The organism is Blautia sp. 210820-DFI.6.14 (genome assembly GCF_020558815.1).
GTDB classification, from domain to species: domain Bacteria; phylum Bacillota; class Clostridia; order Lachnospirales; family Lachnospiraceae; genus Blautia_A; species Blautia_A obeum.
On sequence record NZ_JAJCKS010000026.1, the window covers coordinates 1 to 46,302 of the forward strand.

Genomic DNA, 46,302 nt, shown 5'->3' on the forward strand with positions numbered 1-46,302 from the left:
TTTGGCTGCTCCGGGTTCAAACCTTCCAGAAGCCAGCGCAGCTGCTGATCAGAAATCTGTTTTGCTTCTTCGCCGGTCCGCGGCCATTGGAGACGTCCGTTTTCGTACCGTTTGTATAAAAGGCAGAAACCGTCTCCCTCGTAATGGACTGCTTTGATCCGGTCAGCCCTCTTTCCACAGAACAGGAATAAGGAATTGCTGTAAGGATCCAGTTTGAAGTTGTACTGGATGATATCCAGCAAGCCATTGAGCTGCTTCCTCATATCGGTGTAGCCGCATCGGATATAGATTTTCTCCACATGGGAAAGATCTCCTAACATGACTGCACGGCTTTCAGAATGTTTTCCAGCATCTGGGCAGATGTGCCTTCATAAAGTTCCACTGTTATGGATCCGATATGAAGTATGGCTGCAGGAGTGGAACGGGAAATGTTTCTGTCCGGAAGTGAAAGCTCCGCAAACTCAGCCGGGGATTCCGTTAAAGCAGTTGACTGTTGGTCTGTACACATGTGGATGCCGTTTTTCTTGCGGGGCAGTTCTTCCAGGGCAAGCTTTCGAATTTTGGAAAGCCAGTAATAATAACTTTTCAAAGAGATATCGTGTTGTTCACACCAGATCTGATTTGTCAGTCCGGAGGCCCTGCATTGCCGTATTACATCCAGCCAGTATTGAAGTTTCACCTGTTTGTCTGGAGTCAAAGAAGAAAGATCCATAAGCCTGCTCCTTAGATTAGATTTAGAGTTTTTAGAGTCAACTCCCAAAACTCTAATCAATAGTTTACATGCAACAGCCAGAAATTTCGATACACCCTCTTATTGGACACTTACGAAGTAAAGGTTGACAACAAGAAAGGAAGAAAAGCATGTGTGGAATTTGTGGATTTTTCGGAAAGAAAAAGAACAAAAGAGAGATTGTGGAAAAAATGAAGGAAAAGCTGGTACATCGAGGCCCAGATGCGCAGGGCAGTTTTGTAAATGACAGCGTGGCCCTTGGATTTCGCCGCCTGAGTATCATCGATCTGGAAGGCGGCCTGCAGCCTATGAAAAGCAGCAGTCAGAACCTGACAGTGGTGTTTAACGGAGAAATCTATAATTACCAGGAACTGCGGGAGCAGATGGAACGGGAAAAGAAGATTCTTTTTGTCACCCGCTCGGACACGGAGACGCTGGTGAATGGTCTTGAGGCTTATGGTTCGGCGTTTGTGGAGCAGCTTCGTGGAATGTTTGCCTTCGCCGTCTGGAATGAGAAAAAAGAAGAACTGATGCTGGCGAGGGATTTTTTCGGAATCAAGCCGTTGTTTTACACAGTGGTGGATGGAAATTTCGTGTTTGCGTCGGAGATTAAGAGCATCCTGCAGTTCCCGGGCGTCCCGAAAAAGTTGAATGAACGGGCGCTGGAGCAGTATCTTTCTTTTCAGTATTCCGTGCTGGAGGAAACTTTTTTTGAGGGAATCTACCGCCTTCCGCCGGGCTGTATGCTGTTTTACCGCCAGGGAAAGTATGAAATCTGCAGATATTTTCAGCCGAAGCTGCAGCCCGAGGCGGGGTGTTCGCTGGTGGATATGGAGAAAAAACTGGAGAGCGTGCTTAAAAAATCCGTCCGCCGCCATATGGTCAGTGATGTGGAAGTGGGAACGTTCTTGTCCGGCGGTGTGGATTCGGGTTTTATTGCCGTGTCGTCCGGGGCAAAAATGGCGTTTACGGTGGGATTTCTGGATGGGAACAGCGGCTACAACGAGGAAAACAGGGCCAGGGAGGTGGCCCGGTATGCGCATCTTTCTTATCACATGCACACTATCGGGAAAAAGGAGTTCTGGGATGTGCTTCCAAAGGTGATGTACGCCCTCGACGAGCCCAGCGGTGATGCTTCTGCCGTCGCCATGTATTTTCTGGCTGCCGAGGCGTCTCGTTATGTGAAGGTGGTGCTCTCCGGGGAGGGTGCGGACGAACTATTTGGCGGTTATAATATCTACCGGGAGCCTCTGGCTCTTCAGAAAGTGGCCTGGATTCCTGAAAAGATCCGGCGTGCGGTTTCTCGGCAGGCGAAAAAACTGCCGGACCGCCGCGGCAAGAGCTTTCTGATCCGGGCCGGCCAACGGGTGGAGGAACGGTTTATCGGGAACGCCCATATTTTCACCGACGAGGAGCGCCGGGAGCTTTTGAAAAATCCGACCGACACGCCGTCCTGTCAGGAGTTTCTGCGAAAGACTTATGAAGAAGCCGCCGGGCTTTCCGACCCGGAGAAAATGCAGAACATCGACCTGAAATACTGGCTGGCCGGGGATATTTTGCAGAAAACCGACCGCATGAGCATGGCCCATTCGCTGGAGGTGCGCGTGCCCTTCCTGGACCGGGATGTGTTCGAGGCTGCCCGGACACTTCCGCCGGAGGCAAAATTTGCCCACGGAAAGACGAAGTATCTGTTTCGGAAGGTGGCCCGGAAATACATCCCGGAAGACACGGCCGCGCGGAAAAAGCTGGGATTTCCGGTGCCTGTCCGTGTCTGGCTGCGGGACGACGACTGGTACGGGAGAGTTAAAAAAATGTTTCAAAGCCCCATATCCCGTCAGTATTTCCACACGGAAAAGCTGACGGCACTTCTGGAGGAGCATTACGCGGGAAAGAAGGACAACAGCCGGAAAATCTGGACAGTGCTGGCGTTTTTGTTCTGGTATCAGGAATATTTTGATGAGTAAAAATAATAAGAATAAACCAAAAAGGATTGTAAAAATAGATTTTGAAAGTGTTTTTGGTAATGATGTCAGGAAACAGCTGTAAAATATATAGCTTCTGTAGTGAGGATTATATGCAGAATGTTCTTACACTTTAGCCGTCAATATGTAAACAGAGAAAAGAAAAAAATATATCAATTTCTGAAATGATTTTTTACATAAATAGTAAGTGCTGAATATTGCTTAAATTTGTGACATAAACATATTTGCAGCAGTCAAAAGAAGAAGCAACATGTTTGAAAGAAAAATTAAGTCAAAAATGCCGCAGCCTTTGAAAATATTGGCTGCGGCATTTAAAATATATGATATGTTTGATGTAAAAAACATCAGGTTCTCAACCAGACATTTGGGTAAGTCAAGATGATGCTTCTGATATAAGATATGCAACATTAAAATCATCATATACTTGAGAATTTAAATGCATATCTTCATATAACTTGATATAGTCGCCGATTGTTTTGCCAAAAACAGAACTATTACAATTATTGCATGTGTTATCCTCTGCATATATATGAGTGTTTCCATCGTTGTCCTCAACAAATAAGAGAGTAACATCTATTTTATCTTCTGTTAACCAGAAAGAGATATATTTTGAAAGAGTCCCATCAATTTCTGTGGCACCATCCGGAATTTGTTCATCTGATTCCAGCTCATTAATATGTTCCCAAAAAATTTGAGGAGAGAACGCAAGTAATTTTAAGTTTTTTTGAGAGTCTTCTGAGTACCATATATGTGCTTCTGTGTTGAGATAGTCGGTTATATTAATATCCGTATCTGCCGGTAACTCATAAGTTTCACCGACGTCGGAAGTCAGTGAAAAGGTTTTGGTATGATTAGAATAAGAAGTGACAATCCCCTTGACAAAATAGTAAGTTGTATCTGACTCACTGTCATAATAAGAGCCGGAACCATCTATATCATAAGATACATGTTGCCCCTCAGGCTCCTTAGGGGCGGAAAGGGTGATTAGATCTGAGGGGGCTTTGCCAAAAGCTTGTCCGGATAGCAATATACTACCGAGTACGATACTGCCTGCGATACATAGAATTTTTACATTATTCATGGTTAAATGGCCTCCTTGTTTAGTTGTTGAATATTATATCAATTAAAGTGTGAAAATTGTAATTTTGACTTATCGCAATATGTTTTAGATAATGTGAAGTGACCCCACATTTGTAGCAACGTGGATTTACCTGTATACTAGAGTTTGCTAAGAACAATGGTAACAGGGATTACCGCATACAGAAAAGAGGTATATCAAATGAAAATGCAAGATGAAATGTTTATGAAAAAGGCTATTGAACTGTCAAAATTGGCAGTTCAACATGGTAACGAGCCGTTCGGCGCTGTGCTTGTCAAGAATGACGAAATTGTATTTAGCAATGAGAATCAAATTTATACAAAACACGATCCAACATTTCATGGAGAAGCAGGACTGATCCGAGAGTTTTGTGCACAGACTGGAATTACTGATCTGCATGAATATACTCTTTATTCCAGCTGCGAACCATGTTTTATGTGCAGTGGCGCAATGGTTTGGGTGAAGTTAGGACGGTTGGTCTATGGTGCAAGCAATATTGATTTGGAGCATATTCTCGGAAACACCGGATGTAATTGCTCCAAAATTGTATTTGATAATTCTTTCTGGCAACCGCAGGTTTCGGAAGGTGTTTTGCGTGAAGGAAGTCTTTCGATTCTGAAAGAGTAATTTTATAATCATACAAAGGGGTAAGATTAAGTTTTAAAAATAAGATATGAAAAGGAACACTTGCACTTCTTTGATAATCTGTTTATAATAAAAAACATTGTTAACAGTCATTATTACAATGTATTAAAATGGTCTCACATATCCCTGAAACAGTGAGGTTATTTTTTTGCTTCAAAAAGTGAAAGGAAAACTATGAGAAAATTAGCATTACGCGATGAAATACTTCTGCAGATCGACAAAGCCGCCCGTTACATTGGCGGCGAGGTCAATGCAGTCATGAAAAACAAAGATGAGGTAGATATCCGCTTTGCGATGGCATTCCCGGATGTCTATGAAATTGGTATGTCTAACCTCGGAATGATGATCTTATATGATATGTTCAACAAAAGAGACGACGTATGGTGCGAGCGTCTCTTTTCACCGTGGACAGACCTTGATAAGATCATGCGTGAAGAACACATTCCGTTATTTACACTGGAATCTCAGGATCCGGTAAAGGAATTTGATTTCCTTGGAATCACTCTCGGATATGAAATGTGCTATACAAACGTACTCCAGTTACTGGATCTCAGTGGAATTCCACTTCTTGCAGAAGAACGTACGGAAGAAGATCCACTGGTGATCGGCGGAGGCGCGTGTGCGTACAATCCTGAACCTCTGGCACCGTTCTTTGACATTTTCTATATCGGAGAAGGTGAAATGGTTTATGGAGCCCTTTTTGATGCTTACAAAGCAAACCAGAAGGCCGGTGGCAGCAGACAGGATTTCCTTCTGAAAGCAGCACAGATTCCTGGTATCTATGTACCTTCCCTCTATGAAGTTACCTATAAAGAAGATGGTACCATTAAATCCTTCCAGCCTAAATATGAAAATGTACCGGAAAAGGTTGAAAAACAGCTCGTAATCGACATGGATAAAGATTACAATAAACTGGAAGCTCCGGTCGTTCCTCATATCAAAGCAACACAGGACCGTGTTACTCTGGAGATCCAGCGTGGCTGTATCCGCGGATGCCGTTTCTGTCAGGCCGGCATGATCTACCGTCCTACAAGAGAACGTGATATCGAGACATTAAAAGAATCTGCAAGAATCATGCTTCAGAAGACAGGTCATGAAGAAATCTCTTTAAGTTCTTTAAGTTCCAGTGATTACAGTCACCTGAAAGAGATCGTGAACTTCCTGATTGATGAATTCCGTGATGAGGCAGTCAATATTTCTCTGCCTTCTCTTAGAATCGATGCATTTGCTCTCGATGTTATGAGTAAAGTTCAGGATGTCAAAAAAAGCAGTCTCACTTTTGCTCCGGAAGCAGGTTCTCAGCGTCTTCGTAATGTTATTAATAAAGGACTTACGGAAGAAGATATCCTGCACGGCGCCGGTGAAGCTTTCAAGGGCGGATGGAATCAGGTTAAGCTTTATTTCATGCTTGGACTTCCTACTGAAACAGAAGATGATATGAAGGGCATCGCGCATCTTGCCCAGAAGATTGCCGAGACCTATTATGAAGTTGTTCCAAAGGAGCAGCGTAAAGGAAAAGTACAGATCAATGTCAGCACTTCTTTCTTTGTGCCAAAACCGTTCACCCCGTTCCAGTGGGCACCAATGTTCCGTGAAGAAGACTTTATCGAAAAAGCTAAAGTTGTTAAGAATGAGATTCGTTCCCAGTTGAACCAGCGAAGCATCCGTTACAACTGGCATGAACCTGATGTAACTGTACTGGAAGGTTTCCTTGCAAGAGGTGACCGACGCTGTGCTGATGTCATCCTTAAAGCATATGAAAAGGGTGCTCTTTATGATGCATGGTCTGAAAGCTTCCACTATGATATCTGGAAAGAAGCCTTCAAAGAAACTGGCATTGATATTGAGTTCTATACACTCCGTGAACGCAGCACGGATGAGATTCTCCCATGGGATTTCATTGATGCAGGTGTTACCAAAAAATTCCTGATCCGCGAATGGGAACAGGCGAAAGCAGAAACTGTTACACCAAACTGCCGTCAGAAATGCTCTGGCTGTGGTGTACTTAAATACAAAGGAGGTGTGTGCTGTGAAAGTAAGAATTAAGTTTGCCAAAACCGGGCATATGAAATTTGTCGGTCATCTGGATACCATGCGTTATTTCCAGAAAGCTATCCGCCGTGCTGAACTTCCGGTTGCATTCTCCGGTGGCTACAGCCCGCATATGATCATGTCTTTTGCGGCACCTCTTGGTGTTGGTACAACCAGTCTTGGTGAGTACTTCGATATGGAGCTTACTGAAACTGTTCCAACAAAAGAGATTGAAGACTGTCTCAATGCCGTTATGGCAGAGGGTGTGTCCATTTGCTCTGCGCGTCAGGTAGAAGACGGTAAGGCAAGTACCGCTATGGCTCTGGTAGCTGCTGCCGATTATTTTATACAGTTCCGCGAAGGAAAAGAACCTGCTGCAGACTGGCGTGCCGGACTGGATGATTTTCTTTCCCAGAAAGAGATCATTGTAACCAAGAAAACTAAACGCAGTGAAAAAACGGTAGACATCCGTCCATATATTTATGAAATGCATTTAGACGGTGAAGGTGTTTTCATGCAGCTTGCTTCTGCAAGTTCCAACTACACCAAACCGGAACTTGTCATGGACACTTTCCTTCGTTGGATGGATGAGGAACCACTTCCGTTCGCATACATGATCGAACGTCGTGAGATTTATGCCAACAAAGGTGATGAAGAACATCTGAAACTCGTTTCTATGGAATCATTAGGTGAAGAAGTTGAATAAGCTGATCATTACAGAAATGCTTCTTAACGAAGTTCCCTGTACCGTCTGTGCAATCGTCCAGGACCAGAAGGTAATTGAACTTCGTCTGGAGCCTTCCGGGAAAAAAAATACTCTTAACAATATTTATGTAGGACAAGTTGAAAACATTGCCGCCAATATTCAGGCGGCTTTTGTCCGTTTAAGCGATTCCGTAAATGGCTATCTGCCTCTGAATCAGTGTACGAATGCCATTTACACAGATGGTCGAAAAACAGATCAGCCCCTGCGTCCTGGAGACCAGCTTCTGGTTCAGATCAACCGTGAAGCCATGAAAGGGAAACTTCCTGCACTGACCGCAAATCTGAATTTTTCGGGAAAATATCTTGTTCTGACTACAGGAAATCGAAAAATAGGTTTTTCCAACAAACTTTCCAAGGAAGAGAGCAGTCTTCTGAATAAATGGCTGGAAGAAGAACGTAGCCTGCCGGAACGTGAGTATGGCATCATTGCCCGTACAAATGCTGCAGAAGCTTCCAAAGAAGAATTTTTTCATGAATTGGAAATGCTGAAAAAACAATATGAAAAAGTTGCCGTTCATGGACGGAACCGTACCTGTTACAGTCTTCTATATGAAGCAGAACCATTTTATCTGGCAGCAGTTCGCGATGTCTATACCAGAAATCTGGATGAGATTGTTACTGATATTCCTGAAATACATGAAAAGATCTTCGCTTATCTCAGCGAATTTCAGCCGGATAAACTGGAGATTCTTAAGCTGTATCAGGATAAATTACTTCCACTATATAAGCTTTACAGTCTGGAAGGTGCGATCGATGAAGTATGCCATGAAAAGATCTGGCTGAAAAGTGGAGGTTTTCTTGTTATCCAGCAGACGGAGGCGTTTGTTTCCATTGATGTCAACAGTGGCAAATATACTGGAAAGAAAAAAGCAGAAGAGACTTACCGTAAAATAAATCTCGAAGCCGCTGCTGAAATTGCCCGTCAGATTCGACTTCGAAATCTCTCCGGGATCATTCTGGTTGATTTTATCAATATGGAAAACCCGGATCATCAGGATGAACTTTTTCATGTTCTTCAGAAATATCTCCGCAAAGACCCGGTCAAATGCAAAGCAATTGATATCACGCCACTTCATATCCTTGAAATGACCCGTCAAAAGGTTCGGCGCCCATTGATTGAAGATCTGAGGGAATTAAGTGCGAAATAAATTAGATATAATCTTAACTATTTTTTAACACTAGTTTCATTGACTTTTGGTCATATTTGAGGTTATAATGTTTGTCGGCTAAGTAATTGACTAATAAAGAGCCATTACATTGATTTAAAAATTATAGTATAAAGGCAGGTGAACAGAATGGATAATTGTGATTCTCACGGGCGAAGTTGTCGCACAGGACGAAAGAGCATAATAGAATGTGAGAATACTTATCACATTCTGTTTTAATCTGTCTGTTTTTATAAAATTCTGATTTCATATTTCAGGATTTTATTTCTATATATTTCTATTCAGATTCTCTTTTATCCTGTTTACAATCCCCTGAACACAATTGATAATCAATCCAATATTTGACATGTTTTAAAGAAAGGCATGCCTTTTTTGTGTTGTAGAAAATTACAAAAGAACAGGAGGGATACTGCATGGAAAAAAGAGTGCAGGACTACACCAGTGAGATTCTGGAAGTAGTAAAAAGCAATGCGTCACCGGCAGTTCTGTGTCAGCGTCTTCAGGATTATCATGAAAATGATATTGCTGATATATTAGAAAAGCTGAGCCCGGCAGAACGCTGCAAGTTATATAGAATTCTGGATATGGATACTATTTCCGATATTTTTGAATATACGGAAGAAGCAGATGTTGTTAAATATCTGGAGGAAATGAATATCCGAAAAGCCGCTGCAATTTTATCAAAAATGGATACAAATGTATTATCCGATGTTTTGCAGCAGTTTGATCGTTCAAAACGAAAAATCTTCATTGAATTACTGGATGACGAAGTTCGTCACGACATCGAAATGATCAATTCTTTCGATGAAGATGAAATCGGTAGCCGTATGACAACAAATTATATTGTCATCCACGAGAATCTTACTGTCAAAGAAGCCATGACTGAACTGGTTTCTCAGGCTGCTAAAAATGACAATATTTCTACTATTTTTGTTATTACTGCATCTGAAGAGTTTTATGGTGCCATTGATCTGAAAGATCTGATCATTGCACGCCGCGATCACCCTCTTGAAGAACTGATCGTAACTTCTTATCCTTATGTGTATGGTACTGATCTGATTGATGAATGTATCGAGGATCTGAAAGATTATTCCGAAGATTCTATCCCGGTACTCGACAACGACAATCGTCTTCTTGGTGTTATCACATCTGCTAACATCGTAGATCTTGTCGATGATGAAATGGGAGATGACTACGCAAAGCTGGCTGGTCTGACAGCGGAAGAGGATCTTAATGAACCGCTCAGGGAAAGTATGAAAAAAAGAATGCCATGGCTGGTCATTCTTCTTGCTCTCGGTATGATCGTATCTTCAGTTGTTGGTATATTTGAAAAGGTTGTTACCAATCTGCCGATCATCATGTGTTTCCAGTCTCTGATCCTGGATATGGCCGGTAACGTTGGTACTCAGTCCCTGGCGGTAACGATCCGTGTTCTTATGGACGAATCCCTGACAGCCAAACAGAAATTTGAACTTGTATTTAAAGAAATGAAGATTGGTCTCTGCAATGGTGGTGTACTTGGTTTAATGTCATTTGCACTGATTGGTCTGTACATTTATATTATCAAAGGCAAAACCCTTATATTTGCATATGCAGTATCTGGATGCATTGGTTTATCCCTGCTTCTCGCAATGCTGATTTCCAGCGCCGTAGGTACCTGCATTCCATTGTTTTTCAAAAAAATCCATATTGACCCGGCAGTTGCTTCCGGTCCGCTGATCACAACCATCAATGACCTTGTAGCTGTAATTTCCTATTATGGATTAAGCTGGATCTTCCTGATCGAAGTCCTTCATCTTGCCGGATAAACCATTGGGGACGGAGTTAGTGGCTTTAAAGAGCCACTAACTCCGTCCCCAATCTTTATTCTTCTCTTAATTTAACTGCAGTTGCCGCCTGACGCCGTCTGGCATCGTCTAAGGCTGCGTAATGCTTCTTAGTAGTATTGACATCCTTATGTCCCAGAACGTCCGCTACAAGGTAAATATCGCCCGTTTCCTGGTACAGTGCGGTACCATAGGTGCTTCGAAGCTTATGCGGCGTAATTTTCTTAGTGGTTGTAATCTGCCTGGAATATTTTTTTACCATATTCTCAACAGCCTGCACGCCCATACGTTTGCGCTGGGCAGAATAGAAGAGAGCGTGCTCATGACCGGCAAGGGGAGTGATTCCCTCACGGACCTCCAGGTATCTTTTGAGTGCTTTTTCTACCTCAGGCCCAAAATAAACAACCATTTCATTTCCACCTTTTCGAGTGACTTTGATTCCATTATTCTTAAAATCTACATCTTCAATATCCAGTCCGACACATTCGGAAACACGGATTCCGGTTCCAAGAAGCAATGTAACGATTGCCAGATCGCGTTCTTTTGTTTTTTCATAAAACACACGTTTCTGGCCGGTAAGTGTATCGCCACAGTGTTCTATATAATCCAAAAGCATGGCAACTTCATCAGTATCCAGACGAATAATGCTTTTTTCATGGATTTTCGGTACATCAATAAGCACTGTAGGATTCGTATGGATCATTTCACGTTTGTAATAATAGGCATAAAAACTCCTCAAAGCGGAGATTTTTCTTTTCAGGCCACGTTCACCATTTGTTTCTGTTTTATCACCTGACTGATATAATTTCAGATATTCCTGGTATTCCTCAAGATCGACAGCTTTAATCTGGTCGAGAACATCAACCGTAAAATCAGTCATGGCATGATCTTTGAATGCAGGATTTTCATCCAGAAGAAACTGGAAAAAAATTCGAATGTCATATGCATAAGAAATTCTTGTTTTGGCAGTCGTGGTCGTGTCAATTGCCCGGAAATAATCTTTACAGAATGGAGGCAGCGTTGCCAGAACCTGACGAAGCTTTAATGTATTTTCCATATCTGTATGTTCACGGTAAGTTGTTTTTTTATCGCTCATAAAATTAAATTTCCCCTTCAATATAAAAGAAACTATAAGAACTATAAAAATGGATTTACAAAGGGATTAATTATGGCATTTATCGAAAGAGCCCTTCTCATCTATATGAAAAACTCGGGTTTGTCGTATAGATATAGATAACTCTTTCAAATGCCATATTCAGGGATTTTTCTGATTTTTCCATATCTGACATTTGTAAAACATTTTCGTTTATAATTTTCAGTTCTTTTATTCCTCAAATTCCGCTGTTACAATAAATCCTCTTGGCGTATGTTCGATATTTTTTATGATTCCATGTGTTGACTTGATTCGTTCTGAATTTTTGTAACATCCTGACATGGCCACAGCCGGTTCGATAATATAACTGTAATTCATATATGATTGAAACTCCGAGATTTCAACTTCATCACCAATATGAATCAGTCCCTGGCGTTCCATTTTAAACTTTTCCTGACGCATTAAAATTCTTCTTTCTGTCTAATTATTTTAACTGAAAAATTTATAATATTTTTTCATCCAATATAATCGTAAAAGGTCCATCATTGATCAATGATACCTTCATGTCTGCTCCAAAAATCCCATGTTCTACAACAGGTACTGATTTTTTCGCCTCCTGAATCATATATTCATATAATTCCTCCGCCATATGTGGTTCACCCGCTTCAATAAAACTTGGTCTGTTTCCCTTCTTGCAGTTTGCATACAGCGTAAATTGTGAAACCATCAAAAGTTCTCCATTTACATCTTTTAAGGACAGATTAGTCTTTCCATTTTCATCTTCAAAAATACGCAGTCCAAGCAGTTTTTTTAAGTATTTATCCGCCACCTCTCTGGAATCTTCATGACCTGCTCCCACAAAGACAAGCAAACCTTTATTTATCTTTCCTACCGTATTTTCATTTACCTGTACCTCTGCCTGAAGTACACGTTGTATTACAAGACGCATTTTCTTCCTCCCGGATCTATATTTATATATCTGTTTTATTTTTATTATACCATGTGCAAACAGCTAAGAAAAGCCCTGTACAGGACAGCTCATTTCTGTAGAACTCCTGTAACAGGGCTTAAAATATCCTGTTTATTATTTGGATATTTTGGTTCTGTCAAAAATTTTAATGGATTCAATTATTGCCTCAATTGCATAATCAATACCAAGCTTACTGCTGTCTATGCAAAGATTATAGCTTCGTGCAGCTCCCCATTTCTTATTGGTATAGTAATTATAATAACTGGCTCTGCTCTTGTCAGTTTTTGTAATCATATCTTTTGCTTCTTTTGGAGTTTTTCCATGTTTGGATGCAATTCTGTTGATTCGCCAGTCAAGGTCCGCATGCACAAAAATACTGAAACAGTCATTCCAGTCTGCCAATGCATAATCTGCACAACGTCCTACCATTACACAAGGTCCCTCACCTGCCAGTTTCTTAATTGCATCAAACTGTGCCAGAAAAATTTTGTGATTCATTGGCATATCTGAGAATCCGGATGAAGAATATCCAAAAGAATATGTATCCATTACAAGAGAATACAGAAAACTATTGGTTGGTTTTTCATCATGATGCTCAAACAGCTCTTTGCAGATTCCGCTGTCATTTGCAGCGTGTTCCAGAAGTTCCTTATCATAACATTTAATTCCGAAATATTTAGCAACCTCCTGTCCAATCTGTCTTCCGCCGCTTCCATATTCACGTCCGATTGTAATAATTGAGCTTGTACTGTTCATAATATACACTCCCTTCTGCAAAAATCATGTTACTATTATACAATATTTTCAAAAGAATTCCAACTATTTTCTCAATTTATCCAAAAGTTTTGAAAAATATTCCGGAATTGGAGCCTCAAACTCCATATATTCTTCAGTTACCGGATGTATAAATCCAAGAATCATTGCATGAAGTGCCTGTCCCTGAAGATGATAAGGATTTTTAGAAGATCCATAGACCGTATCTCCCAGGAGTGGATGTCCCAGGCTTGCCATATGTACACGAATCTGATGCGTGCGACCTGTTTCCAGACGACATTCAATATATGTGGCCTGACCGAAACGCTCCAGGACTTTATAATGTGTAACTGCCTCTTTTCCATTTTTATGGTTGATCGCCATCTTCTTACGATCGATCGGATGACGCCCGATCGGTGCGTCTACAGTCCCTTCATCTTCTTTGATATTTCCCTGAACAATTGCGCGATATCGTCTTTTAATACTGTGTTCCTTAAGCTGTTCCGCAAGGTTTCTGTGCACCATATCATCCTTACAGATCAAAAGAGCCCCCGTAGTGTCTTTATCGATACGATGAACGATACCAGGACGCATAACTCCATTGATTCCGGAGAGATTATCTCCACAATGTGCCATTACAGCATTAACCAGCGTTCCCTCCATATGTCCTGCACTTGGATGTACGACCATGTCTTTAGGCTTATTTACAACCATAAGCCATTGATCCTCATACAGAATATCCAACGGAATGTTCTCCGGCTTTATATCCGGTGTCTGCAGATCCGGGATATTTAAAATAACATGATCTCCTGGCTGTGTTTTATAATTTGCCTTAACAATACGGGTATTCACAGAAACCGCTCCATCTTTCAGCAGCTTCTGCAGATAAGAACGCGAAAGATCCGGACAGCACTCTGCCAGATACTTATCGATTCTGACGCTTTTTTCTGAAGAATCTATATTAAATTCTAGTTTTTCCATAAGTCATCCTTTATTTTTTAATAAAATCAAAATCCTCATCTCTGTAGTGGAAAAGAACGAGTATCACCAATGCAATGCCTCCACATACAACATAGATATCTGCAAGATTAAATATCGGAAAATCGATCAAAGAAACATAAATAAAATCTACAACATATCCTCGAAATGCCCGGTCAATAAAATTCCCTGCCGCACCTCCTGTCAGAATACCACCTGCCAGAATCAGTGGAATGTAATATCCTGTTTTGGGAATTCTGAAGAAAAGCCACAACATTACAGCACAAAAAGCTATGCACAGTACAAGAAAAAGCATCTGACGTCCCTGAAGCATGCCAAATGCCATTCCTCTGTTTTCCAGATACTGCAACTCCAGCACACCCGTAATAAGCGTCATCCCGGATGTGCCCTTTAATTTTGATACTGCCCAGTATTTTGCTGCCTGATCTGCCACTATGAGTAATATAATTCCAGTAAACCACACCAAAAAACAGATAAAAGAAGCTTTCTTTTTATTCATCGAAGAATCTCCTGAATTCCCTCCAGCAATTCCTGATCTGTCACGGTACGATCAATAAAACTGCCTCCAAGGCCCTTCATAAGAACAAATTTAATCTGTCCCTGTTCCATTTTCTTGTCCTTTTTAGTCGCAGCAAGAATATCTCCCGCATGCAATCTCTCGATGTACGTTGGAAGCCGATAAGACTCACAGCCCTGTATGATCTGCTGATATTCTTTTTCTGTAAGCAGTCCTCTGTTCAGAGAAATCTTTGCAGCTGCAATAAGCCCGATCGCAACACACTGGCCATGCAAGAGTTTAAAATCCATGAGTTTTTCTACTGCATGGCCAATCGTATGACCAAGATTAAGCAATGCACGTTCTCCCTGCTCTTTTGGATCACGTTCTACAACACCTGCTTTGATCTCACAGCAGCGACGAATCATTTTCTTCAGAAGTGCTGTATCCAACTGCTGTATTTTTTCCTGCTCCGCACACACAAACTGATAAAAGTCTCCGTCGCAGATAAGCCCTGTCTTCAAGACTTCTCCCATGCCACAGGCAAACTGTTCTGCCGGAAGAGAACGCAATGTGTGAAGGTTCATATAAACAAGACGAGGCTGATGGAAAGCACCTACCATATTTTTATACTGCTCCAGATCTACTCCGGTCTTACCTCCAACACTGCTGTCCACCTGAGAAAGAAGTGTTGTAGGAACCTGAATAAAATCGATACCGCGAAGATATGTTGCCGCACCAAATCCTGCAAGATCACCTACCACACCGCCTCCAAGCGCAATGATCAGACTCTTACGGTCCAGTTTTTCCTCGATCAGTACTTTATAAAGCTGTTGTACTGTATTCAGATTTTTGCTTTTTTCACCTGCTTCAAATGTAAACACAGATATTTTGGAAGCTACTGGTGAAAGAACTTTCTGTACCTCTGCCGCATAAAGCGGTGCCACATTCGTATCTGTTACAATACAAAAATTTCTGTTCTCCAGTCCCTCTGTCCGAATTGCGTCTGCAAGTTTCTCAAACCCATCCTCAAAATAGATCGGATAGTAAAAATCTCCGTTTCTTCTGACCTGTAATGCATCTGTGCCCATATCCTAGTCCTCCTGATCCTTACTGATAACGCAGCAGTTTCACACTGTTCCGTCCTTTTTTTGTCTGTCTGGAAACGCCCTCATACCGAAATCGCCCCTTACCACGTACCGAAATAATATCTCCATCTTTTGGCTCATATCCATTCGATGTAATTAATTTTCCATTTACAAATACCTGACCGCCTTCTATGAAAGAAACCATACTGTTTCTTGAAGTCTGAAAAGCCAGTCCAATCAGTGCATCCAGACGTACGGAAGCACATGTGCCATTGATCTCCTGAAATTCCGGCTCCGGTATATGTTCCGGATTATCCACCATAGAAAGTTTCATAGTCGTATGGCGTACTCTGGTCAGATTTTCTATGATATAATCTGCAATTTTTTCGTGACAGAATATCCATGCAGTATGTTTCTGTACAAGAATATCTCCTACCACAGCACGCTCGATTCCCAAATTGAGAACTGCTCCCAGAAAATCACGATGCGTCAGGTCCTCTGAAAATTTCGCAGCAAGTGGTTCTGCCTTCAGGCATTTAATAGGATACTTCCATGGAAATAAAAGAGCATCAGGATGAAATGCTACCATCTGACGCTCTGCCTGTTCGTAACCGCCAAAACATTCCATAACTACGCCTGGCATTTGATTTTTACGGTCATTTATGATATTTTGTTCATTTAAATTAAGAAAATCCGAAAAAGTGACAATATCTCTCTGATAAGAGAGATTTGCCAGTTCCCGGATTCTCTTGATAAAGAATTCGTCTTTTTCCATTGTTAATCAATACCCTGTGTTAATCAATATCCTGCTCTTACAGACGGTACCGGATTACTTCCAAGAATATTCTGAAGATCACCAGTAATATCCACATTATAAGGTCCAAGAATGAAGATATAGCTGGATACCTTCTGCAGGCTTCCACCCAGAGAATAACATGCACCGGATGTAAAATCGATAATCCTCTGTGCAAGTTCCATATCAAGTCCTTCAAGATTCAATACAACTGTAGAATTGTCTACTAATGTATCTGCAATTTCACGAGTATCTTCCATCGATGTAGGTCTGATTACACATACTTCCATATTTGCTGCCTGTGATCCCTTTCTGCTGCTTCGCATTGGAGTGATCTTGGATGAAGTATTTCGTACCGGCTTGTCCTGTTTGACAGATACTTTTGGTATGGAAACAGTTTTGACTGGCTGTTTCGGTGCAGCTGCAACCGGTTCTTCATCATCAAAATCATCAACCTCTTCGTCATCAGCTTTTTTAGAGAATTTCTGGAAAAATTTCTTTACAGGCTTATCCTCCTGATCATCACCCAGGAAATCATCGTCATCACTGTCAAGAAGATCATCATCTAAATAATCATCTTCATCATAATCATCATTAAGTTTTACGGCATCCAAAAGTTTATCTAAAACGCTCATTTTAATCTCCAATCCTATTTGTCTTATGGCTCAATGCGAATAGTCTCGTTCACCGAAAATACCCGTTCCAACCCGAACCATCGTAGCGCCCTCCTGCACGGCAACCTGATAATCTCCGGTCATACCCATGCTCAAAACACTCATATTAACATTATTAATGTTTTTGGCTGCAATGTCAACACTTAATTTCTTCAATTGGCGGAAAATCCCACGATTCTCCTCCGGATCTTCGACATATGGAGCAATCGTCATCAGGCCCTTTATATTTATATGCGGCAATGCTGCCACAGATTCCACAAGCGAAAGAACTTCTTCTGTTTTCAGGCCGAATTTACTCTCCTCCTGTGCTACATTTACTTCAATAAGTATCGGAACTGTCACATTATGTTTTGCAGCTTCATTTTCAATTGTTTCTGCAAGTCTCAGAGAATCTACAGAATGAATCAGTGCAACCTTGTCTACAATATATTTTACTTTATTTCTCTGCAGATGTCCGATCATATGCCAGCGAATATCTGACGGGAGCTGTGGATATTTATCCATGATCTCCTGAACCTTATTTTCTCCAAAGTCTCTTGAACCTGCATCATACGCTTCCTGAAGCATAGACACCGGTTTCGTCTTACTTACAGAAATCAATGTCACTTCTCCCGGATCACGATTTACTGCCCTGCATGCTTCCTCAATGTTTTTGCGAACCTGTTCAAGATTTTCTGTTATCATAATTTATAAGCCTCCTGATTCGTATAAAATTCTTTATTAATCATTTTACCTTTTAATATAAAATTTCTTCCTCATCTACTTTATCAGCATTTCGTACAATATGATCATACCTCGCCAGACCATATGCTGTATTTTTTGAAACGATCGCATATTCTTCATTCTGATCCAGTATCTCTATTCTGCGAAATACGGCATACCCCTGGTTGATACAATATACACCCTCAAGTACACCGACATCACTGACTACATAGCGGCTCTGATCTTTCTGGCTGATGATCACGTCACCTTCTTTAAATGACTTCTGATCAACATAATACAAATATTTTTTCTTACTTTCATCCTCTGTATCCTGGCTTCCATCCTCTATGCTTGCATAAATAGACGGATTTACAAATGTACGTGTCTCGTTTCCGCTTTTATCTTTGCCAAGGACCATGAAACCTGTTTCCTGACTGTCTTCATTTGTTGTCGCATAATCAGAAGGTATCAGGTAAAATTCCTTTGTAACAATTGATGACAATGGAATTTTCAATCCAGTGACTGTATTTGTTACAAGTTCTATTTCCAGGAAACGATCTGAGGCATAGCGAATCACACCCTTGTTAAAATCAATCTTGCCATACTTAGCTCCATCAATCTCAACAATACTGAAATCTCCACTCTGAGTCATATCATCTTTCAGAAATTTCACACGCACAACCGTACGGTCAGCGAGCTTTGCCGCCTGCTTCTCACTCAACGGAATCATCAGGCTCCAGTTCTCATCCGAAACCAACGTATAAAGACTGTCCCCAGCTGAAACAGCATCGTGTGTCTTAAGATCTGTTTCATGATAAGAATTCTGGTCAAAGTCTTCTGCCGTAAGGGTATCCGCTGTTTTATTTTCGTATCCATCTGTCGAATACAAAATAATTCCATCCTGTTCTGCTTTGCTGAGTGTCTGCCCTCCATAGCTTACAACCCCGGAATCCGATGAAGTACCACTTACCCCTGCATACTGTAAGATACTTCCCTCAAGATTATATTTAAAGCTGTATGTATTATTAAATTTGCTCGGGTTATATCCCTTTGAAAAGCTCAACATCTGACTGCGAATTGCAGAAAGATCATCTGAACTCAGTTCAGCAGACGATTCTGTCTTCTGTGAACTGCTGATACCATATACCACGCCGTTGGCATTAATCTTGCTACCTTCCCGGGCATAATAACTGACATATCCCCCTGTCTCTGCCTTATATACTTTCTCCGTCCGTATCGCAAGTCCCGTATAGGTTTCATTTCTGGAAAGAGGTCCGGCAATGACCAGATATGATTCAATGTTGGAAGATGTCAGATACAAAACAACGCTGAACAGCATATAGAGAAACAGAGCTCCAAACAGCATTGTACCAATATTCAACCCCAACACACTTTTGATCTTCTTTAATATTCCTGCATTATCTGCAAAATGTTTATCCTTATCAGGCAAAAAAATGCCTCCTTTATTCTTTTAACTAAATTACATACTAAGGTATTGTACCATTTTCACCTTCATCTGACAAGAAAAAGGGGAAATTATTCAGTGCGAACATATTTTCCGAATATTTGTTTGCTATTACGAAAAAGGTATGTTATACTTTTTATTAATCAGAATGATCGTGAATCAGGAGGTATTTTCTATGGCATACGGCAGAATCAGCAAGAAACAGCAGGAGATTCTGGATTATATAAAAAATGAGATTCTTAACAGAGGATTTCCCCCAGCAGTCAGGGAGATTTGTGAGGCAGTTAATCTGAAGTCTACTTCTTCTGTTCACTCTCACCTGGAAGCTCTCGAAAAAAACGGTTATATACGCAGAGATGCCACGAAACCACGTGCAATTGAAATCATTGATGATAATTTTAACCTTGTCCGCAGAGAAGTTGTAAATGTACCTCTGGTAGGAACCGTTGCAGCCGGTCAGCCTATGCTTGCCGTTGAAAACATCGAAGGATATTTTCCGGTTCCTGCAGAATATATGCCAAATGCGCAGAGCTTCATGCTTAAAGTAAAAGGTGACAGCATGATCAATGCCGGCATCTTTGACGGTGATCAGGTTCTGGTCAGACAACAGAGTTCTGCTTCTAACGGAGATATTGTAGTTGCACTGGTAGAAGATTCTGCCACAGTTAAGACTTTTTACAAAGAAGACGGTTATTATCGCCTGCAGCCGGAGAATGATTCAATGGAACCGATTCTTGTACATGATAATCTCAAAATTCTTGGTAAAGTATTTGGTGTTTTTCGTTTATACGAATAAAAAACAGGAGTATATCAGATTATTTTCCGATATACTCCTGTTTTTCGCCATCTATGGTTTACATATTTTTTTTACAGTTAACTTATTTCAAAAATTCTGAAACATCCAGTTCTTTTCCATCTCTCCAGATTCTTTCAAGATCGTAAAAAAGACGATTTTCTTCATCAAACACATGAATAATAAGATCACCATAATCCATAAGAATCCAGTTTGAATTTCTTGTTCCTTCAATCTGTTTTGGTTCAAATCCAGCTCTTCCAAGCTGTTCCTCAACATTATCTACAATTGCCTGCACCTGGTTCAGATTGCTTCCGCTTGTAATCACAAAATAATCCGCGATCACAGAAACCTCTCGGATATCAATTACCTTTATGTCCAGTGCTTTTTTATCATCAATTGCTTTGCAGGCAATGCTTACCATTTCCTGTTCTCTGTTCATAAACATGTTTCCTTTCCGGATCAGGCCTGTTTTCGAATTTTCAGCCTGTCCTCATGTAGCATTGTATAATAAGCATACGCATCTTTAGTTGCTGAATCTACATCATTTGGATTTTCATCCAGATAAGACAACGTATCTTTCAGAATCTGATACATACACTCATCCAGATCTTCAAATGCCAGTCTGCGGATTTCTGTAAGCCTTGGTGCTTTATTTCGTGCCGGCTCGATATAATCTGCAATATAAACAATTTTTTCCAGCATAGTCATATCCGGTTTACCTGTTGTATGATATGTGATTGCAGAAAGAATCTCCTTGTCTGTGACATTATATTTTGCCTTTGCAATATATGCCCCCAGTTTAGCATGAAGAAGAAACGGATGTTCTTTTTCAAAATCACTGACCGGAATATGGTGTTCTGCACATATCTTTAACTTTTTTTTATTTGGAATACATTTTGCACTGTCATGAAGCAGGCCGGCCACCTGAGCATTTTTCAGGTCATATCCGTGTACCATCGCAAGAGAAGCACAGGTAAACATAACTCCTAAAGTATGTTCATAGCGGTTTTCATCAAGATATTTGGCAAGTTTTTTTTGCATTTTTATGAAATCGTAATCAGACATTGTTGTGGCCAACTCCCTCTGTTATGTGATAAATGTGATTTTTATCTATATAATCAGCTACTGCATCTGGCACATAATACCGGAGACTCTTACCCTCCTGATGCCACTTGCGCAGCAGTTGACTTGAAATATCTATATTCAGTGTATTCAGGCTGATAAATCGGCCATTATACCGTTCAGACAAATATGTCATCTGTTCATTAAGTTTCTCAACCGGCACATGATCACGTACTGCTACAACAATCGTACAGGCTTTACATATTCTTGCCGGCTCTCTCCATGAGGAAAAATCGTACAGAGAATCCGCTCCGATAATAAAATAATAATCGGTGTCCGGATTTTGTTCTTTCAGTGTTTCCAGTGTATGGTAGGTATATGTGAATCCTTTATCATTCATTTCGGTCAACGAAAGTTCAAAATGTGGATTTCCGGAAATTGCTTTTTCTACCATAGATACTCTCTGAGCATCTGTGGCCCGTCCAATCCGGTTCTGTTTATGAGGAGGATTTCCGGCCGGCATAAATAATATCTTATCCAGGCCAAGCTGTTCATATGTTTTCTCCCCCAGTATCAGATGACCGATGTGGATCGGATCAAATGTTCCTCCCATAATACCAATTTTTTTACGTCTGGTTTCCATTGTTCTCTGTACTCCTTCTCGTATTACGGAAGAATGATTTTTTTCTTGTTGTCTTTTCCTTCACGGTAAAGAACGATTTTTCTTCCAATCACCTGAACAACCTGTGAATGTGTTCTCTCTGCCAGAACTTCTGCCATCTGACGCGGATCATCCAGGCAATTTTGAAGTACACTGATTTTGATCAGTTCACGTGCTGCAAGTGCCTCATCAACAGCCGCTGTATTTTCCGGTGTGACAGAACCCTTACCAAGCTGCATGATCGGTTCCATTTTCATTGCAAGACCTTTCAGGTATGCTCTCTGTTTGCTTGTCATAGTTTCAGACCTTTCTATTTATAATAATCAAAGTCAAATCCGTACATACGGACAGTATTTCCCTCTTCAATACCTGCTTTTTCCAGTTCCTCCAGGATACCGCCTTCTTTCAGGAAACGCTGGAAGAAAGCAAAGCCTTTTTCAGAATCCAGATTGGTATATCCAAGCATTTTTTCAATCTTAGGTCCTTCCACAACAAAGATATCCGGATCTTCAGGATGTCTCTCAACTGTAAACGGAAGATTTTCGGTAAATAATTCATCCTCTGGGAAGAATTCCTGTTCAAATACGATACGCTCTGCCAGAACACTGTCCAGAAGTTCCTTGATTCCGTAGAGAAGTTCTTTCAGTCCCTGACCTGTTACTGCCGAAATTGGATAAACCTTGATTCCCTTTGGTTCAAACTCTGCCTTAAGACGGTCAATAGGATTCTCCTCACCGTCATCAAAAATACAATCGATCTTATTTGCAGCAATCAGCTGAGGTCTTGCCGCAATGTCCGGATTATATGCTTCCAGTTCTTTGTTGATCTTATGAATATCGTCTACCGGATCACGTCCTTCGGTAGAGGCTGCATCCACAATATGAACAAGAACACGGGTACGTTCGATATGTCTCAGGAATTCATGGCCCAGACCAACTCCCTCGGATGCACCTTCGATCAGTCCCGGAATATCAGCAATAACAAAGCCACCATTTGCTGTATCCACTACACCGAGGTTCGGACTTAATGTTGTAAAGTGGTAATTGGCAATTTTCGGCTGGGCATTTGTTACTCTGGAAAGGAATGTGGATTTTCCAACATTTGGAAAACCAACAAGTCCAACATCTGCGATCACTTTCAGCTCCAGAAGGACTTCCAGCTCCTGCGCCGGCTGGCCCGGCTGTGCAAATTTAGGAACCTGCATGGTAGGAGTTGCATAATGCTGGTTTCCTTTTCCACCACGTCCGCCCTTCAAAACGATCTGACGGCGGTTCTCTCCGGACATATCTGCAATCACCTTGCGTGACTGTGCTTCCATAATTACAGTTCCTTCCGGGACTTTCAGAACAATGTCATCACCATCAGCTCCATGGCAGCGTTTTTTCCCGCCTTCCTGACCGTCCTGTGCTTTAAATTTGTGTTTATGGCGATACTCGCCAAGCGTATTCTGACCTTCATCCACTTCAAAGATCACATCTCCGCCTCTTCCGCCGTCTCCGCCGTCAGGACCGCCATTCGGTACATACAGCTCTCGGCGGAAGCTTACATGTCCATCTCCGCCCTTTCCTGAACGGATGATGATTTTTGCTCTGTCTGCAAACATATGTCGCTCCTTTTTATTTTAAATCTAAAGAAAGGCTCCAAACCTAAACGATTTGAAGCCTCACGCTGAACTTGATTATTCTGCCTCTACAGGAACGATAGAAACCTGTTTCTTATCGCGTCCTTTTCTGGTGAATCTTACTACACCATCTGTCAGTGCAAATAATGTATAATCTTTACCACAGCCTACATTTTCACCTGGGTGAATCTTTGTTCCACGCTGTCTGTAAAGGATGTTTCCAGCTTTAACAAACTGTCCGTCTGCTCTTTTGGCACCTAATCTCTTGGATTCGGAGTCACGGCCGTTCTTTGTAGAACCAACACCTTTTTTATGTGCGAATAACTGAAGGTTCATTTTCATCATGTCGTTACACCTCCCTGACTTTTACTTTTAAATAACGTTTAGAATAACTATTCTCAATTTCTGTCAGTCCGAGAACAAGAGAATCCATCAAAAGAGTTCCCTCTTTTGTAACAGGTTTCATGAAAGAGAAAGAAACAAATCCATCACTCTCTTCTGCCTGAATCTGATCTCCTGTCAGCTGTTCCAGGGAATTCACCGTATTGATTACCAGAGCAGAGACAGCGGCACATATAATGTCGTATCCCTCTTCTGCATATCCGGCATGCCCTTTGGATGTAAAACTGACATATGAATTGTTCTTCTTACTGACTGTCACTGTAATCATGCAAACACCAGATTAAGCGTTGATCTTTTCGATTTTAACTTTTGTAAACTGCTGTCTGTGACCGTTTTTCTTGTGATATCCAGTTTTTCTTTTGTATTTGTAAACGATAACTTTTTTAGCCTTTCCGTTTTCAACTACAGAAGCGGTAACACTGGCATTAGCTACGTCAGCTCCAACTTTTAAACCTTCATTGCTAACTGCAAGAACGTTATCAAAAGTAACGGTTTCACCAGCTTCAACACCGAGCTTTTCAACTCTGATTACGTCGCCCTCGGCAACTTTGTACTGTTTACCACCTGTTGCAATAATTGCGTACATCTGTGGCACCTCCTATAAACTTTACTCGCCAGATATGGTGGAATGAGTTCCAACTCATGCTCTTAAACCTCTCTGTGCGGCATCTGCTATATAGTAGCATGGTTTTTTGTACTCGTCAAGAGAAATAAAATATTTTTTAAAAATTTTATATATTTTATGAAGGTTTCCCTGCAAAAAGGGATCCTGTCCCCCAACAGAATCCCTTGATTACCCCATCTTATGTAATTCTTGTCCAAATTAGTCCAAAAAGACTGATCCCAGATTCTTTTTTACTTTTTATAAAGCAGTTACGATCTTATCCTGTAAGGATTCCGGAATCTCTTCTTTATCCAGGGACATACTAACGACAAATTTAACATTAAATTTCTCACCTACAGCATTCAGCTGCTCCAGTGTACCTGTAACGTCTTTGCCTTCCAGTTTGGCCGTTGTAAGAAAACTGTCAAGATAAACCTGCTCAAGGTCATGATCCTGTGAAATAATACCACATACAAATCCAACAAACTCATCTGCATTCTTAATCGGATATACAGATACATCGATCAGACGAACTTTGTTGTTCAGTTCATACATATGTTTTGTGCTTTTGTCTAAGTAAACAATGCTGCCATTTGCCTCTTTAATTGCGCCGTTCACTTTGTCTAACAGTACTTTTGTTTTGCCTTTGCCTTTCTTTCCTACGATCAGTTCAACCATGCTGTTTTCCTCCTTAGACACAATATATAATTTTTGAATAAAAACGATGTTGAATATGGTTAATATTATAGTGCAACTTGTTTTAAAATTCAAGAGTAATTTGGATTTTTTTGTCACTTTTTCCAAACAGTCTGAACATTCTCGCTTATACTGTGTTTATATTTTCAAGGAGGGATGTCATCTGCTGATAAAGAAGTTCTTTTGTAGAAGCCCCCATAACAATTGAAACATATGGCTCCCCATATGAATTCTGACAGAGCAATGCCAGACAGTTTCCTGCGCTGCTTGTCGTTCCGGTCTTTCCGCCAAGAACCGTTACTCCTTTTGGAGCATTTGCCTCACCTGTCAGATAATGATCCGTCGCAGTAAGTGACACACTATCTTCAGAGCCGTCACTGTGCTGGAATGTAACTGTATAACTCGGAAGCTGTGTAATTTCCGTGAATTCCGGATATTTCAATGCTTCTTTCAACATGAGATAGATATCGTACGGTGTTGTATAATGATTTTCGTCCTGCAGACCATGTGGATTTGTAAAATGTGTTCCTGTACATCCGAGCTGCGCTGCATATTCATTCATCATTGCAACAAAGTTTTCTGTAGAGCCACCCACATGAGTCGCAATCGCAGATGCCGCATCATTTCCGGAATAAACCAGAAGGCAGTGTACAAGCTGATCCATCGTCACCTGATCACCCACCTGAAAACCAACTACCTGTGATCCTTCCTCAAGAGTGATATTTTCCTGTGTGATCGTTACAACATCATCCATATTACTGTTTTTGAAAGCAAGAAGCGCAGTTATAATTTTCGTAATACTTGCAGGATAAACTTTATCATAGGCTCCTTGGGCATATAAAACGGATTTATCTTTAAGATCCAGCAGAACTCCCTTCTGAGCCTGTTCCAGAGAAACAGAATCCAGTGTCTGATCACCAGTCACCACACAAAGATCAGCTGCAAATGCATCTGCTCTCTGACTTATTCCTGAAATCTTCTGATGCTGAAACTCTCTGTCTGTACTGTAAGCCATTACCGGTTCGGAACCTATTCCGCCCCGCAGCATATAAAACAGTCCTCCTGCACCACATACCAGAATCAGCAGCAATGCAATCAGAAGAATTGTATTTTTCATTCTCTTTTTACGCATACGCCGCATTCTCGCTGAACTTTTTGATGAACGTTTCTGTGGATGCTGTCGGGAAGCATGCATCTGTTCCGGACGTGCCGACCTTCTCTGCTGACCTGCAGATGTTTTACCTTTTTGTTGTTTTGTCATAAATAGTCCTCTTTCTGGTCAATTGCTTTTCTTCGGATTTCTTTATTGTATGCGCTGCTCTGAAGTCCGACATTCAATACCATACCCATTCCGATATAAAGACTGATCAGTGACGTAAGTCCATAACTGACAAATGGAAGCGGTGTACCGGTATTTGGCGCGATTCCCGTAGCCACGCATATATTCAGGAAGCTCTGCAATGATATGATACTTGCCATACCACAACATATGATCTTTCCGGACAAGTCTTTTGCCCGCAGGCTCATCCGGATACATTCCACAGAAATCGCCAGTAACAGGATTACAATACTACAGCATCCCATAAATCCGTATTCCTCACCGGCTACCGCAAAAATAAAGTCTGTCTGATTCTCAGACACAAAATTACCATCATTTACAGATGCAACTTCTTTATCACCAGACAGTTTTTTTCCTATCAGTTCTCCCGAAGCAATTGCTGTTTTGGAGTTATTTTGCTGTTCAATATCATCACTGTACTCTTCATTCTCAGGATACAGAAATGCCATGATACGTTTTCTCTGATAATCTTTGATCAGTTTCTGGTCCGGCTGTACCACGATCGATACAAAAATAATTGCCAATGGAATAATGATCAGAAACATTCCTCCGATGATCTTATAACTGAGCCCTGCAATATAAATCAGGATGCAAAATACAGCCAGAAGCATAAGTGTGTTTTTCATATCCGGCTGTTCATAAATCAGAAACAGCGGAATTGCCAGAAGAATCACTGATTTTGCCAGTGTTTTGAATGTATTCAGATCTTCTTCATGATCCATAAAGAACCTGGCAAAAAATAGTATGATAATAATTTTCGACAGCTCCGTCGGCTGAAAACGGATAAATCCAAAATCAATCCAACGTGCCGCACCATTGGCAGAATCACCAAAAAGTCGTACGATCAGCAAAAGCACAATATTTGCGCCATACATGATCCACTGGAAATTTGAAATCCAGGAATAATCCATCAATGACAGAATAACCATAATGATCAGACCAAGAATCACACCCACAAGCTGTTTGGATTTCAGATCTTCCCTCGCACTTCCCACAAGAACGATTCCGATTACACTGATCGCCAGAAGAAAAATTACCAGTCTGAAATTATAAAATCGTAATTTATACTGTTTTAACATTTTGTCCTTTGTTCCTTTTTGGAGCATACGGGTATCTTCGCATGGATAACCGGTGGTTCCTGTGTGATCTGCACAGTCACCTGTTTTTCATCTATGGAGATATATTTTTTTACCGTATGAATCAAATCATTTTTCAACATGCTTATCATTTGCGGAGAGCAGTCGATACGTTCGGATACCAGTAGAAGTTTTATTCTGTTTCTGGCATATTCCGCAGACCGACCTTTTATCTGACTAAAAGATTTCACTGAAATCCCCTCCTTTAACAGAAAAAAATCCTGTTATTTATGAAAAATCTCACTTAATCTTTTCAGCATGCCTTTCTTTTGCTGCAGTTCCACAAACGGAACTTCCTCACCAAGAAGGCGCCGGCAGATATTACGGTACTCTTCTTCTGCCTGCGATTTCTGACCGGAAAGGGGTTCACCCTGATTGGCCGCAATCACAATCTGCTCATCATCCAGAATCGTACCAAGGAGATTTACCGCAAGAATTTCCGTCACATCATCCACTGACATCATATCGCCCCTGGCAATCATATCCGGTCGCAGGCGATTGATGATCAGATGAATATCTCTCAAATCAGAAGCTTCAAGAAGCCCTATGATACGATCCGCATCGCGAATTGCAGAAACTTCCGGAGTTGTGACAACGATTGCCTTATCAGCTCCGGCAATCGCATTGCGGAACCCCTGTTCAATTCCCGCAGGGCAATCCAGCAATACATAATCGAATTCTTCTCTGAGCTCATCTGTGAGTTTGATCATCTGCTCAGGAGACACTGCCGATTTATCTTTGGTCTGTGCCGAAGGCAGAAGAAAAAGATCCGGATAACGTCTGTCCTTGATCAATGCCTGTTTCATTCTGCAGCTTCCATTGATAACATCCACCAGATTATACACAATCCGGTTCTCCAGGCCAAGGATCACATCCAGATTACGAAGGCCTATATCCGTATCCACTACAACTGTTTTTTTGTTAAGCATCGCAAGTCCCGTTCCGATATTGGCAACTGTGGTTGTTTTACCCACACCCCCTTTTCCGGATGTTACTACAATGACTTCTCCCATTTTATTTTCCTCCTCATAGATATTTCCAGACTTCTGGTATTCTCTTATGTGGTTTTGCTATACAGCAGCCAGAGACTGCTGTATATGGTTAGTCGTTCGAGGTATTACTGGTATCACTGGAGGCATAGCCAGTCAGAATGGTATCTTCATCTGCCAGATTATAAATGTATTTCAGAATATCATTTGCTGTCAGGCATGCATTTCCCGAAGTGTATCCATTTGCAATTCGCACTGCAATAGAATACTCCGGCTCAGATGTATCTGAAGATGTCGTATATCCAATGAAAAGGCCATGGTTCGGGTGATAAATATCCAGCTCGGCGGTACCTGTTTTTCCTGAAAGTGTAACTCCCAGTCCATTAAACTGCTCATGAGTCAGAACCACCCGTCGCATACCTTCATGAATATCATTCCATACATTATCCGGAACATCACTCATCTGATTTACAACAGATGAACCGTATTCCTTCAATGTCTTACCCTGTGAATCAGTAACTTTATCCAGAAGTGAAAGATCATAGACTGTTCCAGATGTAGCAAGTGCTGTCGCATAACGTGCCAGTTGACTGGTTGTAAACAAATGATTACCCTGTCCAATATAAGAAGGAACCGCTTTGCTGTCCGAAACATGCGGACTTGCCTCTGAAATCTCTATTCCTGTTTTCTTATCAAGGTTAAATTCCGAAGCATATTTCTGCAGCTTGGTAAGGCTGAGATTTTCTGAGAAATCTCCATCTGAATTTTTACCAGCAAGGAAACCAACCATATTGAAGAAATAGTTACAGGATTGTTCAATCGCTCCGGTTATCTCCAGCGATCCATGTCCCTGCTTGTTCCAACAGAAAATCGACGGAGTTACAAGATCAAATTCACCGGTACAATCAAAATAAGTATCATCATCGATCACGCCTTCCATCATACCGGTAACCGCAGAAAGAAGCTTCAGCGTAGAACCAGGTGCTGTGGTCTGCTGTGTTGCCTTATTAAAGAAAGGACTGGACTTGTCCAATGCAAGCTTCGTATAATAGCTGGTATCCATATTATTGCTAAGACGATTATTGTCATATCCCGGATAGGATACACAGGCAAGTACCTTTCCTGTTTTTGCATCGGTAATGACTGCCGATGCAGAACAAGGTGCAAGTGCCAGCTGTGCCGGTTCAATTTCCAGATTGGAAATCTTATTGATCATAAAATCGTAAGCAGACATGGCACCCGATGCAAGATTTGCATAACAATCATCTTCTTTTGACAGTACTCCCTGCTCATAAAGGACCAGACAGATATCCTGTCCTGTAATCTGATCATTCATGAGAAGATATTTATAAAGAAGTTTTGAAAATCCTGTATCTGTTTTCAGGTAATCTGTAATATAGGAAGTCAGTGCCTGATATATTTCTTCTGAATCAAGATACTCTCCCTTTGGAGAAATGACAGAAATATCGATCCAGTTCTGACTGGCTGCATAATTCAGATAATCCTTCAGACTAATGCTCTGATCATTTGCCCAGGCCTGATAAGTGGCATCTGATGTATCCACCTCATTCTTATCGATCACACCAAGCGTATCCCGGAGCACTGTATCGCAAATATATGTAAGATACTCCTGCACCTCAGTACTTTCGTCTTTGTAAGCCGGCGGATCAGAACTTGTAAGCCTGTTAGTTATTGTATCAAAAACTTCCTGCTGCTTTTGTTGAAATTTGGCATAAAGATTTTTTTCTGTATCCGAAGCTTCTTCTCTGCTGAATTTATCAATATCGATGACGCTGTTTGCTATCAGTGCATTATATACATCATAAATCGGAATGATGATCTTACTTGCATCATTTTCGCCTTTATAATCGTATTCTTTCACAGCTTCAATCTTATTCAGAAGAATACCAGCCACACGCTGTTTCAGAATCTGATAAATCGCACTCTGCCAGTCTGCATCTACTGAAAGATAAACATCATTTCCGGCAACCGGTTCTACTGTTGTGTTATCATCGATTTTCAGTACTTTTCCAAGATTATCAACGGTTACCGTTTCCTGACCATCTTTTCCCTGAAGTTCCAGCTCCATATACTGTTCAATACCGGCTTTACCTACAATTGCATCATTGGAATAATCCGGATTTTCTTTCTTAAGACTTTCCAACTCTTCTGATGATGCCCGTCCGGTATAACCGAGAAGCGGTCCCATGCTCTCGTCATCAACATACTGACGTACAGAATCCTCCAGAACATCGATTCCCTGGAGTTCATTCTGGTTTTCCATAACTGCTGCAACTGTACTTTCACTAACGTTCGTTGCAATCGTAACCGCCATATATTTCTGGAAGCTGTTCGTACTCAGCTCATACCGCATGATTGCAATATCAAGAACTTCCTGTTTGGTAAGTTCCTTCGGAAGCCCATATTTTTTTAATTCTTCATCTGTATAAGCATCGTCTCCATAAAGTACGATAGAAAATCCCTTATTTCCACTGAGATAAGCAACCATATCTTCTGCCGTTGCCGCCGCCTCATCTTCTGTCAGGTCATCGATCAGTGCATGTCCATAGATATCCGCCTTAAAACGACTCAGTGTAAATCCTTCCTCTACGTCAAACGCATAGTTTCCATCCTTATCCAGCTTAATATGGAAAGAATTCGACAGCTGATCGCCGTTTTCTGCAAGGATCTTCAGGACTTTATAAGCCACCCCGTTCAGCGTCAGATTTTTCTGCCGGGTACTGTCATAAGTTCCATTATCCTCAAACGTAAGAGAATAAGATAACACATTCGATGCGATCAGCTTATTGTTTTTGTCATATATATTTCCTCTTGTACTCTTAAGCACACGCGTTTTCGTTGTTCGTGTCTGAAATTCATTTATATAGTTCTCACCCTGGATGATCTGCAGGTCAAACAGCTGTCTCACAAGAACAAACGCCATGAGAATAAATACAAGTAACAGTACTGTTGTTCTCTTTAACTGAATTTTTTTGATGATTTTTTTTATTTTAATACCCAAATAGACTCACTTTCTTTCCTGGTTGGACTCATAAAATGATAATTAATATAATGAAATACTCTGTATACGATCATTGTCAGAAAAACAGTATAAAAAATTTCCGGAACAATAATACGGGTAAAATATACCCCCAGACCCAGTCTGCCCCTCAGCAGGAACTGAAGTGCATAAACCGCCAGATTATACAGAAAATCCATAATCGCAGTCAGCAGCATCGGTACTTTTATATCATCATCATAATAAATACGAAATGCATAACCGCTCAGGAATCCCGCATACATATAGATCAGTGCATAAAACCCAAAAACGGATCCATAAAACAGATCCACAAGCAGACCACAGAAAAAGCCTGTCCACAATCCGCTCTTACGTCCACGCATAAGCCCCATAGATACGCAAAGGATCAGTAACAGGTTCGGTGTGATCGAGCCAATAGAGATCAGATGCAGCACTGTTGACTGCATCAGAAAACAGACAATGATCGTAAAAAACAGAACGATCTTACTTTTCATTCCTCGGCCCCTTCCTCTGTGGAATCTTTCTTGTTGACAGTAATTACAAATACATCCTTCAAGTGCTGAAAATCTACAGGTGTAACGATTGTTCCTGATTTTGTCAGATTGTTGGTATCTAATTGAATATCGCTGACATATCCGATAAACAGACCTTCTACGTATTTTTCACTGATATTTGAAGTAACAACCTGCTCACCTACTGTTACTTTATCTTCTTTGTCATACAGCTGTGTAAAACGCAGTTTCCCTTCATCGATCAACTCCAGGTCACCTTCCACCACACAATTGTCATCTGTACCGACTGTCATGGCACTGACATTACTACTGTCATCAATAATGGAACGAACAGTTGCCCAGTTACTGCCCACCTCGGTAACAATGCCGACAAGTCCCTTGCCTGCAATTACATTGTTATCTACACGGATGCCGTCTTTGCTTCCTTTATTGATCATGAATGTATCATACCAGTTACCCGGATCTTTGGATATAATTCTGGCTGCGACCTTCGGATAATCCGAATATTCCGCATCCAGATCATAGAGTTCCTGCAGTCTGGAAAGCTCGGACTGATTCTGAATAAGAATATTGTTCTGTTCTGTTAAAGTATCTACAGTATTTTTCAGTTCCTCATTCTGATCTATAAGATCCTGTTTTTCCTGAAAAGATTTATTGATATCAGTAAGCCAGAGTCCGATTGTTGTGATACTTTTTTCAAAAGGAACAACGATCATTCCTGCCGCTTCCTGAAGCGGAGCTGATGTAATCCCGGAGGCAAGTGTGGCAACCACAGCACTTCCACAGAAAAATGTCATGATCACAAGAAGATGTTTACTTTTTAAATGTATTCGAAATCGAAACTTCTTTTTCAGGTTTTTCATGTATTATCATACCCCTAAAGAATTATAATTGTGTCTTTATAATTTGCGTTGTTTGACAGGCTGCGCCCATTTCATCAGTTCATGGTCACGGATGATTTTTTCCAGTCCTGCAACTGTCGCTTTTTCATATAATGGAGATAAGTTAAAAGATACCCCCGTATAACTCGCAAGATAATTATCTATGTAAGGAATCTTGGTACTTCCCCCGGCAAGGTAGATTCCTTCTCTTGAAATATGGTAAGAAATCTGCGGTGGAATTCTCTCCAAAAAAGTTTTCATTTCTGCCGCAATCTCATTTACGCAGTTCATAATTCCGGCATTTACCACATATCCGGATATGATTTCTTCTCTCGGCAGTCCTGATATTCCATCAAGTCCAACCACCTTACGTGCTTCTCTGCGCTGATCATTGAGCCGTCCCATGGCTATCTTCAGACGTTTTCCGGTACGCGTGCCAATCTGCAGATTGTAACGTTTCCTGATCTCACTGCAGATAGCTTCATTCATCTGACGTCCACCGATCGGAATTTTTTTCGCAATGATGATTTTCCCATCCGTGATGATTGAGAACTGTGTACTCTGTGCTCCAATATTTACGATCATACTTCCAGCATTTCGGTTTAGGTCCACACCCATGGCAATTGCGTCTGCAATTGGAGCCTCTACCATATATACCCGGTTCTGCCTGAGCCAATGGCCATTTGCGACATGGTAATATGCCCGTTTCTCTACTGCAGTCATATCCAGCGGAACAGAAAAAAACATATCTGATCCGATTCCCAGAAAATGATCAATCTTTTTCATCATACTGTACAACGCAATCTCCTGCAGTTCAAGATTGGCTATCATACCAAAAGCCATCGGCGAATTCACCACGATATTGGCAGGAGCCTTTTCAAACATATCGTATGCTTCATTGCCCACGGCGATGATCCTGCGCCCTTTTGACGCTATCATGTTCTTTTCCATATAACTTTTGTTTTTAAAAAACGAATAAACCTTGATACTGCTGCTTCCAAGATCTATTCCATATGTTTTTCTTAAAAGCATAAAAATTTCCCTTCATTCCGGATACGCTCCCATCAGTCCCTCTTCCCGGAAACTGATATATCTGTGATCGCCTATGATGATATGATCAAGCAGATTAATTCCCAGCATTTCGCCGGCCTGACAGATTCGTTCAGTAATTTCTTTATCGCATTTACTGGGAGCCGGATTTCCTCCCGGATGATTATGAATCAGTATCAGATTGACCGCATGGTATCGAAGTGCTTCCAAATATACTTCCCGCGGTGTGATCAGCGTTGCATTTACGGTTCCTTTTGACAGCATGGTATCTCCGAGCAGATGATTCTGATTATCCAGCATCATGCAGATCATAATCTCCTGTTCCTGATGCCGCAGCTGTTCCATATAATATGCTGCAATAGAATCCGGACTGTTAAAGTCAAGCGAAATCCTTGCAGCCGTACTGGCAATCCTTTTGGATAATTCTCCGATGCACTTCAGCTGAACTGCCTTGACCGTTCCTATCCCATGTATCTTTTTCAGATCTGATACTGAACAGTGAAGCAGTCCCAGAAGTCCTGGATAGGGTGACTGCTCCATATGACTTAAAATATCGTTTGCCAGGGTCAGAGAATTCATTCCCCTGGTACCACACCGGAGTATCACTGCAAGGAGCTCACTGTCACTTAAAGTGTTCTCACCCTCTCGAATACATTTCTCATAAGGCCGCTGTGATTCCGGTATTTCTTTCATAGTATGGTTCATTTTGTTTACCTGTCGCTCTCTGTGACAGAACCCCAAAAGAATCAGAAATTATTTTAGCATAAAAAGAGGGAGATGTACACTCCCTCCTAAAAATTTCTAAATTTTTCACATATAAACTCAGCCGTTTTGATACCATCCATAGCAGCTGACGTGATGCCTCCTGCATACCCTGCACCTTCCCCGCACGGATATATTCCCTCTATATTAGAATATCCCTCACGATTTCGTACGATTCTTACCGGCGAAGAAGTACGGCTCTCCACACCACTCAGAATCGCGTCGTTCCGGTCAAATCCCTTCAGTTTCTTTCCAAATGCAAGAACACCTTCTTCAATCGAATCACCGATTTCTTTCGGCAGGATTGAGCGTACATCAGCAAATACATGAGCACCTTTCATCTGAGGTTCGATTTCTCCAAATGCAGAACTCTTCTGATGTAACTTGTAATCGCCAAATAACTGAACCGGAATTTTTCCTTTTCCAATTTCCCATGCTCTCTTTTCCAGGTTTCTCTGAAATGCAATCCCTCCAAGTGGACCTTCTTCCGGGAAATCCTCTGGAGTGACCGTTACGATCAGCGCACTGTTTGCATTTTTGCTGTCACGCGCCTGATAACTCATTCCATTGACTGCCAGCATTCCCTGTTCAGAGGATGCGTTAACCACATAACCGCCCGGACACATGCAGAATGAATAAACGCCTCTGCCATTTTCACAGGTATGTGTCACTTTATAACTTGCAGCTCCCAGAAATTCATTTTCCTCTTCTCCATAAAGATCGTAATTGATCATTTTCTGTGGATGTTCCATACGAAGTCCGACCGCAAAAGATTTCGGTTCCATATAAACACCACGTCTGTGAAGCATATCAAACGTATCCCGGGCACTATGTCCCAGTGCAAGCACACAGGCATCTGCCGGTATCTTTTCTTCATTATTGACTTCAACTGCAGTCAGATGACCGTTTTCGATGCAAAGATCTGTCACCTTTGTTTCAAAGCAAAAAGAACCTCCCATCTCTTCAATCTGATGACGCATCGTTTCAACAATGCCAATCAGTACATCTGTTCCAAGATGCGGTTTCTGTTGATAAACGATTTCCTCCGGTGCGCCTGCCTCTACAAAACGTTTCAGAACCTCATGGTTACGTCCATTCGGATCTTTTACCAGTGTGTTAAGCTTTCCATCTGAAAAAGTTCCGGCACCGCCTTCCCCGAACTGCACGTTGGAATCCAGATCCAGCACTCCATCTTTCCAGAAGCGATCTACTGTTTCTTTACGTTTCTGCGCCTCCTGACCGCGTTCCAGAACCAGTGGACGATAACCGGCTCTTGCCAGATACCAGGCGCAGAAAAGTCCTGCCGGTCCACTTCCAACAATAACCGGCACATGCTCCAGTTTCTCTGTTCCCGGCAAAGGAAACTGATAATCCTTTTTATTGATTGACATAATGTTATTATTGTGAACTCTTCGCAAAATTTTTTGTTCAGCAGCTGTTTTCACATCTACTGTATAAACAAATTTTTTGTCATCCTTATGTCTTGCATCCAGAGACTGACGGACAATCTCATAGGAAAATGTATCTTCCGCACATTTAAGTGTCTTTGCAATTTTCTTCTTCAGCTGTTCCGGAGTGTGCTCCACCGGAAGCTTCAACTGTGTAATTCGTATCATAAATTCTCCTTTGCGCTGCTGCGCCCTGCCACAACACCGCTTGACCATGCCCATTGAAGATTATAACCTCCACAGGGACCATCTATATCCAACAGCTCTCCGGCAAAATAAAGTCCCTTATGCAATACGGACTCCAGTGTTTCTGGATTGACCTGTGAAGTATCCACCCCTCCGGAGCAGACCTGTGCCTGTTCAAATCCGGAACTGTCCTTTACTTCCAGCTCATATGACGTAATCGTGTCACAAAGATCTTTTTTTTGTTTTCGGAACATTTTGATCAGTTTATCAGGCAGCAGTCCCAAAAGCAGCTCTGCAGCTGACTGATATGGACAGATTTCCTGCCTTTTTTTCAAATATTCCTGTAAAGAAGCTTTTGTATATTCCGGAAGAAAGTTCACAGACAGCGTTACTTTTTTTCCTTCATCCAGTGCACGGATTGCATAGCTGCTCAACTGAAACACCGGTATGCCGGAAATTCCATAATCCGTCAGCTGTACTTCCCCACTCTCTTCTACAAATCTCTTTCCATCAATCAATAATGTAACTTTTGCGTCCGTACGAACACCTGCCCATGCAGAAAAAACATTTCCTTTACATCGAAGTCCTGTAAGTGCAGGCAGGGGGCGGATAATATGATGTCCGAGATTTGCTGCAAGCTCATAGCCGCTGCCATCCGAGCCTGGGACCTGTGAAGCTTTAGAGCCATTGGCAAGGATCACCTTTTCTCCTTCATAAGTCCATCCGGAAGTCTCTACCTTCCATCGTCCATTCTCCCATGAAACAGATTCTGCATGTTCCCTTGTTTTGATTTTGACCTTTAAAGCTCTTGCTTTCAATATCAAGAGTTCCGGAATACATTTCGCCTGATTGCTTCTGGGATACAGCCATCCATTACGTTCTGTAAAAGCCACCCCAAGTTTTTCAAAAAAAGCAAGTGTATCCTCCAGCGTAAACTGTGCCAGAATTTCTTCCACAAATTCCGGATGCTGGCCTCTGAAAATATCGGGACGCATGTCTCTGTTCGTAAGATTACATCTGCCATTCCCTGTCACACAGATTTTCCGGCCCGGATTCTCATTCTGTTCAAGGAGCGTAACTGCCGCACCATTCTCTGCCGCTGCAATTGCAGCGGCCAGTCCGGAAGCACCTCCCCCTACAACGATCACCTGTGTTTTTTCACCCATATCGTCTCCTTCATCTGCTGCCGCCTGCAACAATTCTTCCTTCTATCTTTACGGAAGTGTCACAATATTCGCATCTACCAGTTTCTGCAAAGACATCAGTACGCCCAGTTTTGCGTGCTCCCATGTAAGACCTCCCTGAAAATATACCGCATATGGTGGTTTTACCGGACCATCTGCCGAAAGTTCAATAGATGAGCCCTGTACAAAAGCCCCCGCCGCCATGATAACCTGGCTGTCATATCCCGGCATGTCCCACGGTTCTGGATCCACATAACTGTCCACCGGCGCCGCTGCCTGGATTCCCTTACAAAATGCGATCAGCCCCTCCGGAGTTCCAAGTGTCACAGCCTGAATAATATCCTGACGTGGCTCGCTGCCATTCGGAACAACAGAAAAACCAAGTTTTTCATAAATATTTGCTGCAAAAACAGCTCCTTTTAATGCGCCTTTGGTCACCATTGGTGCAAGGAAAAAGCCCTGATAGAACGAACGGTTTACACCAAGGGAGGCACCGACCTCCATGCCAAGTCCCGGACATGTCATACGCGTTGCCGCATTTTCGACACATTCCTTCGTACCCGCAATATAACCGCCAATCGGTGCAAGTCCGCCACCCGGATTCTTGATCAGAGATCCGACGATCATATCTGCTCCGACATCACTTGGTTCTATCGTATCTACAAATTCTCCGTAACAGTTATCCACCATACAGATAACGTCCGGTTTGATGCTCTTGACAAATGCGATCAGTTCTCCAATCTGTTTTACAGAATAGGAAGGTCTGGTCTGATATCCCTTAGAACGCTGAATCTCAACAAGTTTCGTTTTTTCATTGATTGCCGCACGAATCGCATCATAATCAAAGGTTCCGTCTTCTTTGAGATCTACCTGTCTGTAAGTTACTCCATATTCTGCCAGAGAGCCTCTGGACGGGCGGATACCAATTACTTCTTCAAGTGTATCGTATGGCTTTCCTGCCGGTGCAAGAAGCTCATCTCCCGGACGAAGATTTCCAAATAAAGCAATTGCCAGTGCATGAGTTCCGCAGGTGATCTGGGAACGAATCAGACATGCCTCCGTATGAAAAGTATCTGCATATACTTTTTCCAGAGTATCTCGTCCAAAATCATCATAGCCGTAGCCTGATGATGACTGGAAACATTCTGCACTTACTTTGTTTTTCTGCATGGCCATCAGTACTTTAAGCTGGTTATATTCCGCAGTCTTGTCAAACTGTTCAAATCGTTCCTTCAGAGATGCTTCGATCTCTGCTCCAAAATCATAGACTTTGGATGAGATTCCAAGCTGTTCATATAATTCCTTCATGGTTATTTTATGATCCTTTCCAATTGTATCTGATTTATTGCGTCTTCTAACTGACTATCCCAAAATATCATGTTCTTTAAGAACACTCAGCATATATTCCAGAATTTCTTTTTCATCCCAATGAAATTTGTCTTTATCAACCCAGATCACATCCGACTCCCGTCGAAACCAGGTCAGCTGCCGCTTTGCAAAATGTCTGGTATCTCGTTTCAGGATACGTACCGCCTCTTCCAGTGGATATTCCCCCTCCAGATAAGCCAGGATTTCCTTATATCCCAGTCCCTGCATGGATACCATACCACGATGGCAGCCCTCACGTTTCAGTCCTTCCACCTCTTTTACCAGTCCCTCTTCCAGCATCTGATCCACTCGTTTGTCTATCCGCTCATAGAGAATATCTCTTGGCGCATTTAAAACAAAATATGCCAGATTATACGGACTTGTCTGTTTTTTCTGTTCTTCATTATGTGCAGATATAGGCGTACCATTCTGATGATAAAATTCCAGTGCACGGATCACACGTTTTACATTGTTTGCATGGATTGTATCCGCACTTGCCGGATCTACTTCTTTCAGCCTATCATGAAGATACTCAGCACCTTCTGTTTCCGCCAGTTTTTCCAGCTCTGCACGGTAAGTGTTTTCCTGCTGCGCCTCTGTAAAATCAATATCTCTGGTTACCGCCTGAATATAAAATCCGGTTCCTCCGACCAGAATCGGTATCTTTCTTTTTTCATAGATTTCCTCCATAGCTTCTTTTGCCATCTGCTGGAATTTTACGATATGAAATTCTTCTTCCGGTTCCAGAACATCCACCAGATAATGCTTTACTCCCTGCATTTCCTCCGGACGGATCTTCGCAGAACCGATATCCATTTTTTTATATACCTGCATGGAATCTGCAGAAATAATCTCACCGTTTACCGCCTTTGCCAATGAAATAGAAAGACTTGTTTTGCCAACTGCTGTCGGCCCGGTAAGAACGATCAAAGGTCTTTTCATAATCACTCCTGTATAATTCTTACACGATTCGTTTAAACTTCTTTTCCAGTTCTGTTCTGGTCATTGCAATGATCGTCGGGCGTCCATGCGGACAATGATACGGATTTTCCAGAGTCAGAAGTTCATCGATCAGTTTTTCTGCCTCCTGCTGCGACATAGCATGGTTTCCCTTAACTGCCGCTTTGCATGCCATCGTTGCAAGTCTGGCAGCAAAAATATCCAATGTATCTTTACTGTTATTAGATGCCAGATTATCCAACATTTCCAGAAACAGTTCTTCCTCTGTCAGTCCGTACAGATTCGATGGTACCGCACTGATGCGGTATTCTCTGCCGCCGAAATTCTCGATCTCAAAGCCAAACTGTTCAAAATAATTCATATTTGCTTTCAGTACTTCTTCTTCCTGCATGCTCAATGCCACGATCAATGGAGGATTCAGATACTGTGAATCAATCGAATGTTCCCGGAACTGTTTTACCATACGCTCATAATATACCTTTTCGTGTGCAGCATGCTGATCGATTATATAAAAATTGTCCTCAAACTGTACCAGCCAGTACGTATCAAAGATCTGTCCGATCAGGTCAATCCGACTTCTGGATTCTGGTGCAAGCAGTTTCTCCTCAAAGAGTTCAAGCTGCTGTGGTGGAGTCTGTTTTTCAGTCTCTCTCGATACTGCTTCCTGTATTTTTAGTTCTTCTGCTTCCGTTTTCTGCACATAGTCTTGTTCATAATCTTGTACAGACTTCTGTACAATTTTCTGTTTAACCTGTGTATCAACCTTCTCAGGCACAGTATTTGTTTTCTTCGAAGAATTCTGAAATGACTCTGGCACTGTCTGCCTCTCTGTCAGTTTCTTCACTTCGTCCAGTTTCTGATTCTCTCGCAGTGTACCACTGAACATTTCTTCTTCATCTTTTGAAAATGCCGGACGATAAGATGCTGCCGGCTCTCGTACAACAGAATAGACTGGTTTTTGTGCTCCGTACAGTTCTTCACGACGTTTCTGCTCAAATGGTTCCGGTACAGCTGCACGCGTAACTTTTTCTTCTTTATCCTCTTTAACAGAAGAACTGTCTACAGATACTTTCGGAATCATTTCTCTTCTGGTCAGGGCTGCACGTACAGTATCATAAACTGCATCGTAAACTTCCTGTTCTCTCGCAAATCGTACCTCTCTTTTTGCCGGGTGCACATTAACATCCAGATCGTTCCCCTCCATTTCCATACGAAGAGAAACAAATGGAAATTTATGCTGCATCAGGAAACCCCTGTAAGCATTTTCGATTGCTTTTGTAATAATATTATTTTTAACATATCGTCCATTGATATAATAGTTCTCAAAAGAACGATTGCCTCTGGCAATTTCCGGTTTACCAACAAATCCCTCAATTTTCATAAAGGAATTTTCCTGTGATACCTCCAGAAGTGCTCTGGCGATCTCTCTGCCATACACGCTGTAAATAACATCCTTCACACTGTAGTTCCCGGATGTATGCAGTTTCACCTGCTTATTCTGAATATATTTAAAAGAAATCTCCGGATGGGACAGTGCAAGCTGCTCCATCAGCGTATGAATATAATTCGCCTCAGTCATATCCGACTTCAGGAACTTGCTTCTCGCCGGTGTGTTATAAAAAAGGTTCCGAACAAGAAATGTAGTTCCCTCCGGTGCTCCCAGTTCTTCCAATGAATGCTCCTGTCCACCTTCGATCACATAACGGGAGCCGCTGACAGAAGACGGAGTTTTTGTGATCAGTTCTACCTGAGAAACAGCAGCGATACTGGAAAGTGCCTCACCACGAAATCCAAGAGAAGCAATATGTTCCAGATCTTCCACCTTTTCAATCTTACTTGTTGCATGACGGAGAAATGCAAGCGGAATCTGCTCTGCTTCCATTCCTGATCCATTATCCGTAATTCGGATCAGTTTCTTACCACCATCTGTAATTTCTACTGTTACCGCAGTTGCTCCTGCGTCTATCGCATTTTCCACAAGCTCTTTTACGACAGAAGAAGGTCTTTCTACAACCTCTCCGGCTGCAATCTTATCAATTGTGTTCTGGTCTAAAACTGCAATTTTTCTCAAAGCAACCTCCCATTACCAAACCACGTTTTATCATTTTTACCAGCGGTTTTTAATCTTGTTCTGCAAATTATACAAAATATTCATAGCTTCCATCGGTGTCAAATGGGTCATATCCAGATCACGGATCTCGTCCACGATATCATTGTCCTGTACCGTATCAAAAAGAGACATCTGAGCCATATCCACCTGATCATAAACAATTTTCTGTTTTTTCTTCGGAGCCGTCAGATCCTTGACCGCAGCCGTGATATCTGCATCACTGAGTTCTTCTACCAGTTCCTTTGCACGATTAATAACGGAATCCGGCACACCGGCAAGTTTGGCAACCTGAATACCATAGCTCTTGTCTGCACCGCCCTTGACAATCTTACGAAGAAATACAATATCATCGCCTTTTTCTTTAACCGCGATACAATAATTATTGACTCCCGGAATCTTACCTTCCAGCTCTGTAAGTTCATGATAATGTGTGGCAAATAAAGTCTTTGCGCCACAGAGTTTCGTATTACTGATATGTTCGATCACGGACCATGCAATTGCAAGTCCGTCAAAGGTACTTGTGCCTCGTCCAATCTCATCCAGAATCAACAGGCTCCTGGATGTGGCATTTCGAAGAATATTTGCTACTTCTGTCATTTCCACCATGAAAGTACTCTGTCCGCTTGCAAGGTCATCGGATGCACCGACACGTGTAAAGATTCGATCCACAATGCCAATATTTGCTTTCTCTGCCGGAACAAAACTTCCGATCTGCGCCATCAGAACGATCAATGCTGTCTGACGCATATAAGTGGATTTACCAGCCATATTCGGACCGGTGATAATGGAAACTCTTTTTTTCTGATTGTCCAGATATGTATCATTTGCAATAAACATATCGTTTTCAATCATCTGCTCTACAACCGGATGACGACCATTTTTGATATCCAGAACACCATTTTCATTGATCTTCGGTCTTACAAAATTGTTTCGTTCTGCCACAAGCGCAAGAGAGGCAAACACATCCAGTGCTGCAATCGCCTTGGCAGTTTTCTGGATACGTACGACTTCTTTGCCAACTTTGTCACGGACATCTGCAAACAATTCATATTCCAGCGCATACAGACGATCTTCAGCTCCAAGGATCAGATCCTCAAGATCCTTCAGCTCCTGTGTAATATAACGTTCGGCATTGGTCAGTGTCTGTTTGCGAACATAATTATCCGGAACCTGATCTTTGAAAGAATTCGTCACTTCCAGTGCATAACCAAATACACGACTGTATTTGATCTTCAGTGTCTTAATGCCGGTACGTTCTTTTTCTCTTGCTTCCAGTTCAGCAAGCCACTTTTTGCCATCAGTTCTTGAGTGACGATATTTATCGACATCTGCGTTGTAACCTTCGCGGATGATTCCGCCGTCTTTCTGTGCAAGCGGTGGCTCATCTGTGATCGCACGTTTGATCAGATCCGTCACATCTTCCAGCGGATCCATATCCTCAAAAATCTGTTTCAGGATCGGTGCTTCAAATTCCTGAAGGATCTGTCGGATATATGGAATCATCTCCAGTGAAGATGCAAATGCAACCATATCTCTCGGATTCGCTGACTGATAGCTGATACGGCTGATCAGACGTTCCAGATCATAGATTGGATTCAGATACTCTCGGATCTCATCACGAAGCATCGGCTTCTGAGTCAGTTCTTCTACTGCTCCCAGTCTGAGATTGATCTCTTCTGCATCGATCAGGGGCTGTTCCACATAACCTCGAAGTGTACGTGCACCCATTGCTGTCTTTGTCTTATCCAATACCCAGAGAAGAGAACCTCGTTTCTGTTTTTCACGGAGTGTTTCGACCAGTTCCAGATTACGACGACTGGAACTGTCAATCAACATAAATTTATCTGCTGTGTAGGGATGAATCGTTGCCATATGAGACAAAGCTGTTTTCTGAGTTTCATTCAAATATTGAAAAAGTGCTCCTGCTGCGATCACTCCACTGTCATAGTCCTGAAGTCCAAGACCTTCCAATGTATTTACATGAAAATGTTCCTTCAAAGTGCGTTGGCAGAGACTGTCATCAAAATACCAGTTATCTAATGGAAAAATGCATATCCGCAGACGGTCCTTCAAATCTTCTGTATCAACTCCGCTCATAAAAAAAGCGTCATTACAGATAATTTCCGCAGGGACAAATTTATTGATCTCATCCAGAAGTTTCTGAGGTTTATCTACTTCTGTAAGAAAACAGTCACCTGTGGTGATATCTGCAATGGCACATCCAAAATGATTCTCCAGAGAAACAATCGACATCAGATAATTGTTTCTGGATTCATCCAAAGATGTGGCATCCAGAGTTGTTCCCGGTGTAACTACACGGATAACTTCTCTCTTAACAAGACCTTTTGCTTTCTTAGGGTCTTCCACCTGCTCACAGATTGCCACTTTGTGGCCTTTCTCGATCAGTCGTTTGATATATGTCTCGGCTGCATGAAATGGAATTCCGCACATCGGAGCACGTTCTTCCAATCCGCAGTCCTTACCGGTAAGCGTCAGTTCCAGTTCTTTGGATACAAGGATTGCATCATCAAAAAACATCTCATAAAAGTCGCCAAGTCGATAGAACAGGATGCAGTCCTTGTAATTTTCTTTTGTTTTACAATATTCCCTCATCATCGGTGATAATACACTAATATTCTCCGGAAACCCAGTGTTTATGCGGCTTTTAGAAGTTCCAGGTGTTGATTTGACCACATTATTACGATAGTTTTTTTCCTCGTTAGTGTTTTTGTCTATACTCAAGTATTTAAACCTCTCTTTAAAATTTTATCTCCATTTGCAAAATCAGGTTTCTGTTCCGTATTTTTGAATATACAGTTCGTATTCGTCATCTATATGTTCTTCTTCAATGTGTGTATAATAATTAGTCATTTTTTCATCAGAGTGTCCAGCTATTTTCTTTACTGTAGCGGCATCCATTCCCGATTGAATGCATCTTGTTACAAAAGTATGACGGAAAATATGAGGATGAACATCCATTAAATTCGGATCTCTGTTCTCTTTTTCTGCCAGAGCAATTTCATGCTTATTAACAATCCCAACAATCCGCCTGCATTCTGTTTGAGCTGATGATGGAAGATAACTTCTTCCTGAAGATGTTGTAAAAATCAGACCGGGATATTTTTTTAAAAGTATATTTGTTTTTCCCCAGTTTTTCCCCAGTTTTTCTTTATCACGATCCTGTTTTTCCTTCCAGCTCATAAAAGCAGCAATCACTGCATCCGTTAATGGAACCTTTCTATTGCTGGCACTTTTCTTTGGTGTTGTAATCTGAATAGTAGAATACCTTTCAGGAAGTTCATTTCCTTTCGAATCATAATATTTTGTAACTCTGTTTAAGGTTTTATATACACGAAGCTTTTCATGCTTAAAGTCAAGATCACACCATTCTAGGGCAAGTGCTTCCCCTATACGTAATCCTGTATGAAGAAGAATAAAAAAGAGTTCATAATACCGGGTATTCTTGCAGCTCTCAAGGAAACGATGAGTGTCATATATACTAAGACATTTTTCATCTTCTTGTTCCTGCATTATCTTCTCATCAGGTATTTCACCCGGTTCTTCTTTAGGCAGTTTAATATCGGCTACGGGATCTATGGGTATCATTTTTCCACCATATGCCTTTTTGAAAAGCTGACGGACTACACTTAATGATTGTATTACCGTTGTACGTGCATATCCTTCTTCTTCGAGTCCCTTTATCATGTCAAGAATATGTGTTGGACGGACCTCTATTAACCTCATGTAACCAATATATTCTCTTACTCGCTCAAAACCATTTACATAGTTACTTAAAGTGGTTGCTTTAACAGAATGCACCACATAAATAAGCATCCATTTTTCATACCACTTTGAAACAGAAATTCTAGGATCATATCCTGCAATTCCGGGGGAAACATTAGCAAGGTAGGCATTTCTTTCTTTTTTTAGATGTTGTAAATTTGTACCATAAATTGAAAACGTTTTTCCTGTACCGCGAACGAAAATTCTGGCCTCATATCGTCCATCTTTTCTTTGATATAATCCTTTTCCTAATTCTTTACCCTTTAAGTTTTTGCCCATAACACCACCATCCTTTCTGATGATAATGCATGGCACTGGATATATATTTTAGCACAACAAAAAAAAGCTTTCAAGACTGCCGATCTATCCATTTTTGAAATTTTGTAGGATTACAATACATGTGTTACAACTGAATAATTAAAAAGCGGAAATACC

The 46,302-nt window shown here is 41.5% G+C and carries 46 protein-coding genes; 7 read left to right on the forward strand and 39 right to left on the reverse strand.

Going from position 1 to position 46,302, the window contains the following annotated elements:
- Both tnpB and LI112_RS14525 read right to left on the reverse strand, forming a co-directional pair.
- The coding region (gene tnpB / locus LI112_RS14520; protein WP_227190938.1) for an IS66 family insertion sequence element accessory protein TnpB at positions 1-299 on the reverse strand (299 nt) is incomplete at its 3' end.
- 14 nt (positions 300-313) lie between these two features.
- Positions 314-712: a hypothetical protein gene (locus tag LI112_RS14525; protein ID WP_005422927.1), complete on the reverse strand. Its 399-nt coding sequence runs from the start codon at positions 710-712 to the stop codon at positions 314-316.
- A gap of 149 nt (positions 713-861) precedes the next feature.
- Here LI112_RS14525 and asnB point away from each other — a divergent pair, with 149 nt between their 5' ends.
- Positions 862-2,694: an asparagine synthase (glutamine-hydrolyzing) gene (gene asnB / locus LI112_RS14530; protein WP_227190939.1), complete on the forward strand. Its 1,833-nt coding sequence runs from the start codon at positions 862-864 to the stop codon at positions 2,692-2,694.
- 391 nt (positions 2,695-3,085) lie between these two features.
- Here asnB and LI112_RS14535 read toward each other — a convergent pair whose 3' ends face one another.
- Positions 3,086-3,793, reverse strand: coding sequence for a hypothetical protein (locus tag LI112_RS14535; RefSeq protein WP_227190940.1), 708 nt, complete (start codon positions 3,791-3,793; stop codon positions 3,086-3,088).
- Positions 3,794-3,991: 198 nt separating this feature from the next.
- Here LI112_RS14535 and LI112_RS14540 point away from each other — a divergent pair, with 198 nt between their 5' ends.
- The 5 genes from LI112_RS14540 to mgtE all read left to right on the forward strand — a co-directional run bounded on the left by LI112_RS14540 (position 3,992) and on the right by mgtE (position 10,226).
- Entirely contained in the window at positions 3,992-4,438 is a 447-nt protein-coding gene (locus LI112_RS14540) for a nucleoside deaminase (protein ID WP_330417667.1), read from the forward strand.
- A 192-nt stretch (positions 4,439-4,630) separates the two neighbouring features.
- Positions 4,631-6,502, forward strand: a complete 1,872-nt coding sequence (locus tag LI112_RS14545; RefSeq protein ID WP_227190941.1) for a TIGR03960 family B12-binding radical SAM protein — start codon at positions 4,631-4,633, stop codon at positions 6,500-6,502.
- Complete coding sequence (locus LI112_RS14550) at positions 6,486-7,193, forward strand: TIGR03936 family radical SAM-associated protein (protein WP_118034503.1); 708 nt, start codon at positions 6,486-6,488, stop codon at positions 7,191-7,193. The genes LI112_RS14545 and LI112_RS14550 overlap by 17 nt, the downstream gene beginning before the upstream one ends.
- Positions 7,177-8,400: a ribonuclease E/G gene (locus LI112_RS14555; RefSeq protein WP_319638629.1), complete on the forward strand. Its 1,224-nt coding sequence runs from the start codon at positions 7,177-7,179 to the stop codon at positions 8,398-8,400. Before LI112_RS14550 ends, LI112_RS14555 begins: the two co-directional genes overlap by 17 nt.
- A gap of 431 nt (positions 8,401-8,831) precedes the next feature.
- Entirely contained in the window at positions 8,832-10,226 is a 1,395-nt protein-coding gene (gene mgtE, locus LI112_RS14560) for a magnesium transporter (RefSeq protein ID WP_005424668.1), read from the forward strand.
- A gap of 55 nt (positions 10,227-10,281) precedes the next feature.
- Here the strand turns inward: mgtE and LI112_RS14565 are convergent, their stop codons facing one another.
- From LI112_RS14565 to LI112_RS14615, 11 genes are all read right to left on the reverse strand, one after another.
- Entirely contained in the window at positions 10,282-11,340 is a 1,059-nt protein-coding gene (locus LI112_RS14565; RefSeq protein WP_022389331.1) for a tyrosine-type recombinase/integrase, read from the reverse strand.
- A 228-nt stretch (positions 11,341-11,568) separates the two neighbouring features.
- Positions 11,569-11,799 carry a hypothetical protein gene (locus LI112_RS14570; protein ID WP_005424681.1) on the reverse strand — a complete coding sequence of 77 codons (231 nt, stop codon included), beginning with the start codon at positions 11,797-11,799 and terminating at the stop codon, positions 11,569-11,571.
- 40 nt (positions 11,800-11,839) lie between these two features.
- On the reverse strand, positions 11,840-12,286 hold the full coding sequence (dtd, locus tag LI112_RS14575; RefSeq protein WP_117593442.1) for a D-aminoacyl-tRNA deacylase: 447 nt from the start codon (positions 12,284-12,286) through the stop codon (positions 11,840-11,842).
- A 135-nt stretch (positions 12,287-12,421) separates the two neighbouring features.
- Entirely contained in the window at positions 12,422-13,063 is a 642-nt protein-coding gene (locus LI112_RS14580) for an AAA family ATPase (RefSeq protein WP_117628099.1), read from the reverse strand.
- 63 nt (positions 13,064-13,126) lie between these two features.
- The gene (locus LI112_RS14585) at positions 13,127-14,041 is read right to left on the reverse strand and encodes an RluA family pseudouridine synthase (protein ID WP_055055280.1); all 915 of its coding nucleotides are present in this window, start codon (positions 14,039-14,041) and stop codon (positions 13,127-13,129) included.
- 10 nt (positions 14,042-14,051) lie between these two features.
- Positions 14,052-14,558, reverse strand: a complete 507-nt coding sequence (lspA, locus tag LI112_RS14590) for a signal peptidase II (protein ID WP_022389334.1) — start codon at positions 14,556-14,558, stop codon at positions 14,052-14,054.
- Entirely contained in the window at positions 14,555-15,646 is a 1,092-nt protein-coding gene (gene aroB, locus LI112_RS14595) for a 3-dehydroquinate synthase (protein ID WP_227190942.1), read from the reverse strand. Before aroB ends, lspA begins: the two co-directional genes overlap by 4 nt.
- A 19-nt stretch (positions 15,647-15,665) precedes the next feature.
- Positions 15,666-16,418: an RNA-binding protein gene (locus LI112_RS14600; RefSeq protein ID WP_227190943.1), complete on the reverse strand. Its 753-nt coding sequence runs from the start codon at positions 16,416-16,418 to the stop codon at positions 15,666-15,668.
- Between the two features lie 23 nt (positions 16,419-16,441).
- Positions 16,442-17,071: a cell division protein SepF gene (locus LI112_RS14605; RefSeq protein ID WP_227190944.1), complete on the reverse strand. Its 630-nt coding sequence runs from the start codon at positions 17,069-17,071 to the stop codon at positions 16,442-16,444.
- 30 nt (positions 17,072-17,101) lie between these two features.
- Entirely contained in the window at positions 17,102-17,794 is a 693-nt protein-coding gene (locus LI112_RS14610; RefSeq protein ID WP_005424706.1) for a YggS family pyridoxal phosphate-dependent enzyme, read from the reverse strand.
- 52 nt (positions 17,795-17,846) lie between these two features.
- Positions 17,847-19,262 (reverse strand): HlyD family efflux transporter periplasmic adaptor subunit, encoded by a 1,416-nt coding sequence (locus tag LI112_RS14615; RefSeq protein ID WP_022389338.1) that lies wholly within the window; start codon positions 19,260-19,262, stop codon positions 17,847-17,849.
- A 190-nt stretch (positions 19,263-19,452) separates the two neighbouring features.
- Here LI112_RS14615 and lexA point away from each other — a divergent pair, with 190 nt between their 5' ends.
- Entirely contained in the window at positions 19,453-20,073 is a 621-nt protein-coding gene (lexA, locus tag LI112_RS14620) for a transcriptional repressor LexA (protein ID WP_055056785.1), read from the forward strand.
- A gap of 82 nt (positions 20,074-20,155) precedes the next feature.
- On the opposite strand, the gene rsfS is transcribed toward lexA, so the two are convergent.
- The 25 genes from rsfS to LI112_RS14745 form a co-directional block, all read right to left on the reverse strand.
- Positions 20,156-20,512 (reverse strand): ribosome silencing factor, encoded by a 357-nt coding sequence (rsfS, locus tag LI112_RS14625; RefSeq protein WP_022389340.1) that lies wholly within the window; start codon positions 20,510-20,512, stop codon positions 20,156-20,158.
- Positions 20,513-20,532: 20 nt separating this feature from the next.
- Positions 20,533-21,138, reverse strand: a complete 606-nt coding sequence (yqeK, locus tag LI112_RS14630) for a bis(5'-nucleosyl)-tetraphosphatase (symmetrical) YqeK (RefSeq protein ID WP_005422786.1) — start codon at positions 21,136-21,138, stop codon at positions 20,533-20,535.
- Positions 21,131-21,778 (reverse strand): nicotinate-nucleotide adenylyltransferase, encoded by a 648-nt coding sequence (gene nadD, locus LI112_RS14635; RefSeq protein ID WP_005422787.1) that lies wholly within the window; start codon positions 21,776-21,778, stop codon positions 21,131-21,133. Before nadD ends, yqeK begins: the two co-directional genes overlap by 8 nt.
- A 23-nt stretch (positions 21,779-21,801) precedes the next feature.
- Positions 21,802-22,092, reverse strand: a complete 291-nt coding sequence (yhbY, locus tag LI112_RS14640; RefSeq protein WP_005422788.1) for a ribosome assembly RNA-binding protein YhbY — start codon at positions 22,090-22,092, stop codon at positions 21,802-21,804.
- A 14-nt stretch (positions 22,093-22,106) separates the two neighbouring features.
- Positions 22,107-23,399, reverse strand: coding sequence for a GTPase ObgE (obgE, locus tag LI112_RS14645; RefSeq protein ID WP_227190945.1), 1,293 nt, complete (start codon positions 23,397-23,399; stop codon positions 22,107-22,109).
- A 75-nt stretch (positions 23,400-23,474) separates the two neighbouring features.
- Entirely contained in the window at positions 23,475-23,762 is a 288-nt protein-coding gene (gene rpmA, locus LI112_RS14650) for a 50S ribosomal protein L27 (protein WP_005422790.1), read from the reverse strand.
- Between the two features lie 4 nt (positions 23,763-23,766).
- On the reverse strand, positions 23,767-24,087 hold the full coding sequence (locus LI112_RS14655) for a ribosomal-processing cysteine protease Prp (protein WP_195968270.1): 321 nt from the start codon (positions 24,085-24,087) through the stop codon (positions 23,767-23,769).
- Between the two features lie 12 nt (positions 24,088-24,099).
- A complete protein-coding gene (gene rplU, locus LI112_RS14660) occupies positions 24,100-24,405 on the reverse strand; it encodes a 50S ribosomal protein L21 (RefSeq protein ID WP_005422792.1) in 306 nt (101 codons plus the stop codon).
- 276 nt (positions 24,406-24,681) lie between these two features.
- Positions 24,682-25,101 (reverse strand): hypothetical protein, encoded by a 420-nt coding sequence (locus tag LI112_RS14665; RefSeq protein WP_005422793.1) that lies wholly within the window; start codon positions 25,099-25,101, stop codon positions 24,682-24,684.
- 145 nt (positions 25,102-25,246) lie between these two features.
- The gene (locus LI112_RS14670) at positions 25,247-26,380 is read right to left on the reverse strand and encodes a D-alanyl-D-alanine carboxypeptidase family protein (RefSeq protein WP_022389344.1); all 1,134 of its coding nucleotides are present in this window, start codon (positions 26,378-26,380) and stop codon (positions 25,247-25,249) included.
- Entirely contained in the window at positions 26,377-27,537 is a 1,161-nt protein-coding gene (locus tag LI112_RS14675; protein ID WP_022389345.1) for an FtsW/RodA/SpoVE family cell cycle protein, read from the reverse strand. Before LI112_RS14675 ends, LI112_RS14670 begins: the two co-directional genes overlap by 4 nt.
- Positions 27,531-27,785: a cell division topological specificity factor MinE gene (minE, locus tag LI112_RS14680; RefSeq protein WP_005422796.1), complete on the reverse strand. Its 255-nt coding sequence runs from the start codon at positions 27,783-27,785 to the stop codon at positions 27,531-27,533. The genes LI112_RS14675 and minE overlap by 7 nt, the downstream gene beginning before the upstream one ends.
- A gap of 33 nt (positions 27,786-27,818) precedes the next feature.
- Positions 27,819-28,607, reverse strand: a complete 789-nt coding sequence (gene minD, locus LI112_RS14685) for a septum site-determining protein MinD (protein ID WP_005422798.1) — start codon at positions 28,605-28,607, stop codon at positions 27,819-27,821.
- An 88-nt stretch (positions 28,608-28,695) separates the two neighbouring features.
- The gene (locus LI112_RS14690; RefSeq protein WP_319638630.1) at positions 28,696-31,605 is read right to left on the reverse strand and encodes a penicillin-binding transpeptidase domain-containing protein; all 2,910 of its coding nucleotides are present in this window, start codon (positions 31,603-31,605) and stop codon (positions 28,696-28,698) included.
- Entirely contained in the window at positions 31,590-32,117 is a 528-nt protein-coding gene (gene mreD, locus LI112_RS14695) for a rod shape-determining protein MreD (RefSeq protein WP_005422801.1), read from the reverse strand. Before mreD ends, LI112_RS14690 begins: the two co-directional genes overlap by 16 nt.
- A complete protein-coding gene (mreC, locus tag LI112_RS14700; RefSeq protein ID WP_005422803.1) occupies positions 32,114-32,998 on the reverse strand; it encodes a rod shape-determining protein MreC in 885 nt (294 codons plus the stop codon). Before mreC ends, mreD begins: the two co-directional genes overlap by 4 nt.
- 36 nt (positions 32,999-33,034) lie before the next feature.
- A complete protein-coding gene (locus LI112_RS14705) occupies positions 33,035-34,048 on the reverse strand; it encodes a rod shape-determining protein (protein WP_227190947.1) in 1,014 nt (337 codons plus the stop codon).
- Between the two features lie 12 nt (positions 34,049-34,060).
- A complete protein-coding gene (gene radC / locus LI112_RS14710) occupies positions 34,061-34,771 on the reverse strand; it encodes a DNA repair protein RadC (RefSeq protein ID WP_005422805.1) in 711 nt (236 codons plus the stop codon).
- A gap of 86 nt (positions 34,772-34,857) precedes the next feature.
- Positions 34,858-36,444 (reverse strand): NAD(P)/FAD-dependent oxidoreductase, encoded by a 1,587-nt coding sequence (locus LI112_RS14715; protein ID WP_227190948.1) that lies wholly within the window; start codon positions 36,442-36,444, stop codon positions 34,858-34,860.
- On the reverse strand, positions 36,441-37,628 hold the full coding sequence (locus tag LI112_RS14720) for an aminoacetone oxidase family FAD-binding enzyme (protein ID WP_227190949.1): 1,188 nt from the start codon (positions 37,626-37,628) through the stop codon (positions 36,441-36,443). The genes LI112_RS14715 and LI112_RS14720 overlap by 4 nt, the downstream gene beginning before the upstream one ends.
- A gap of 48 nt (positions 37,629-37,676) precedes the next feature.
- Positions 37,677-38,954: a methionine gamma-lyase family protein gene (locus LI112_RS14725; protein ID WP_005422901.1), complete on the reverse strand. Its 1,278-nt coding sequence runs from the start codon at positions 38,952-38,954 to the stop codon at positions 37,677-37,679.
- Positions 38,955-39,008: 54 nt separating this feature from the next.
- Complete coding sequence (gene miaA, locus LI112_RS14730) at positions 39,009-39,956, reverse strand: tRNA (adenosine(37)-N6)-dimethylallyltransferase MiaA (RefSeq protein ID WP_005422902.1); 948 nt, start codon at positions 39,954-39,956, stop codon at positions 39,009-39,011.
- 19 nt (positions 39,957-39,975) lie between these two features.
- Positions 39,976-42,045, reverse strand: a complete 2,070-nt coding sequence (mutL, locus tag LI112_RS14735; protein ID WP_044925020.1) for a DNA mismatch repair endonuclease MutL — start codon at positions 42,043-42,045, stop codon at positions 39,976-39,978.
- 36 nt (positions 42,046-42,081) lie between these two features.
- A complete protein-coding gene (gene mutS / locus LI112_RS14740; RefSeq protein WP_227190952.1) occupies positions 42,082-44,700 on the reverse strand; it encodes a DNA mismatch repair protein MutS in 2,619 nt (872 codons plus the stop codon).
- Between the two features lie 168 nt (positions 44,701-44,868).
- The gene (locus LI112_RS14745; protein ID WP_118044560.1) at positions 44,869-46,146 is read right to left on the reverse strand and encodes a site-specific integrase; all 1,278 of its coding nucleotides are present in this window, start codon (positions 46,144-46,146) and stop codon (positions 44,869-44,871) included.
- Between the last annotated feature and the right edge of the window lie 156 nt (positions 46,147-46,302).

Coding starts and splice junctions, on each gene's coding strand:
- LI112_RS14525 (WP_005422927.1), bottom strand. CDS start 712: ATGGATCTTTCTTCTTTGACTCCAGACAAACAGGTGAAACTTCAATAC.
- asnB (WP_227190939.1), top strand. CDS start 862: ATGTGTGGAATTTGTGGATTTTTCGGAAAGAAAAAGAACAAAAGAGAG.
- LI112_RS14535 (WP_227190940.1), bottom strand. CDS start 3,793: ATGAATAATGTAAAAATTCTATGTATCGCAGGCAGTATCGTACTCGGT.
- LI112_RS14540 (WP_330417667.1), top strand. CDS start 3,992: ATGAAAATGCAAGATGAAATGTTTATGAAAAAGGCTATTGAACTGTCA.
- LI112_RS14545 (WP_227190941.1), top strand. CDS start 4,631: ATGAGAAAATTAGCATTACGCGATGAAATACTTCTGCAGATCGACAAA.
- mgtE (WP_005424668.1), top strand. CDS start 8,832: ATGGAAAAAAGAGTGCAGGACTACACCAGTGAGATTCTGGAAGTAGTA.
- LI112_RS14565 (WP_022389331.1), bottom strand. CDS start 11,340: ATGAGCGATAAAAAAACAACTTACCGTGAACATACAGATATGGAAAAT.
- LI112_RS14570 (WP_005424681.1), bottom strand. CDS start 11,799: ATGCGTCAGGAAAAGTTTAAAATGGAACGCCAGGGACTGATTCATATT.
- dtd (WP_117593442.1), bottom strand. CDS start 12,286: ATGCGTCTTGTAATACAACGTGTACTTCAGGCAGAGGTACAGGTAAAT.
- LI112_RS14580 (WP_117628099.1), bottom strand. CDS start 13,063: ATGAACAGTACAAGCTCAATTATTACAATCGGACGTGAATATGGAAGC.
- LI112_RS14585 (WP_055055280.1), bottom strand. CDS start 14,041: ATGGAAAAACTAGAATTTAATATAGATTCTTCAGAAAAAAGCGTCAGA.
- lspA (WP_022389334.1), bottom strand. CDS start 14,558: ATGAATAAAAAGAAAGCTTCTTTTATCTGTTTTTTGGTGTGGTTTACT.
- aroB (WP_227190942.1), bottom strand. CDS start 15,646: ATGGGCACAGATGCATTACAGGTCAGAAGAAACGGAGATTTTTACTAT.
- LI112_RS14600 (WP_227190943.1), bottom strand. CDS start 16,418: ATGGAAAAAGACGAATTCTTTATCAAGAGAATCCGGGAACTGGCAAAT.
- LI112_RS14605 (WP_227190944.1), bottom strand. CDS start 17,071: ATGAGCGTTTTAGATAAACTTTTGGATGCCGTAAAACTTAATGATGAT.
- LI112_RS14610 (WP_005424706.1), bottom strand. CDS start 17,794: ATGATAACAGAAAATCTTGAACAGGTTCGCAAAAACATTGAGGAAGCA.
- lexA (WP_055056785.1), top strand. CDS start 19,453: ATGGCATACGGCAGAATCAGCAAGAAACAGCAGGAGATTCTGGATTAT.
- rsfS (WP_022389340.1), bottom strand. CDS start 20,512: ATGAACAGAGAACAGGAAATGGTAAGCATTGCCTGCAAAGCAATTGAT.
- yqeK (WP_005422786.1), bottom strand. CDS start 21,138: ATGTCTGATTACGATTTCATAAAAATGCAAAAAAAACTTGCCAAATAT.
- nadD (WP_005422787.1), bottom strand. CDS start 21,778: ATGGAAACCAGACGTAAAAAAATTGGTATTATGGGAGGAACATTTGAT.
- yhbY (WP_005422788.1), bottom strand. CDS start 22,092: ATGACAAGCAAACAGAGAGCATACCTGAAAGGTCTTGCAATGAAAATG.
- obgE (WP_227190945.1), bottom strand. CDS start 23,399: ATGTTTGCAGACAGAGCAAAAATCATCATCCGTTCAGGAAAGGGCGGA.
- rpmA (WP_005422790.1), bottom strand. CDS start 23,762: ATGATGAAAATGAACCTTCAGTTATTCGCACATAAAAAAGGTGTTGGT.
- LI112_RS14655 (WP_195968270.1), bottom strand. CDS start 24,087: ATGATTACAGTGACAGTCAGTAAGAAGAACAATTCATATGTCAGTTTT.
- rplU (WP_005422792.1), bottom strand. CDS start 24,405: ATGTACGCAATTATTGCAACAGGTGGTAAACAGTACAAAGTTGCCGAG.
- LI112_RS14665 (WP_005422793.1), bottom strand. CDS start 25,101: ATGGTTGAACTGATCGTAGGAAAGAAAGGCAAAGGCAAAACAAAAGTA.
- LI112_RS14670 (WP_022389344.1), bottom strand. CDS start 26,380: ATGACAAAACAACAAAAAGGTAAAACATCTGCAGGTCAGCAGAGAAGG.
- LI112_RS14675 (WP_022389345.1), bottom strand. CDS start 27,537: ATGTTAAAACAGTATAAATTACGATTTTATAATTTCAGACTGGTAATT.
- minD (WP_005422798.1), bottom strand. CDS start 28,607: ATGGGAGAAGTCATTGTAGTAACATCCGGAAAAGGGGGTGTGGGTAAA.
- mreD (WP_005422801.1), bottom strand. CDS start 32,117: ATGAAAAGTAAGATCGTTCTGTTTTTTACGATCATTGTCTGTTTTCTG.
- mreC (WP_005422803.1), bottom strand. CDS start 32,998: ATGAAAAACCTGAAAAAGAAGTTTCGATTTCGAATACATTTAAAAAGT.
- LI112_RS14705 (WP_227190947.1), bottom strand. CDS start 34,048: ATGCTTTTAAGAAAAACATATGGAATAGATCTTGGAAGCAGCAGTATC.
- radC (WP_005422805.1), bottom strand. CDS start 34,771: ATGAACCATACTATGAAAGAAATACCGGAATCACAGCGGCCTTATGAG.
- LI112_RS14715 (WP_227190948.1), bottom strand. CDS start 36,444: ATGATACGAATTACACAGTTGAAGCTTCCGGTGGAGCACACTCCGGAA.
- LI112_RS14720 (WP_227190949.1), bottom strand. CDS start 37,628: ATGGGTGAAAAAACACAGGTGATCGTTGTAGGGGGAGGTGCTTCCGGA.
- LI112_RS14725 (WP_005422901.1), bottom strand. CDS start 38,954: ATGAAGGAATTATATGAACAGCTTGGAATCTCATCCAAAGTCTATGAT.
- miaA (WP_005422902.1), bottom strand. CDS start 39,956: ATGAAAAGACCTTTGATCGTTCTTACCGGGCCGACAGCAGTTGGCAAA.
- mutS (WP_227190952.1), bottom strand. CDS start 44,700: ATGATGAGGGAATATTGTAAAACAAAAGAAAATTACAAGGACTGCATC.
- LI112_RS14745 (WP_118044560.1), bottom strand. CDS start 46,146: ATGGGCAAAAACTTAAAGGGTAAAGAATTAGGAAAAGGATTATATCAA.